50 protein-coding genes and 1 pseudogene are annotated in these 51,403 nt (G+C 63.7%); 28 read left to right on the forward strand and 23 right to left on the reverse strand.

The genetic code is table 11. The annotated features are described in order from the left end of the window. A pseudogene (locus V6K60_RS00005) lies at positions 1-280 on the reverse strand (phenylacetate--CoA ligase family protein); the annotation flags it as partial. 406 nt (positions 281-686) lie between these two features. On the opposite strand from V6K60_RS00005, the gene V6K60_RS00010 reads away from it, so the two are divergent. Next, positions 687-1,913 carry an archaeosine biosynthesis radical SAM protein RaSEA gene (locus V6K60_RS00010; RefSeq protein ID WP_332448454.1) on the forward strand — a complete coding sequence of 409 codons (1,227 nt, stop codon included), beginning with the start codon at positions 687-689 and terminating at the stop codon, positions 1,911-1,913. A 605-nt stretch (positions 1,914-2,518) separates the two neighbouring features. On the opposite strand, the gene V6K60_RS00015 is transcribed toward V6K60_RS00010, so the two are convergent. From V6K60_RS00015 to V6K60_RS00050, 8 genes are all read right to left on the reverse strand, one after another. Continuing rightward, positions 2,519-4,666: a bi-domain-containing oxidoreductase gene (locus V6K60_RS00015; protein WP_332448455.1), complete on the reverse strand. Its 2,148-nt coding sequence runs from the start codon at positions 4,664-4,666 to the stop codon at positions 2,519-2,521. Then, complete coding sequence (locus V6K60_RS00020) at positions 4,663-5,850, reverse strand: prenyltransferase/squalene oxidase repeat-containing protein (RefSeq protein WP_332448456.1); 1,188 nt, start codon at positions 5,848-5,850, stop codon at positions 4,663-4,665. Before V6K60_RS00020 ends, V6K60_RS00015 begins: the two co-directional genes overlap by 4 nt. Further along, positions 5,835-7,043 (reverse strand): glycosyltransferase family 4 protein, encoded by a 1,209-nt coding sequence (locus V6K60_RS00025; protein ID WP_332448457.1) that lies wholly within the window; start codon positions 7,041-7,043, stop codon positions 5,835-5,837. Before V6K60_RS00025 ends, V6K60_RS00020 begins: the two co-directional genes overlap by 16 nt. 61 nt (positions 7,044-7,104) lie before the next feature. Further along, entirely contained in the window at positions 7,105-8,481 is a 1,377-nt protein-coding gene (locus tag V6K60_RS00030; protein WP_332448458.1) for a nucleotide sugar dehydrogenase, read from the reverse strand. A 15-nt stretch (positions 8,482-8,496) separates the two neighbouring features. Further along, positions 8,497-9,576 (reverse strand): non-hydrolyzing UDP-N-acetylglucosamine 2-epimerase, encoded by a 1,080-nt coding sequence (gene wecB, locus V6K60_RS00035; RefSeq protein WP_332448459.1) that lies wholly within the window; start codon positions 9,574-9,576, stop codon positions 8,497-8,499. A 37-nt stretch (positions 9,577-9,613) separates the two neighbouring features. Continuing rightward, positions 9,614-10,771 carry a glycosyltransferase family 2 protein gene (locus V6K60_RS00040; protein WP_332448460.1) on the reverse strand — a complete coding sequence of 386 codons (1,158 nt, stop codon included), beginning with the start codon at positions 10,769-10,771 and terminating at the stop codon, positions 9,614-9,616. A gap of 410 nt (positions 10,772-11,181) precedes the next feature. After that, on the reverse strand, positions 11,182-12,006 hold the full coding sequence (gene truA, locus V6K60_RS00045; protein ID WP_332448461.1) for a tRNA pseudouridine(38-40) synthase TruA: 825 nt from the start codon (positions 12,004-12,006) through the stop codon (positions 11,182-11,184). Then, entirely contained in the window at positions 12,003-12,668 is a 666-nt protein-coding gene (locus tag V6K60_RS00050) for a PHP domain-containing protein (RefSeq protein ID WP_332448462.1), read from the reverse strand. Before V6K60_RS00050 ends, truA begins: the two co-directional genes overlap by 4 nt. A gap of 42 nt (positions 12,669-12,710) precedes the next feature. Here V6K60_RS00050 and V6K60_RS00055 point away from each other — a divergent pair, with 42 nt between their 5' ends. The 6 genes from V6K60_RS00055 (at position 12,711) to V6K60_RS00080 (ending at position 18,830) form a co-directional block, all read left to right on the forward strand. Then, the gene (locus tag V6K60_RS00055; RefSeq protein ID WP_332448463.1) at positions 12,711-14,135 is read left to right on the forward strand and encodes a dihydropteroate synthase-like protein; all 1,425 of its coding nucleotides are present in this window, start codon (positions 12,711-12,713) and stop codon (positions 14,133-14,135) included. 235 nt (positions 14,136-14,370) lie between these two features. Further along, on the forward strand, positions 14,371-15,357 hold the full coding sequence (locus V6K60_RS00060; RefSeq protein ID WP_332448464.1) for a fasciclin domain-containing protein: 987 nt from the start codon (positions 14,371-14,373) through the stop codon (positions 15,355-15,357). Between the two features lie 107 nt (positions 15,358-15,464). Beyond that, entirely contained in the window at positions 15,465-15,836 is a 372-nt protein-coding gene (locus V6K60_RS00065; RefSeq protein ID WP_332448465.1) for a Mov34/MPN/PAD-1 family protein, read from the forward strand. Further along, a complete protein-coding gene (locus V6K60_RS00070; RefSeq protein WP_332448466.1) occupies positions 15,833-16,276 on the forward strand; it encodes an adenylyltransferase/cytidyltransferase family protein in 444 nt (147 codons plus the stop codon). The genes V6K60_RS00065 and V6K60_RS00070 overlap by 4 nt, the downstream gene beginning before the upstream one ends. 48 nt (positions 16,277-16,324) lie before the next feature. Further along, positions 16,325-16,999, forward strand: a complete 675-nt coding sequence (locus V6K60_RS00075) for a small multi-drug export protein (RefSeq protein WP_332448467.1) — start codon at positions 16,325-16,327, stop codon at positions 16,997-16,999. Between the two features lie 208 nt (positions 17,000-17,207). Then, on the forward strand, positions 17,208-18,830 hold the full coding sequence (locus tag V6K60_RS00080) for a PAS domain-containing protein (protein WP_332448468.1): 1,623 nt from the start codon (positions 17,208-17,210) through the stop codon (positions 18,828-18,830). A 10-nt stretch (positions 18,831-18,840) separates the two neighbouring features. On the opposite strand, the gene V6K60_RS00085 is transcribed toward V6K60_RS00080, so the two are convergent. Next, entirely contained in the window at positions 18,841-19,524 is a 684-nt protein-coding gene (locus tag V6K60_RS00085) for a M48 family metallopeptidase (RefSeq protein ID WP_332448469.1), read from the reverse strand. A 73-nt stretch (positions 19,525-19,597) separates the two neighbouring features. On the opposite strand from V6K60_RS00085, the gene V6K60_RS00090 reads away from it, so the two are divergent. Together V6K60_RS00090 and V6K60_RS00095 are read left to right on the forward strand one after the other, a co-directional pair. Further along, positions 19,598-20,194 (forward strand): hypothetical protein, encoded by a 597-nt coding sequence (locus tag V6K60_RS00090; protein ID WP_332448470.1) that lies wholly within the window; start codon positions 19,598-19,600, stop codon positions 20,192-20,194. Between the two features lie 165 nt (positions 20,195-20,359). Continuing rightward, a complete protein-coding gene (locus tag V6K60_RS00095) occupies positions 20,360-20,623 on the forward strand; it encodes a hypothetical protein (RefSeq protein ID WP_332448471.1) in 264 nt (87 codons plus the stop codon). 10 nt (positions 20,624-20,633) lie between these two features. Here the strand turns inward: V6K60_RS00095 and V6K60_RS00100 are convergent, their stop codons facing one another. Beyond that, positions 20,634-21,065, reverse strand: a complete 432-nt coding sequence (locus V6K60_RS00100) for a DUF61 family protein (protein ID WP_332448472.1) — start codon at positions 21,063-21,065, stop codon at positions 20,634-20,636. Positions 21,066-21,215: 150 nt separating this feature from the next. Here V6K60_RS00100 and V6K60_RS00105 point away from each other — a divergent pair, with 150 nt between their 5' ends. The 3 genes from V6K60_RS00105 (at position 21,216) to V6K60_RS00115 (ending at position 24,547) form a co-directional block, all read left to right on the forward strand. Then, positions 21,216-22,313 carry a M28 family metallopeptidase gene (locus V6K60_RS00105; protein ID WP_332448473.1) on the forward strand — a complete coding sequence of 366 codons (1,098 nt, stop codon included), beginning with the start codon at positions 21,216-21,218 and terminating at the stop codon, positions 22,311-22,313. 162 nt (positions 22,314-22,475) lie between these two features. Then, the gene (locus V6K60_RS00110) at positions 22,476-23,981 is read left to right on the forward strand and encodes a glutamine synthetase family protein (protein WP_332448474.1); all 1,506 of its coding nucleotides are present in this window, start codon (positions 22,476-22,478) and stop codon (positions 23,979-23,981) included. A gap of 254 nt (positions 23,982-24,235) precedes the next feature. Further along, positions 24,236-24,547: a hypothetical protein gene (locus tag V6K60_RS00115; RefSeq protein ID WP_332448475.1), complete on the forward strand. Its 312-nt coding sequence runs from the start codon at positions 24,236-24,238 to the stop codon at positions 24,545-24,547. Positions 24,548-24,647: 100 nt separating this feature from the next. Here V6K60_RS00115 and V6K60_RS00120 read toward each other — a convergent pair whose 3' ends face one another. Both V6K60_RS00120 and V6K60_RS00125 read right to left on the reverse strand, forming a co-directional pair. Next, positions 24,648-25,580, reverse strand: coding sequence for a cache domain-containing protein (locus V6K60_RS00120; protein ID WP_332448476.1), 933 nt, complete (start codon positions 25,578-25,580; stop codon positions 24,648-24,650). A gap of 150 nt (positions 25,581-25,730) precedes the next feature. Next, complete coding sequence (locus tag V6K60_RS00125; protein WP_332448477.1) at positions 25,731-26,366, reverse strand: VTT domain-containing protein; 636 nt, start codon at positions 26,364-26,366, stop codon at positions 25,731-25,733. A 135-nt stretch (positions 26,367-26,501) separates the two neighbouring features. Between V6K60_RS00125 and V6K60_RS00130 the strand changes: the two genes are divergently transcribed. The 3 genes from V6K60_RS00130 (at position 26,502) to V6K60_RS00140 (ending at position 28,982) form a co-directional block, all read left to right on the forward strand. Further along, a complete protein-coding gene (locus V6K60_RS00130) occupies positions 26,502-27,083 on the forward strand; it encodes a methylated-DNA--[protein]-cysteine S-methyltransferase (protein WP_332448478.1) in 582 nt (193 codons plus the stop codon). Between the two features lie 122 nt (positions 27,084-27,205). Further along, positions 27,206-27,898 carry a lactate utilization protein gene (locus V6K60_RS00135; protein WP_332448479.1) on the forward strand — a complete coding sequence of 231 codons (693 nt, stop codon included), beginning with the start codon at positions 27,206-27,208 and terminating at the stop codon, positions 27,896-27,898. Positions 27,899-28,202: 304 nt separating this feature from the next. Further along, on the forward strand, positions 28,203-28,982 hold the full coding sequence (locus V6K60_RS00140; RefSeq protein WP_332448480.1) for a mechanosensitive ion channel family protein: 780 nt from the start codon (positions 28,203-28,205) through the stop codon (positions 28,980-28,982). Here the strand turns inward: V6K60_RS00140 and V6K60_RS12810 are convergent. After that, positions 28,939-29,271 carry a zinc ribbon domain-containing protein gene (locus tag V6K60_RS12810; protein WP_442919538.1) on the reverse strand — a complete coding sequence of 111 codons (333 nt, stop codon included), beginning with the start codon at positions 29,269-29,271 and terminating at the stop codon, positions 28,939-28,941. The two genes, V6K60_RS00140 and V6K60_RS12810, sit on opposite strands and share 44 nt — an antisense overlap. A 233-nt stretch (positions 29,272-29,504) precedes the next feature. Between V6K60_RS12810 and V6K60_RS00145 the strand changes: the two genes are divergently transcribed. From V6K60_RS00145 to V6K60_RS00175, 7 genes are read left to right on the forward strand one after another with little or no spacing between them, the layout of a single operon-like run. Then, on the forward strand, positions 29,505-29,771 hold the full coding sequence (locus V6K60_RS00145; protein ID WP_332448481.1) for a hypothetical protein: 267 nt from the start codon (positions 29,505-29,507) through the stop codon (positions 29,769-29,771). Next, positions 29,768-31,348, forward strand: a complete 1,581-nt coding sequence (locus V6K60_RS00150; RefSeq protein WP_332448482.1) for a carboxypeptidase-like regulatory domain-containing protein — start codon at positions 29,768-29,770, stop codon at positions 31,346-31,348. Before V6K60_RS00145 ends, V6K60_RS00150 begins: the two co-directional genes overlap by 4 nt. After that, positions 31,341-32,126: a DUF4350 domain-containing protein gene (locus V6K60_RS00155; RefSeq protein WP_332448483.1), complete on the forward strand. Its 786-nt coding sequence runs from the start codon at positions 31,341-31,343 to the stop codon at positions 32,124-32,126. The genes V6K60_RS00150 and V6K60_RS00155 overlap by 8 nt, the downstream gene beginning before the upstream one ends. Beyond that, on the forward strand, positions 32,119-33,090 hold the full coding sequence (locus tag V6K60_RS00160) for an AAA family ATPase (protein WP_332448484.1): 972 nt from the start codon (positions 32,119-32,121) through the stop codon (positions 33,088-33,090). The genes V6K60_RS00155 and V6K60_RS00160 overlap by 8 nt, the downstream gene beginning before the upstream one ends. Before the next feature lie 2 nt (positions 33,091-33,092). After that, complete coding sequence (locus V6K60_RS00165; protein ID WP_332448485.1) at positions 33,093-34,337, forward strand: DUF58 domain-containing protein; 1,245 nt, start codon at positions 33,093-33,095, stop codon at positions 34,335-34,337. Then, positions 34,337-34,624: a hypothetical protein gene (locus V6K60_RS00170; RefSeq protein ID WP_332448486.1), complete on the forward strand. Its 288-nt coding sequence runs from the start codon at positions 34,337-34,339 to the stop codon at positions 34,622-34,624. The genes V6K60_RS00165 and V6K60_RS00170 overlap by 1 nt, the downstream gene beginning before the upstream one ends. Next, entirely contained in the window at positions 34,621-35,412 is a 792-nt protein-coding gene (locus tag V6K60_RS00175) for a hypothetical protein (RefSeq protein ID WP_332448488.1), read from the forward strand. The genes V6K60_RS00170 and V6K60_RS00175 overlap by 4 nt, the downstream gene beginning before the upstream one ends. Here V6K60_RS00175 and V6K60_RS00180 read toward each other — a convergent pair. The 6 genes from V6K60_RS00180 to V6K60_RS00205 form a co-directional block, all read right to left on the reverse strand. Continuing rightward, a complete protein-coding gene (locus V6K60_RS00180; RefSeq protein WP_332448503.1) occupies positions 35,360-36,328 on the reverse strand; it encodes a DUF1616 domain-containing protein in 969 nt (322 codons plus the stop codon). The genes V6K60_RS00175 and V6K60_RS00180 overlap by 53 nt on opposite strands. Before the next feature lie 10 nt (positions 36,329-36,338). Continuing rightward, on the reverse strand, positions 36,339-37,508 hold the full coding sequence (locus V6K60_RS00185; RefSeq protein WP_332448489.1) for a hypothetical protein: 1,170 nt from the start codon (positions 37,506-37,508) through the stop codon (positions 36,339-36,341). An 86-nt stretch (positions 37,509-37,594) separates the two neighbouring features. Then, positions 37,595-38,530: a prenyltransferase gene (locus V6K60_RS00190; protein WP_332448490.1), complete on the reverse strand. Its 936-nt coding sequence runs from the start codon at positions 38,528-38,530 to the stop codon at positions 37,595-37,597. Between the two features lie 43 nt (positions 38,531-38,573). Further along, positions 38,574-39,191 (reverse strand): hypothetical protein, encoded by a 618-nt coding sequence (locus tag V6K60_RS00195; RefSeq protein ID WP_332448491.1) that lies wholly within the window; start codon positions 39,189-39,191, stop codon positions 38,574-38,576. 45 nt (positions 39,192-39,236) lie between these two features. Beyond that, positions 39,237-39,512, reverse strand: a complete 276-nt coding sequence (locus V6K60_RS00200) for a DUF1294 domain-containing protein (RefSeq protein WP_332448492.1) — start codon at positions 39,510-39,512, stop codon at positions 39,237-39,239. A gap of 156 nt (positions 39,513-39,668) precedes the next feature. Further along, on the reverse strand, positions 39,669-40,130 hold the full coding sequence (locus tag V6K60_RS00205) for a DUF7282 domain-containing protein (protein WP_332448493.1): 462 nt from the start codon (positions 40,128-40,130) through the stop codon (positions 39,669-39,671). Between the two features lie 109 nt (positions 40,131-40,239). Here V6K60_RS00205 and V6K60_RS00210 point away from each other — a divergent pair, with 109 nt between their 5' ends. After that, entirely contained in the window at positions 40,240-41,136 is an 897-nt protein-coding gene (locus V6K60_RS00210) for a UbiA family prenyltransferase (protein WP_332448494.1), read from the forward strand. Here V6K60_RS00210 and V6K60_RS00215 read toward each other — a convergent pair. Further along, positions 41,129-41,446 carry a cupredoxin domain-containing protein gene (locus V6K60_RS00215; protein WP_332448495.1) on the reverse strand — a complete coding sequence of 106 codons (318 nt, stop codon included), beginning with the start codon at positions 41,444-41,446 and terminating at the stop codon, positions 41,129-41,131. The two genes, V6K60_RS00210 and V6K60_RS00215, sit on opposite strands and share 8 nt — an antisense overlap. 67 nt (positions 41,447-41,513) lie before the next feature. Continuing rightward, complete coding sequence (locus tag V6K60_RS00220) at positions 41,514-43,529, reverse strand: DUF2298 domain-containing protein (RefSeq protein WP_332448496.1); 2,016 nt, start codon at positions 43,527-43,529, stop codon at positions 41,514-41,516. A gap of 105 nt (positions 43,530-43,634) precedes the next feature. On the opposite strand from V6K60_RS00220, the gene V6K60_RS00225 reads away from it, so the two are divergent. Further along, positions 43,635-44,489: a 4Fe-4S dicluster domain-containing protein gene (locus V6K60_RS00225; protein WP_332448497.1), complete on the forward strand. Its 855-nt coding sequence runs from the start codon at positions 43,635-43,637 to the stop codon at positions 44,487-44,489. Positions 44,490-44,517: 28 nt separating this feature from the next. On the opposite strand, the gene V6K60_RS00230 is transcribed toward V6K60_RS00225, so the two are convergent. Beyond that, positions 44,518-44,778 carry a hypothetical protein gene (locus V6K60_RS00230; RefSeq protein WP_332448498.1) on the reverse strand — a complete coding sequence of 87 codons (261 nt, stop codon included), beginning with the start codon at positions 44,776-44,778 and terminating at the stop codon, positions 44,518-44,520. Positions 44,779-44,969: 191 nt separating this feature from the next. Here V6K60_RS00230 and V6K60_RS00235 point away from each other — a divergent pair, with 191 nt between their 5' ends. The 4 genes from V6K60_RS00235 to V6K60_RS00250 all read left to right on the forward strand — a co-directional run. Next, positions 44,970-46,124 (forward strand): RNA-guided endonuclease InsQ/TnpB family protein, encoded by a 1,155-nt coding sequence (locus V6K60_RS00235; RefSeq protein ID WP_332448499.1) that lies wholly within the window; start codon positions 44,970-44,972, stop codon positions 46,122-46,124. A 173-nt stretch (positions 46,125-46,297) separates the two neighbouring features. Next, positions 46,298-48,883, forward strand: coding sequence for a cation-translocating P-type ATPase (locus V6K60_RS00240; protein ID WP_332448500.1), 2,586 nt, complete (start codon positions 46,298-46,300; stop codon positions 48,881-48,883). Between the two features lie 105 nt (positions 48,884-48,988). Beyond that, the gene (locus tag V6K60_RS00245) at positions 48,989-49,192 is read left to right on the forward strand and encodes a CxxC-x17-CxxC domain-containing protein (RefSeq protein ID WP_332448501.1); all 204 of its coding nucleotides are present in this window, start codon (positions 48,989-48,991) and stop codon (positions 49,190-49,192) included. Positions 49,193-49,445: 253 nt separating this feature from the next. Beyond that, positions 49,446-51,403: Lon protease family protein (locus V6K60_RS00250; RefSeq protein ID WP_332448502.1), on the forward strand; the 1,958-nt coding region annotated here is incomplete at its 3' end.

Genomic DNA, 51,403 nt, shown 5'->3' on the forward strand with positions numbered 1-51,403 from the left:
CGCTGAGGGTTGCGATATCCCCGGGTACAAGCCCGCGTTCGTCGAAGACCCGGCGGTAGTAGGGGACGTTCTCGTAGGCGTGGTCGAGGAGGCGCGAGAGCGCCTCCATCTGGTAAGCCGCGAGTTCCTCCCGGCTCCACCGCCGGGACCGCTGGAGGAGGGCGTAGGTCTTTTTATAGACGTTATAGGAGGGGAGGAGCCCGATGGCCTTTGCTGTGAACGATTCCCGGCCGCAGACCCTCTCTCCCTGGCGTATCGCGGTATTTTCTCCCCTTCTCATGAACTCTTCTATCATACGTACCCGCACAGCGTTCTCATTTTTCTCCTGCGTTTCAGTGGTTCCGGTCAATCTGCCATGGTCGGTGCCCCCGACCGTGAACGTCCCCGGTTCGTTGGGAGAGTATACCCTCAAACCACGTATATATAAATTGGCATGCTGGCACGAGTCCCATTTGAGATCAGGGTCGCTTAAACGCGCGGATAGTCCTCCCGAAAGATATCGTGAAGGTTCAGATCTCTCTTCTTTCGGCAGAAGAGTCTGTTTTCCGGTATTCCCTGTCCGACGATGCCGTTTGCCAAACACAAACCGTTGAAGAAAGGATTTGGAAAAACTATAAATATGCAAACGCCTATCAGGGGTATGTCTTGATAAGGTAAGGCGACAGTCGCCCGGGCCCTGCACCTTCGTGTATGGCGGTGCACGCCCGGGTAGGGGGGAGATTATTATTCTGGATAAAGCGGTACCTGATAGCGGTAGCAATGCGGAGATCTTCACGGGTCTTCCAGCGGAAGATGACGTCCTGGACGAGATACGTGCTCTGGCCGGTGGGCTGCGCAGGCAGAATGGCGGCGCCCCGGAAGACCTCGATTTCACCGTTCCCATCGGCTGGGAGGAGCGGGTAGGCTACCTTGACGATCAGCCCACAAGGCGGCTGATCGTCTTCCTCCGTTCCACGGGCTGCGAGTGGGTCGAGAAGACCGGGGGGTGCACCATGTGCGGATTCTATTGCGCGACCTCCCGGGGCCGGGAGATCTCGGCTGCGGAGTATGTTGCACAGTTTGAGCACGTCATGAACGCCGTCGATCTGGGGGATTATCCGATCGTCTCGATATATAACGACGGGAACATCTTTAACGAGCGTGAGATGCCGGTTGCCGCTATCGAGAAGATCTGCTCGTACATCGACGGTTACCCGAACATCAAGAAGGTGGTCGTCGAATCGAGGATCGATTACTCGCCGGACGAGCACGTGCAGAAGATGAAGAAGGCCCTGAACGGACGGCAGCTCGAGGTGGCGTTCGGGTTTGAGTCCGCAGACACTCAGGTGATGAACCTCTGCATCAACAAGGGGTTCTCGGCAAGCAATTTCGATCACTTCCATTCGAGGATGCGGGGCATGGGCGTGCTGACAAAGCCGCTCCTGCTTGTGAAACCACCGTTCCTCACCGAGGCGGAGGGGATCAACGATATCCTGCGGACCATAGAGTACTGCGTATCCCGTGGGATAGACTACGTCGACCTCGAGGTGATGACGGTCGAGAAGAGGACCGTCGTGCATGAACTCTGGAAGAACAACCTCTACCGCCCGCCGTGGCTCTGGAGCCTCGTCGACCTCCTGCAGCGGTGCCAGGAGCGGTTCGGGGATCGTGCCCACGTTTACGTCAGCCCCTGGAACTACTCGGTCGAGTCCCTCGACTGGGCCCGGAACTGCGGGAAGTGCGATGCCGAAGTCACCAGGGCGATCGAGCGCTACAACTGCCACTTCGACGTGGCGGAGTTCGAGGGACTGGACTGCTCGTGCCGCGGCGAGGGATGGAAGGAGGCTGTTCTGGCAGAGGACTCCCGCACGATTCCGGAGAGGATCCGCGAACAGCTTGCCTACCTCCGGCAGACAAGGGTATCCACGATTTAGGCGCCCCCTGCCGATCAAACCTCCATTGTGAACCCGGTGGGAGCCGGCGGGGTGCGATCCCCGGCCGGTTCCCGTATAGTTTTATTCGCCGTTCTCTTCTCAGGCTTGCCGGAAGCCATTGCATCCAGGTCAGGTTCATCTCCAGCGCGGCACACCTTTCCGGTGGCACGGTCACGGATGAAGCCCCGTCAGGTGCTCCTCGGGAAGAACGTGAAGATGGGTATCTGCAACCACTTACTTTGCGAGCCCTTTCGCAGTTCCTCCTGCAATTCCCACACCGTTTACAAAACGTGTACCATCTGCGTTGTTAGCGGCCTCTTGCCGGAAGCACGGAGAAGACTCTAGAGAAGAACCGTGCACGGCTTCCCACTGGTTATCATCACGCACTGCCCCCGCCCCTCGGGGCGGGGAACGACTTCCCCGCAGGGGAGGGAGTTCGAGCACCGGAGGGGCGAATTGCGATGCTCCGAAGGAGCGGATCTTGAGAAGACCGGAAGGTCTTCGAGTGGGGGCTGCGCGAGCAACCACCGGCCTTCGCGGCTTCCGTAAGTGTACAGATAATTGCCGGCCCCCGGCCAACCAGAGATCGAAAATAAGGAAGAGTGTTAAAGCCCGACCCGACCGAGGTCGATCTCCCGTGGTACCCCGGTATCGATCGACTCCCAGGCCGCAAACGTCGCAAGCGTCGTTGCGACGTTGCCGACGAGATCCGGTTCTTCGCCCTTCACGAACGCCTGGAGTTCCTCAGCAAACCCCTTCTCCTGGGCGAGCCACCGCCTCTCCCGGGAAACCTTCCCGTCCCGCCGGAGCTCAAGGTCGCGGAAGTCGGTGATCCGCCCGACCGCGTTGCCGCAGAAGACCTCGACCATCTCCTTTGAGTAGGAGCGGTCGCCGAGCGTCGTGTAGGTGACGGTGCCGAGCGACCCGTCGTCGAAGGTCAGGGTGGCCTGGAAGTTGTCATACTTCTGAAGGTTCCCGGTCGGCTCGATGGCCCGGGCGTAGACCTGGACCGGTCGCGCCCCGGTGATGTACTGCATGAAGTCGATGAAGTGGCAGCACTCCGAGATCAGCATGCCACCGCCCTGTTCGTCGTCATGCACCCAGTGCTCGGGAGGGATCTGCCCGGCGTTGACTCGGTAGTGCAGGACCGCAGGCGTACTTCGGTTCCCGAAGAACGCCTTCATCCGCAGCGCAAGCGGGGAGTGGCGCCGGTTGAACCCGACCCGCACCCGGTGCCCGGTCTCGTTCTGGGCCGCGACGACCCTCCGGAGCCCGTCGATATCGGTGGCGAGCGGTTTCTCCACGAAGACGTCCTTTCCAGCGTGCAGCGCCTCGATCGCCATGGGCGCGTGGAGATCGTTTCTCGTCGTGATCATCACCGCGTCGATCTCGGGGTCCTCGAGGATCTTGCGGTAGTCGGTGGTGCAGTAGGAGAACCCGTACTTCTTCGCGACCGTCTGCGCCGAGAGCCCAGTCGCGGTCGCGAGCCCCGCGAGGTTCACCGGGAGGCCCGGGAGGTTCGGGTAGAGGGCGGAGAGGGCGTGAACCCCGGCACCGATGCACCCGAGCGTCCGGGCCCCGGCCGGGACCGCTCGCCGCCGTGCCGCCGGTTCCGGGAGGTGGGTGACGGTCCCGGCAGCGCCCGCACCGTTCGGGCTGTACTCCAGGAGAACCCCGATGAACCGCTCTTTTCCCGTGTTGATGAGGTTGTAGGCTTCCGGCGCGGCTTCGAGCGGGAAGGTGTGCGTGATCAGAGGGTTGAGGTCGATCCGCTTCTGCCGCACCAGTTCCAAGAACGCCTCCATGTTCCGCCGTTCCGTCCACCGGACGTATATCGGGTAATCGACCCCCTTCTCCTCGTAGTTCCGGTCGTAGCGCCCCGGGCCGTAAGACCGCGAGACGACGACCTCCGCCTCCTTCTCGTAGAAGACGTCCCGGGGCACGTCCATCCCCACGTTCCCGACGACCACGACCCTCCCCTGGCTCCTGACCAGGCGGCCGGCGGCCTCGATGGGGGCGCTCGACCGGGTGGCCGCGGTGATGATGACCGCATCCGCCCCGAACGGCGAGAAGGCTTTCACCCGCTCGGCGAGGCCGTCGTAGTTCGAGACGATGTCGGCGCCAAGGCTTTCTGCGAGCGCAAGTTTCTCCCGGTCGATATCGATCCCGATGACCCGGCACCCCGCGGCCTTGAGGACCTGCACCGAGAGGAGGCCGATCAGCCCGAGCCCGATCACCGCGACGCTCTCGCCCACCGTGACCCTAGCGTTGCGGACCCCGTGCATTGCGATCGACCCGACGGTCGTGAAGGCCGCCTCCTGGAAACTGACGCCGTCGGGGATCTTGACGCAGAGGTTCCTCGGGACCGAGACGTACTCGGCATGCACCGCGTGCCCGGCCCCGCCGCAGGCGACACGGTCGCCGACCTCGAAGTCGTCGGCCCCGGTCGAGACCACGGTCCCGGCGCAGCTGTAGCCGAGCGGCTCCGGTTTGGAGAGGCGGCCCATCGCCTGCTGGTAGGCCGGTAGAGGACCGTCCGTGCCGATCTTCTGGAGGACTTTCTTCACGTCGTCGGGGCGTGCTTTTGCCTTGCCGACGAGCGACTGCTGTGCGAGGTTGATCAACGACGACTCCGTGCCGGCGCTGATGAGGGAGTAGGCGTTCTGGACGACGGCCCCCCTTGTTGTGGTGGGAACGGGGACGTTCTCCACCTGGATGGACCCTGATTGAAGGTCGAGTAGTACCTGTTTCACGTGTGGTTCCCCCATATCCCTGATTGGCTGAGGCAATCGAGTATCTCTGACGTCATGAAGAGATCAGGAAAGTTCTTCGACGGCTCCACGGTCGACGACCGGACCCCCAGCAGCCGACAGAGGAGTTCAAACGATTGTGTCTCCGCGGTCTCTGCATACTGTCTGCGGGCGATCTGCCGGTACATGCCGTAGCCGAACCGGAACGCCCGGTGCTTGAGCGGGTAGTTCCCGAGTGTTGCCGTCTTCGCCGTCGTGACGACGGCCGGGACGAGACCGATCCAGGGGCCCGGTTCCCACCGGGGGGCGAGCCCCTGGACGCCCTGCTCCAGCCGGTCGAGGCAGAGGTCGGCGTGCTCCCGGTAGCGGTCGTCCGTCCGGGATGCGTAGACGAACGACGCGAGGGCAAACGCGTAGGCGCCGGAGAGGTAGTAGGCGAAGGAGAGCCCGCTTCCCGACCAGTCGAACCGCCCGTCGGGACACTGGGCTGCCGCGAGCCATCGGGCCCCCTCCGCGAGGCTTTTCTCGACCCTCTCATCACCGAGCACCTCGTTTATCTTTGCGAGGTAGTAGGTCGTCACCCCCTGGTAGTGCACGCAGGGAAGGTCGAAGACGTACGGGTAGGTCCCTTTATCGACGGCGTAGGGGTAGACGCCGTCCCTCTGGTGGCGGACGACGTTCTCAGCCGCCCTCATGGCGGCTGCACGCGCCTCCCCATCGTCGTACCGCTCCGCATACCGGGCAAGGAACGCCCCGCAGGAGGCGTCGACGTTCAGGTGATCGGCGGTATACCCCGAGGACTTCAAGAAGTATCCCGGGCGCATCTCGGCGGCGATGACGAAGTCCCGGGCCTTTCGGAGGGCCTCCTCGTGCGGATACCGGTCCGTGGCCTCCAGGAGAGCGTCGCCGACAAAGGCAGTGATCAGGGCCGAGGGCTCGTTGTAGTTGACGTGGACCTCGTTGTAGGACCCGTCCGGGTTCTGGCAGGCCGCGACATAGTTCAGGATCGGGCCCACGAGCGGGTCGCCGCCCTGCCGGAGCATCGCCTTCACAACCTCAGCGTGGACGCGGTTCCGGACAACCGGGAAGACCGGGTCGCGGAGATACGCGGTCTCACCCTCGACGACGGCAAGTTCCCTGACCTCCCCGGTCACCCGGGCAAGGAGCGACCTCAGGCGCCCGTCCATGCCATCCTCTCGATATACTGCTTCAACTTCAGGGCGACCGACCGCCGGTCATAGTGCTCCGCAACGTACTCCCGGCCCCGGCGACCCATCTCTTCCATCCTCCCCGGGTCGTCCAGGAGTGAAGCGAGTGCTGCGGCGATCGCCTCCGGTGTGTTCTCGGCGATGACCCCGGCGCCCGACCGGTCTGCAAGATGGGCGATCTCGCCGCTTCCACAGCCGATGAAAGGTATCCCGCATGCCATGTACTCGTAGGCCTTGGTGGGGGCGGCGTACTTGAGGTTCTCGAGCTGCTTTAAGGGCGCCACTCCTATCAACGATTCGGAGATGAGCCGTGGGATCTCTTCACGCGGCAGGATGCCCGTAAAGATGACCGAGCCGGTCAGGCTCTCTGATTGCACAAGCTGCTCAAGGTACTCTCTTGTGTCGCCATCGCCGACGATGAGGAACTTCAGGTTGTAGGTACCGTTCATCGACTTGACGGCAAGGGCCACCTTGTCGAGGTCCTGGGCGTGCCCGACGTTGCCGGCATAGATGATCCGCCGTTCCTTTCCGCCGTCTGCAGGGCGGAAAACGTCGGTGTTGACGCCGTTGGGCATCAACGTCATGGGAGCCGTGACCGTATAGCGCGACGAGATCCGCCGCCCGAGCTCTTCGGTCGTGACGCCGACGAGGTCGGCCCGCGAAAGACACATCTGCTCGAACCTCCGGCTCATCCTCTCGTAGAGGCTCCCCTCCCGGAGGAACCCGAGGCTGATCGATGCGTCGATCCAGAGGTCGCGGATATCGAGGATCCAGGTCACCTGCGTTGTCCGCTTCAGAACGTACCCTGGGATCCCGGTGAAGAGAGGCGGTGACGATGTGATGATCGCATCGAACCGGTTTCGGGCGAAGAAGAGCCAGAACGCCGCGTGGATGGGGAAGGTGAGGTAGTAGGCCATCCTGCTTACAAACCCGGGGTTCCCGGATCTCGGCTGCCAGGTCCAGAGGTGCACAACCCGGACACCGTCGACCTCCTGCACGTCTGCCCGCTTCCAGGTGCGGGGAAACGAGCCGTTGGGAAAGGTGGGGTGCGGTGCAAGGACGGTGACATCTATGCCCAGTTTTGCGAGGTGTACGGCGGTGTCATAGATGCGTGATGCATTACCTGATTTCTCAGGTGGAAAGTGTTGTGATACGATGCATACCTGTTTCATGGAACTCCTCGGTGTGTCTGAACGTGGCTGCCGGAGATCGGCTGTGGTCTCCTCGCCGGGGTTAGAGGTAGCCCCCCCGTCCGTTTGGAGAGAGCAGGGAGAACGAAGGCGATGATGAAGGTGCAACCGGTCGCGTGGCATCTGCAGGATACAGGCCTGCCGGGGCCATGAGCCCGGCCAGTGGCACCGGCTGGATCGGTGACCCGTCACCAAGCACCCTGACGGCAAAGCCCTGATCGGTCCATTTCTCGTGGTCGAGGATGTTACGAGCGTCTATGACAAGTTTCGTTCTCATCCGGAGACCTGCCGGATCGATCGTGCGGAAGCAGTCATGATCAGTAAGGATGATGAGGCAGTCGCTCCCGGCCACCGCATCCGTCGCGTCCATGAGCGAGTGCGGAAACTCTTTCACGTGCGGGTCGTGGCACCTGACGGTATACCCTTCGTTCTCGGCGAGCTGGATGAACTTGAACGCCGGGCTCTCCCGGGTATCGCCGATGTTGCCCTTGTAGGCAACGCCGAAGATGCAGATCGTCGGGTTTCTGATGCCGGCAAGCATGCTGCGGGCGATGTGCAGCACGTAGTTCGGCATGGAATCGTTGACCTCCCGAGCTGTTGCGACCATCCTGCACCGGGTCGAGTTCTCGGTCAGGAACCAGGGGTCGATGGCGATACAGTGCCCTCCGACACCCGGGCCGGGGTTGAGGACAGTGACCCGGGGATGCTTGTTTGCGAGGGTGATGGCCTCCCAGACGTTGATCCCGCACTCCTCCGCAAGCTGGGCAAACTCGTTCGCGAGCGCGATGTTCACGTCGCGGCAGGTGTTCTCCATCAACTTGACGAACTCCGCCGTACGCGTGTCGGTCTGGTAGATCTGCCCCCGGACGAAGGTCTGATAGACTGCGGTCGCCCGGTCAGTGGAGTCCCGGTCGTACCCGCCGATGATGCGGCAGTTGCCCGCCATCTCCTGCAGGGTCCGCCCGGGGATTGCCCGCTCAGGACAGTGGGCGTACAGGAACTCTCCGGCCGCAACGCCGCTCTTCTCAAGCCTTGGAATGACGACCCGCTCGCTTGTTCCGGGCGGGACGGTCGATTCGAGGATGATCAGGTTTCCCTCGCGGAGATGGGGAGCGATCATCTCGGCTGCGTTCTTGACATATGAGAGGTCGGAGACCTTCGTCGCCGGATCCAGGGGCGTCGGCACGGCTATCAGGAAGACATCCGCAGCCTCCGGCTCGGTTCTGGCGAAAAATCGGTCTTTCGCCTCGCCGTACAGGCTTTCAATCCCGGGTTCACTGAACGGGAGATTCCCGTGGTTCAGGCAATCTACCACGCTCTGCTTCACGTCGACGCCCACAACGTTCACCCCATGAGCCGCGAAGAGTAGCGCGGTCGGTAATCCTATATATCCTAATCCCAGTACACAGATCTTCATCATATAGACCCCGTTTGGTTATTGTGGCCGTGCAGCTGCACAGACCATGACAATCATCTTTCCGGCGATACCGTCTCCATAAGGGTTCTCCCAGCCCCGCGGAGACGTGGTTGCGGAGCGGACCCCCTCAAGGATCTTTCCCGAGTCGGTACCGACCAGGATGTTCGATCCAACATCCAGTGTCTCGGGCCGCTCCGTGTCGTAGCGCATCGTAGCACAGGGTACACCGAGAACACAGGTCTCCTCCTGGACGCCGCCAGAATCGGTCAGCACGAGTTTGGCCTGAGCCTCGAGTTGCAGGAATTCTAAGAACCCGAACGGTTTGGTGAGGTTCAGCCCGTCGACCCCGATGCCCAGCTCCTTGATCCGTTTCTCGGTTCGCGGGTGGACCGGGAAGACGACCGGCAGGGAGAACTCCTTCTGCACCCCGGCAAGCCCTTTCAGGATCTCCTTGAGCCTTGCGCGGTTGTCCACGTTCTCCTGACGGTGGGCGGTGACGAGGAAGTACTCCTGAGGCTCGAGATCGAGGTCTTTTAAGACGTTCACCTTTCTTCTCGATATGTCGAGATTCTGGTAGACAGCATCAACGACGGTGTTACCGGTCACACAGATCCTCCGATCGGAAATGCCCTCCGTGAGGAGGTTCTCCCGGCTCCTCTCTGTTGGGGCAAAGAGGTAATCGGATATATGGTCGGTCAGCACCCGGTTGATCTCCTCGGGCATCTGGCGGTTGAAACTCCGGAGGCCCGCCTCGATGTGCCCTACCCGCACGTGGAGTTTCGATGCCGCGAGGGCCCCGGCCATGACGGTGTTCGTGTCCCCCTGCACCAGGACAATCTCAGGGGGCTCTTTTGCCAGAATATCCTCGACACCGGTCATGATCTTCGCCGTCTGACCGGCATGGGTCCCGGAACCTACATCGAGGCTGTAGTCCGGGTCCGGCAGGTCCAGTTCCTCGAAGAAGACCCGGTCCATCTCGTACGAGTAGTGCTGTCCCGTATGGATGATATAGTAGTCAAGACCCCTCCGTTCACACTCCCGGATAACGGGAGACATCTTGATGATCTCTGGCCGCGTGCCGAGTACTATTCCGATCATTCTCCACCTCTCCTCTCTGTTCTATCTCTCATCCCGGTCACTCCCGCACCCTTGCCATGAGGGCGAGTGCCAGGCCAAGCACGAGTGCGACGGCCCCCGGAATCAGGAGGAGCGATGCGAGCATACCATGCTCGATCTGGACCAGACCGGTTTCGTTGAATCCCTGAATGGACTGGAGCAGGAGATAGATGCCGGCGAGCATCGCGGCAAGCCCCGGGAGGCCGATGTGCAGGAGAGGTCTTCTCTCCACCACGAGCCAGAATATCGACCCGAGGACCTCTATTCCGTGAGATACGGGGTTTTTCGTGGATGTGTCAAGGTCGCCGTATCTGCAGTTGATCGGCGTCTCCCCGACACGCAGGTATTTCTCCTGAGCGATCCGGAGCATCTCGGACTCGGTCGAGAAGTCATCCTTACGCAACGTATCAAGCATCGACTCCATTGACTTCCTGTTCAGGGCGCGGAATCCGCACTGCGAGTCGGTGATCGAACTGCCGTTGCTGGAGGCGAGATCGAGCACCGCCCGTCCGAACCTCCGGTAGAAGGGCATCTGGTCGAAGGTCCGAAAGCCAATGACGAGATCGGCGGTATCCATGAGGATCGGCTCGGTCAGGAGCGGTATCTCCCCGGCGTTGTGCTGGCCGTCTCCGTCCATGAAGACCAGGCAGTCGTAGTTGTGATCGACTGCGTAGCGGAGGGCGTTCTTGATCCCCCGCCCTTTCCCCATCCGGGCACCGTGCGAGATGACGGTCGCTCCGGCATCCCTGGCGACCTTCACGGTGTTGTCCGTGCACCCGTCATCTACGACCAGAACCTCGTCGGCATACTGCCGGGCCATCAGGACGACCGAACCGATGGCGACCTCCTCGTTGAAACAGGGGATCGCCGCAAGCGTCCTCATCCTGCCCGGCCGGCGGGGCGAGACGACGGCAGCATCGGCGGTCTCACCCGCCGCTATTCGCCGGTATCCCGGGCCGGCAGGCGTCCTCAACGGGTTGATCTGTTCCTGAACCTCGCAACGGAAGGCGGGGATATCTATCGAGTTCTCCTCGCCGATACTCCGGGGTACATGTTGTTTTATCCACCTCTCTCTCTCGATATCGATGTACTGTGGCAATGGCACAGTCGTTTCTTCGGCGAACCACCCCTCCTGGTGAGCGGGTGGCCTCGCCCGAATCGGATCCTTGTCATACATCCACTTTCCCCTCTTGACGTACTGAAGCGGGACTGTGCGGGCACATATTAATAGGTTATTGTTAATCAAAATAGTTTGACAAATGGAATAAGTAAAATATATTTTATTGACTGAGGTTCCCCTGGAACTTGATACTTCTAGTTAAGCATTTCGGCCCGAAGAAGAGCATTGCACATCGCATTGTAGTACGGGATGGATTGTATCCACGCCGCGATTCCACCGGGATCCGTTACCATCGGTCACCGCTATCCGCAACGTTTAAAAATAGCCGTCCCGAATGATGGCCGGAAACCTCAATTTTGCCTGCCGCACCTCTATTGAAAGATCCATCGCCTGCGACTGGATCCTTTCTGGGTAGCGATATCGGGAAGGGTCCGTTTCCCGAAGATCCATGCACCTGATCTGTCGTATCAGGAACTTTTATATCCCCGATGATCCGGTCCCGGGCCTTCCGGGATAAGGCGTGCGGAGACCTCTGCCATAAGGGTGTGGTGGCGGTGGCGGTCGGCAAGGTACCGGCGACTCTTCTCGCCGATTGGGAGCGGTATAAACGAGATCGCATAGCCGATATCCCAGAGGATCAGACCCTCGGGTGGAGCCGCAGGGACCCTCCGCCCCGTGGAATCCGTAAGGAGCCGGGCGATCTCCCCGGCCTCGGCCTTGCCTTTCCCCACCCGTTCGAGTGCACTCGCCATGCACCGGACCATGTTCCAGAGGAAACTCTCCCCTGTCACTTCGAAGACGACGAACGGACCGTCATCAAAGACCTGTGCCTCAATGATCCTCCGCTCCGGGTCCCGGTCGGTGGCACGGGCGAACGCCGAGAAGTCGTGTCGCCCGACGAACTCCTGTGCTGCAGCGTGCATGGCGGCGGTGTCGCCGGGGTCGGGGAAGAAGTAGTAACGATACGTCCTCGATACCGCGCTGTAGCGTGGGTGAAACCCGTCCGGCGCCCCCGCCCACGCCGTACACCATATCTCGGCCGGAAGCACCTGGTTCAATGCCGCGACCGCCCGCTCCGGTTTATCGGTCAGGAACGAGCAGACCTGGTTACGGGCATGCACCCCGCGATCGGTGCGGCCGGCGGTGGCAAACTTCGCCTCCCGCCAGTCGTCGAAGAGTTCGAGGCGCCTGCAGGCCGCGATGAACTCCCCCTCCACGGTGCGAAGCCCCGGTTGCACCTGTGAGCCGAAGAAGCGGTCCCCGAAGTAGGAGAAACGGAACGCCAGGTTCATCGCTCTACCGTTCGCCGTATCTTGCGGAGAGCCCCCTTGATGGACTGGCGGGTGTAGGTGTGCAGCGGCGTCATCTTCCCCCCTGCCATCGTCCGTCCCTCCCGGATCGCGGAGAGGATGGAGGCCACGTCAGGTTCGGCCGCGACGTAGGTGACCCCGAACCCGACGTACCGGGCGTTATGGGCGTCACTCCCGGCAACGCCGGGCTTCCCCAGCCTCCGTGCCATGACCGCGGCCTTCCGGTTTGCCGACCCGGTTATGTAGCGGCTGTTGAAGACTTCCACCGCATCCACTGCCCCGACACCGGCCGCGAGTCTCCTCCCGACACCGTGGCGCCAGCGATGGTAGGGGTGGGGAAGGATCAGGAGAGCGCCACGGGCCCGGGCCAGGGCGATGGTCTCGTGGAAGTCGAGCCCTGCCGGCAGGGGCTCCGTGACCCCGAGGGCGAGCAGGTGGCCCTGTCTCGTCGATATCTCGGTTCCGGGGATCACGGTCACGGATGTTTCGCACTGCAGGGCGTAGCGGGCGCCTTCCACCGTGTCGTGATCGGTGATCGCGACGGCATCAAGACCCACCGCCTCCGCTCGCCGGAGGATATCCTCCACACTGCTCTCCCCGTCCCGGGAATACCTGGTATGGACATGCAGATCGCACCGCAGCATGAGATCAAATTATTTGGCATCGCTGAATAATAAGTGAAGTGTATGCGCATTCTTCTCCCGACCGGATCGGCAACGGTTGCAATCGTGAAGGCGGCAGCCCGGCGATTCCGTGACCGCTACGAGATAGACGTGGCGGTCACCGGGGATGTCGCGTCGTTCCTTGCCCCCGACGCCCTCCGGAGGCTGCTTGCCACCGGAAAATACGATATGGCGCTCGTCTCCGGGATGTGCACTGCGTCCTTTTCGGACGTCGAACGCGAGACCGGCGTCCCGGTCTACCGCGGCCCGCGGCATGCGGCCGATCTCCCGCTGGTTCTTTCCGTGCTCGATCGCGTACCGCTCTCAAGGACCGTCCCAGCCGACGAGTTCCTCGCGGAGACACGCCGCGAAGAGGCCTGCCGGCGGGTCTCGCTCCGGGAGACGGAGGCAGACGCCGACTTCACCATCCGGTCCACGAAGATCGGCGGGGGTTCCAGGATGAAGGTGCTTGCAGAGATCATGGACGCGCACAAGCGCGAGGATCTCCTCGCCGACGTCCGGCGGTTCTTTGCCGGTGGGGCCGACATCGTGGACCTGGGGTTCGGGTTCGACGCGACCCCCGATGACGTCGTGCGGTGCTTCTCGGCTCTTTCCGGGGTCGAAGGGGCCCTGGCGGTCGATACGCAGGACCCCTCCCTCATCGCGGCGGCGCTCTCCCGCGCCGACCTGGTCCTCTCCCTGCACGAGGGGAACATCCCGGCCGTCGGGGAGGCGGTCGCGGCGGCCGGGGCGGCCGCGGTCGTGGTGCCGCGCGAGCGGACGATCCAGGAGAACCTTGCGGCGGCCAGGAGCGCCGGGATCTGCCGCCTGATCGCCGACCCCCTCCTCCAGCCGGTGGGCTCCGGGCTGACCGGGTCGCTTGCCGGGTTCCATGAAGCCCCGCGTCCGCTCTTCTTCGGAGCGGGCAACGTCGTGGAGTTGCTCGACGCCGATTCCCCCGGGGCCAACGCGCTGCTCGCAGGGATGGCGCACGAGGTCGGGGCCGCCGTCATCTTCACGAGCGAGCACAGCGACAAGACCCGGGGTTCAGTCGCGGAGATGCGGCGGGCATGCGAGATGATGGCCCTGATGACCGACCGCCCCTACCCCAAGGACCTGGGGATCGACCTCCTGGTTCTGAAGGAGAAGCGGCGACGGCGCGAACCACCGCTCGCGTATGATGTAATCGTGGACGCACCCCCCGCACCGGACGAGATCGTCTACGACCCGCTCGGTTGCGTCCGCATCGGCGTCGAGGGGGAGTACATCGTCGCGGTCCACCGGGGCCGCGCTGTGCGGGGGAGGAACTGGGAAGACGTCTTTTATACCCTGCTCTCAAACGGGAGCCTCTCCCGGCTCGACCATGCCGCCTACCTGGGGAAAGAGCTCTTCAAGGCCGAGATTGCCATCCGGTTGAAGAGGAGTTTCGAGCAGGACGGACCATTCTGAGCGGGCGAACCCCGTCGATCTCTATGTTAGAGGGGACAGGACCGGGCCGGGTGTCCAGGATCTCCCAAATATAATAATATTTATATAATTTCATTGTTATTTACCGCCCCATGACAGCGGCGAGCAGTGTCGAGCTGTCCGGGCGAGCGCCTCCGGTACCCTGAGCCACCGGAGGTCAGGTGCCCGGGGTGCCGGCCTCTCTCCCTGCCATGGTCTATAAACGTGGTGAAACTGCATGAGAAGGAATCCAACCATACTCGGGCTCGCGACGGTCCTGGCTATCTGCCTCGTTGCTCTGCCGGCTTTCGCGGCGACCGCCGATGTCGAGATTCGCGACGGGTCGTATGTCCCCGCCTCACTCACGATCGAGGGCAATACAACGGTAACCTGGACGAACTACGACCCGGTGAGCCATACCGTCACCAGTACGGGCGGGGGCTTCGACTCCGGGCCGATAGAGGAGAATGAGACGTTCGACTATACGTTCACCGATGCAGGGACCTACCCCTACGGCTGTACGCTCAACGCCTCGACGCAGCGGACGCCCATGCAGGGCGTCGTCATCGTCGTCCCGGAGGGAATGATGGTCGAGCCGGGCGCGAACGTAACCCCGACGCCGACCGGGAACATGACGCCGGGTGAGGAACCGTTGAATATGACGCTGGTCGACCTGATCGCTGGCGAAGCGAACCTGACCACCTTTGCGGACGCCCTGGAGAGAGCGGGGATCGCGAAGATGGTGCTCACCAGCGGCGGCGGCCCGTATACGGTCTTTGCCCCGGGAGACGCCGCGTTTGAGGCTCTTGGCAACGAGACCCTTACGGCGATCTTCAACGACACGGAGATGCTTGACGCCCTGCTCATGCATCACATCGTGGAGGGGAATTATACCGTCGAAGACCTGGTGGCGGCAGCAAATACCACCGGGAATATGACAACGCTTGATACGCTTACCGGGGACACGATCAACGTCACTGCGGTCGACGGCAATCTCACGATAGAGAACGCCCCAATCGTCACTGCCGACGCTGTCGCCGAGAACGGCATCGTCCACATCATTGATACGGTTCTCGTTCCGGAGGGTCTCATCCCGGCAGAGAACGTGACGCCGACACCGACGGAGAACATCACCCCGGTTGAGAACGTGACTCCGGTGGAAAATGTGACCCCTGTTGAGAACATAACCCCGGAGGCCCCGCCGGAAGGAAGGGTCATCCCCTGAGCACCCCCACTTTTTCCCTTCCTGACCCCCGGTGGGCCGGTGCGTGCGGCCGGCATGCATGCCGAACGCGAGGGCTTATGTCCCCTCATCTCCTACTATTCAGGAGAATGGCCATACGCGGGATCAGCAGGGATCTGCTTGCGATGCTCCTCGAACTCGGCAAGGAGCACTATCCGGACGAGTTCGTTGCCGTGCTGCGGGAACAGGACGGCATCATCCGGGACCTCGACCTGGTACCCGGGACGATCGTCGGGGAGGAGAGCGCCTCGTTCTTCATCGATATGCTCCCGCTGGATACCCATCAGGCCGGCAGCGCCCATAGTCACCCGAACGGCGTCCTCTCGCCGTCCTCGGCGGATCTTCGGTTCTTCCCCACGGTAGGCCGGTACCACATCATCGTTGGGTATCCCTACACGGCGAGGGACTGGCGGTGCTACCGGGCGGACGGTCGCATGACCCATCTCGAGGTGGTCGAGTGACCCGCGTGGTCGCAACGGGGACGTTTGATATCCTCCACCCCGGGCACCTCTACTACCTTGAAGAGTCACGGAGACTCGGCGACGAACTCTCCGTGATCGTGGCGCGGGACGCAAACGTGAAGCATAAGCCGCGGCCGATCCTCCCGGAGGATCAGCGGCTCCGGATGGTCCGGGCATTACGGCCGGTCGACCATGCCGTCCTCGGTGACCTCCACGATATGTTCCGGCCGATCGAGGAACTCCAACCCGATATCATCACGCTCGGGTTTAACCAGCACTTCAATGAGGAGAACCTCCGGCAGAGACTCCGGGACCGTGGACTCGACGCGGATGTCGTCCGGATACCCGGCTATTCCGGCCCGCTTGCCAGTTCATCGAGGATCATCGAGTGCATCTTGAAAACCCGGGCTTTCCCCCGCCCCACCGGCGATGGGGAGTGACGGACCGGGAGGGGAGCGCGGGCACCCGCCCGCAGGTGACGGCGGTTCATGTGGCAGACCGATGCATGGGGCGACGCTGACGACCGGACGAGCTGGCTGAAGGTCTCGGCCCCTTTCCTGCTCTGCGGGGCCTTCCTTGTCGCCGTCTGGTTCCTCCTTCCGGCGGAGCAGTGGCTCCTGCTCGTCGGGATGATGGTCGCCTACGTCGTCCCGCCGCTCGGCCGGGAGACGATCATCCCGGTCGGCATCCTTCTCGGGCTCCCCTGGTGGCTGGTCGCGCTCTCCCTGGCGTTCCTGGACTTTGCCGGCGGGCTCTTCATGGCCTGGAACTTCCCGCTGGTCCTGCGCATCCCCTACGCCGGGCCCTGGATCCGCCGGTTCATGGAGGCGGGCAGGACGTTCCTGGACCGGCGGCCGTGGCTTGAGCGGCTTTACTTCCTCGGTCTCATCGCCTTCGTGAGCCTCCCGTTCGACGGGTCGGGGAGTCTCGTCGGCTCCATCGTTGGGAGGATGCTCGGGATGACGAAGACCGAGGTCCTCACCTGCATCACCATCGGCGGCATCATCGGCAGTTTTGCCATCGCTCTTGGTATCGATTACGTCGTGGACCTCATCCCGCCAGGGGCCGGGATCTGGGTCTCACTTGTTGTCTTCCTCCTGATAGGATCCGCGCTCCTGGTGACCTACCGGAGTTACCGGCAGAGACATGAGATGAACGCCTGAGCCCGGGGATGCTTCCTGCGATCTCGTATCGCAGTTGGCATCCCGGATGGTTGGTCTCCCGAGCGCCGGATCCGGCGTATGTAAAAATGAAAAATATAATATACGATAAGGTGAAGTAATCATCGGGCCAGAACCCGGAGAGCGGCAGCATGCGGCCCTCCGGAACGGCAGGGAACACTCCGTTCTGCTGGTCCGGGATGATAGGCGCATGGTTCGACATGTGGCGAACAGTTCACTCGGTGACGAATGTCCGGGGCAGCACGGTGGCGATCGAGGCTATCGAGAGTGGGCGAACGCTGCCCTCGGAGTGACCCGGGCTGCCGGCCCGGAGATTCCTGCCGCGGTGCTGCGGCAGGCGGTTGAGGCTTCGTTATCCGGGACCTGCATCGCCGATCGAGAGGGACGTATCGTCTTCGCCAATGCTTCACTGCTTGCCATGTGGGGGTACAACCTGCAGGAGATGATCGGAGAACCTGTAGACCTCCTCTGGCTCTCCGGAGACGAGGGACCGGACCCCGTCGGCTGCGCTCTCTCCACCGGGCGGTGGGACGGGACGCTCTCTGCCCGGCGAAGCGACTCGTCACGCTTTGACACCCGGGTCTCGGTCAGCACCGTCTCCGGCCCCGATGCCACCGATCTCTTGCTTCTTGTCTCCTGCATCGACGTCACCGCACAGCGGGGGAGCGAGGATGCGCTCGGCCGCCACCGTAGTCTCGCTCGGGCCGTAGCAGCGATGCCGGCACGCTTTGTGGACCCCGCAGTGATCGATCCGGCCATCGAGACCTCGCTTGAGGACCTCGGCCGCGCGTGCGGGGCATCCAGGGCCTCTCTCTCCCTCTTCAACGAAGCCCGGACCCTCCTTGGCGCAACACACGAGTGGTGCCGGCCGGAGCGGGGGTCCCGGCGGGGGGAGTTCCAGACCCTCTTTGCGCAGGACCTCCCCTGGTGGGTCGCCCGGATCCTTGAGGGCGAGACCATTCTCGTGGACGTTGCGTCCGGGGGAGGACGATTGCGCAGGGAGGAACGCGAGTTCCTGAAGCAGCGGCACGGCGTTGGTGCGACGGTGATGATCCCGCTCCGCCTGCATGGGGCGATCGTCGGGTTCGTCGAGTTTGACCGGGACACCGGCGGGCCCGGGTTTGCGGAGGAGGATGTCGTACTCCTCTCTGCTGCCGTTCACGTCATCGCGAGCGCACTCGACCGGAAGCAGTCCGAGTACGCCTTTCGGGAGTCGGAGGACCTCTACCAGGTTGTCCTCGATGCCATCACCGATACCGTCACCGTCGTCGATACCGATCTCACCCTCCTCCTCGCAAACGACGCCTTCGTCGCCTGGTGCGAAGAGCTCGGCCTCCCGACGGATGTCGTAGGAAAGAACCTCTTTGCCGCCCTGCCGTTTCTCCCACCCACCGCGAGGCAGCAGTATGAGCGGGTCATACGAACCGGGCGGCCACTGACATCGGAGCGGTCCCTCAGGCACGCTGACGGTATCGTCGTCCTGCGGGAGATGCTGATCCCGATCTTTGAGCACGGCGAGGTCGGGCGGATCATCACCGTCGCCCGGGACATCACCGCCCAGAGGGAGGTTGAAGACCTGAAGTCAAAGGCCTACAACCAGGTCGAGCGGAACATGGAGCAGTTCGCCCTCCTCGCCGACCATATCCGGAACCCGCTCCAGGCGATCATGGGGCGCGCCGAACTGATCGACGATCCCGCGACGACGGAGAAGATCCGGCAACAGGTGCAGCGGATCAACGGTATCATCGATCAACTCGACGAACGGTGGGCCGAGTCGAGGAAACTCTCCATGTTCTGGCGGAAGTACTCCTGATACTTCCTCCTCAATCCGTAGCGCCGATCGAACCCCAGACCCGGTTTCGTTCGAGGATGACCCAGTAGCGCCGCAGCTCGGCCTCCGCGGCCCGGTATTCAGGGTATTGGCCGCTGACAAGGAGCCAGAACTTCTTTGAGTGGTTGTGCTCGCGGAGGTGGGCCGCCTCGTGGACGACGATGTACTCCCGCAGGGGGCCGGGGAGGGCTATGACGCGCAGGTTGATGTTGATGTTGCCGAGCGTCGAGCAACTGCCCCACCGGGTCCTCTGCAGTCTCACCGCGATCTTTACCGGTCCCTGCCCGGCAAGGTCCGGGCAGGCTTTCAGGCGGTCTGAGACCTCCTCCCTCAGCATCCTGGTGAGGCTGCTCCGGAGAGCAGTGCCGGGCGGGCAGGCGACAACGCCGCGTGTATCGTCGACCGTAAACCGGGTGCCCGGAACCAGGCGGTAAAACCGCCCGTGCAGGAGGAGCAGGTTTTCCCTTCCGCGCCCTTCGGCAGCCAGCCGGTCGAGTTCCACGCGCCGCTCCTCGATCCAGGCCGTGTTGCGCTGCAGGAACCCTGCGACGTCAAACGACGGCGGGGCAACCACCCGCAGGGTCCCATCGGGCCGCACCTGGAGGCGGGCCGACCTTACCGCCTTCCGGACGACGGTCGTGCCGGCCGGGACTCTTCTCACCCCTCCCCGGTCCATGTACCAGTACTCGGGCGGCGGCGGGAAAAACCACACGATCCGGCACGCTCCTATACCTGATGACGACAAACGTATGGTTAGGGGCAGCATCATGAGCGAGAAGGAACTCAAGATCGGCGATATCGCACACCTCACCGGGCTCTCCGAGCAGGACGTCCGGAGACTCATCCAGACCTACGACAGCCTCTTCACCTACCGGACCATCGGCCCGGTCCGCCTCTTCCCGCAGAAGACCGTCAAGATTGTCCAGGAACTCATGGACCTCTCCAGGAAGGGCCTCACCCCCGAAGAGGTCACCACGGAGGTCAAATCCGGCAGGAAGGCGGCTGCACCGGAGGAGCCCGCGCCTGAGGTCGAGAGGACCGGCGTCCCTCTCCCGCCCGAGGTGGTGCTCGACCTCCGCGTCATGCAGGAGACGCTGGCCCGACAGGAACGCAGGATTGCGCAGATGGCGGCAGAGCTCGAACGGGTGCAGGAAGAGCGGAGGAAAGAGGCCGACCGTCACCGGGAGACCGTCAACCGCCTGGAGGAGCGGCTCGATAAGCACCAGAGGGACCTCGTGGTCGTCGCGGAGTGGGTGGACTACTTTGATGGGCAGCTGGATGAGGTCTCCCGCCCGGTACTTGACCGGGTCCGGCGAGCCTTCGGGACGGAGCACGGTCCCGACTGAGGGCGGAATGCGGCCTTCCAGGGCACCTCCGGAGCCTCCGGCATGCGATCCGGGGTGCCGGGCGGGCGGCCGTCGCCGTTTCGCCTAAGATATATAACACAATATACTACTCAATAGGATATTATTCGCAAATATTATATGCGATCCCGGTTACCGGTCTGCGAGGTGATCGAGATCCATCAGCAGAAGATGGCCACAGCACTGATCGTTGCCATTCAGGTCATGATCATTGGCGGGCTACTGGCCTGCATCGTCGTCGGAACAGAGGAGCGGCCGTCTCCGGTCTCACCGGTGGGTGAGGCCCGGCACGTGGAGTATGGGTCATGGAGCACCTCGGCTGCCGTATACCCCATCGCCGGCCACCCGCCGGCGATCCGGCTGAGCACCCCGGTTGATGCCGGGGAGAAACCCCTCCTATTTTTGATGTGAGGCCCCCTCTTTACCCCATCACGATCTGCACGGCCGTCGGGTACCTGTTCCTGATGGCGTAGACGAGGGGTTTTGCCATCCAGAGCCTTCCGCCCTGCATCCTCCGGAGCCGGCTGATCTCCTTGAGAGCCTGGAGGGCCTGCACCGCAGCCTCGTCCGCGATGAAGAAGCTGTCCGGGACCGTGGAGTCGAAGTAGAAGAGGATCGGAAGCCGGAGTCGCCTCTGCAGCCCAACGGGGAGGGCCTGCTCCAGCCGGAGGAGGACGCCCCGGTCAAAGTCGTACCGGGCTCCACCCTTCGTGACGGCTGAGGGGTGCTCTTCGGAGAGGAGCAGGGAGAGGCGCTTTCGCTCCGCAACAACCCCGTCGTTGATCTTGCCGATCTCAAGCCGCATCCACCGCAAGAGGGTCGACTCGTCGCCTGCTGATGGTCGGTCGGGCATGGTGCACTCCGGTGGTGATCCCCGGTAGGGTCCTGAGATCAGTCTCCGGCATGCGATATATACCTGGCCCTGTGGTCCGGATCCCCCTCACCACCCCTGGAAAAGTATATCTCACTCTACTCCAAATTCGGCGTCTTCCCAGTGATCTTGATGAAACGTGATTCAGCGTGCCGCAGGCAGACCCGACAACATGCCTGCCGGCTCCGGAGGACGCTCTTCTGCGCCCTGCTGCTTGCTGGCATAACCGTCCTCCTCGTGGCCGCTCCGGCAGGCGCTGCCAGGGAGCACAACCCCGCCATCGCCGCAATGCTCACGGAGGTCAACGAACCCGACCTCCACGAGACGACATACGACCTGCAGAACCTCTCGACCCGGGTCTTCGGCTCCGATGGGAACCAGGAGGCGGGCGATTACCTCGCTATGAGGCTTGAGGAGATCCCCGGCCTCGAGGTGGAGTTCCAGGGTGAGGACCTCAGGAACGTCATCGCCACGCTCCCGGGGAAGAACAGCACCTCAGATGAGGTTGTCATGGTGGGGGCGCACTACGACAGCAGGTCGTCGGACCACGTTCATGCGCCCGGGGCTACCGATAACGGGTGCGGTGTCGCGATCGTCCTGGAACTCGCGGAAGTGATGAGCAGGCACTCGTTTGACCGAACGGTCCGGTTCGCGTTCTGGAACGCTGAAGAGGACGGGGGGTACGGCAGTGCCGACTATGCCGGGAACATGACGGATGCCCCGGTCGTGCTCTACCTCAACTTTGACTCAGCCTGCTACGACCCTCAGAACCGTTCCGTCCTCGACATCATCTCTGATGAGAACTCAGCAGATTTCGCGGCACTCATGGTGGATCATAACGTCCTCTACGCCACGAACTTCACCCTGACCATGAACAACCATACCTGTGAGTCGGATCACGTCTCCTTCCGGGACCAGGGCTACCCGGCCGTGATGACCCATTGCGAGGAGCACGGTCCGGCCCACACCCCGAACGACACCGTCGACCAGGTCTCGTTTCCGTATGCCGCAAGGAACGCCCGGCTCGGCCTCTCGGTGCTCGCGGAGGTGGCCGGTCTCCGGGACGATGGAGAAGGCCCCACCATCCCGAAGGCCCCGATCGCCGATGACCCCCTGTTGCCGATACTCTGGAACCGTTCGGGAGTTCTGTCCGGGTTGGCCGATGATCCCGGTGCCCCGGTCGGGTCACCAAACGGCGTCGTTATCTATCGCGCAGGGAAGGACGGATAGACCATCTCGCCCTGCTCGCTATCCCGCAGAGTAACCGGGTCCGATCCCCATGCCTGAGACCGGAGAAAGCCCCTCCTGCAGTCCCGGGCCGGATCCCTCTCTCTCGCCGGATGCGGAGCGGAGAGCACGCTTTTATACGGTCGAAGCCAACGTTAAAAAAATATGAGAGATTCTGAGATCCTGATGAACCCAAGCGATCTGGTCCGTTTTCTCAAGAAGGATCCGGCTGAATTTACCAAAGAAGACATCATCCGGTTCTGCGAGGAGAACAGGATTGAGATGGTCAATTTCCGCTACGCCGCCGAGGACGGCAAGCTCAAGACTCTTAACTTTGTCATATCCTCACGGGAGCACCTCGACACCATCCTCTCGGACGGCGAACGCGTCGACGGCAGCAACCTCTTCTCGTTCATCGAGGCCGGGAGCAGCGACCTCTATGTGATACCCCGCTACCGGACGGCGTATATGAACCCCTTTACCGAGGTGCCGACGCTCGAACTCCTCTGTTCGTTCTACGATAACGATGGGAAGCCGCTCGAGAGCTCGCCGGAGTACGTGCTCCGCAAAGCGGACGCGGAGTTCACCCGCCGGACCGGGTGCATCTTCAAGACTCTCGGGGAGCTCGAGTACTACGTCATCAGCCCGCCAGACGACCTCTTCCCCGGCCGCGACCAGAAGGGCTACCACTCGGCAGAACCGTTCGTCAAGTTCGCGGACCTGCGGGACGAGGCGATGCGCCTCATCGCCCGTGCCGGCGGCCGGATCAAGTACGGCCACTCGGAGGTCGGGTGCTTCTTTTCCGACGACACCTACTACGAGCAGCACGAGATCGAGTTCCTGCCGATGCCGGTCGAGCAGGCGGTCGAGCAGGTGATCCTCGCCAAGTGGGTCCTGCGGATGCTCGGCAACCAGTACGGCGTCGAGATCAGTTTCGCCCCGAAGATCACCGTCGGCAAGGCCGGGAGCGGGATGCACTTCCACATGCTCGTCGAGAAGGACGACAGGAACCTGCTGGTCGAGGACGGCAAACTGAGCCCGATGGCCCGGAAGATGATCGCCGGCATCCTCGACGCCTCCGACGCCCTGACGGCGTTCGGGAACACCATCCCGACCTCCTATCTCCGGCTTGTCCCCCACCAGGAGGCGCCGACGACGGTCTGCTGGGGCGACCGCAACCGATCGGTCGTTGTCCGCGTCCCCCTCGGCTGGATCGGTGCCGGGAACATGACCCGTGACGCCAACCCCTGCGAGGGCTCCTGCGCGGGAGAACGCCCCTCCAAGCAGACCTTCGAGTACCGGGTCGCCGATGGGTCGGCCAATCCCTACCTGACCGTTGCCGGTCTTGTCGTGGCGTCGCTCCGCGGGATCGAGATGCCCGGCGCGCTCGAGATGGCCGAGCAGCTCTACGTCAGCGGGAACATCTTCCGGCCCGAGTTCAGGGAACGGCTTGCCACGTTCAGGCAGCTCCCTGCCTCGTGTGTCGAGTCCGCTGAAGCGCTCGAGGTCAAGCGAGCGATCTTTGAAGCGGACGGGATCTTCCCGGCGGGGATGATTGAGAGCAGGATCTCTACCCTGAAAACCTTCAACGACCGGGGATTGAGCGAGAAACTCTACGGCAACAACGACGCGATCCGGGAACTGGTCGAAGAGTTCATCCACGTAGCGTGAGGGGCGGCTTCTCCGCCCGGTGATACTTTTTTCAACGGCCGGCAGCGCACGGCGCTGAATCTCGGTCCGGGTGTGCCTCATCCCCACCGCCTCCTCCGCGGGAGGGGCAAGGTATTATTACCCGGGGGTCCAGAGGAGGTGGCTCTCCGGCGTGGCGCCGGGCTCCCGAAGGAGAAGGGAGAATGCCTCTGAAGGCAAGAGGCGGCCCTGAAGACCTCGTGGAGCCACGCACGTCCGGTGATGGAGGTAAGTGCATGAAAGGTGGAGCAGAAGAGAGCATGGCAGGAGAGTCAGGGCCGGTCACGTTTACGTGCTACCGTATCACCCCCGGCGAGGAGGAGGGCGTCCCTGAGGAGGGCATGAACACCTACAGCGTTGTGGTGCTGCTGCCCGACGGGGATGTCAAGCACCAGGTCGTCTGGGCGGGGGCTCCCGAGGACATCGGTGACGCGATCCGGGTTCCCCCCGGCTCACGGGTGATCATGACCGAGATGAAGAGCCCCATGGTCTGGGACAGCGAAGCGATGGAGGAAGAGGCGGCCGTGGAGGCCGCACCGGCCCCCTGACTTTTTCTGGACCGGGCCGTGACGTGAGTGCCTATTGTTAACGGCCGCACCTATATCTTCGGTGAAGGAAAAGGAGTTTTCAGGGTTTTTCCCCGGTGATCTAGCTCAGGTAAACCCCCGACCCGACCCACCAGGTCTCATCGACCGGGAGGACGTAGCCGATCTTCATTTCTTCCCGGTTTTCGTGGTCGGGGTTCGGCCAGACGAAGACGATGAACCCTCCTCCGTCACGTGCGGTGTCCCTGAGCGCCCGGATGTTCTCCATCCCGAAGGGGTCGCGCCTGTCGATCAGGTTGCTCCCTATCGCAGCCTGCAGGTAGGGGTGGGCGAGGAGCGTCCCATTGTAGTCGTAGGCGTAGAGGTAGTGCCCCGCCGGGTCGACGAGCGTCCCGGTCTGGTTCGAGATCTCGGCAAACGCCGTCGCCTCCTCATGATCGCGGCCGTAGGCGGCGCCGCGTTCGACGAGGTCGACCATCGCCGATACGGCCTCCGGGTAGGCTTCCCGGCCGGTCCCGTCGGTATCGGAGAGGTACACGCCTGACCCGATCCACCAGCCCTCATCGACCGGGGCGACGTAACCGAGCTTCGGGAGATACGACTCCCCTGCCGACTCATCGATGGAACCGTTCTCCGGCGCAGGGTAGAGGTAGGCGATGAACCCCCCGCCGTTCGCCGCCGTCGCGGCACCTATGCGGATCACCGGCAGCCCCCGGACGTCGGTCCAGTTGCCCCGGTCGGTCCCGACCAGCTCTTGCTTATAGGGGTGGGCGAGGAGCGTCCCGTTGTAGTCGTAAGCATACACGTAGAGGTCCCCCTGCGAGAACCGGCCGGAGAGGTTCCCGAACTCGGCGAGGGCCGTGTCCTTCCCGGCGGTCTTCGCGTAGGCGGCCGCTTCCCGGACGAAGGCGGCGAGGTCCTCGGTGGTCGCGTTCTCCTCGGCGGCCTCCTGCACGCCGGGGCTGCTGCACCCGGCCGCGAGGACCGCAAGAGTTGCGAGAAGGCAGGCCACGCTGATGAGATGGTACCGCTTCATACTTTTTTGGTATGGCATGGATCCTGAAAAAGACGCCGAATAGTATTGAGATGGTGGAACGTAGCGATCTCTGAATCCGGAGGCGCCTTCACGGGCTCCCGTGCACTCCGGAGATCTGCCAGGGGCCCGGGATAGAGAAAGATCCCGGTCTCAGATCCGTCTGGCATCGAGGAGCATGGAGGCCACGCCGACCAGGGAGACCGCTATGATCGCGAAGATGACAATATTGAAGTGCTCGGCAACGAGGGGGATGTTCCCGAAGAGGTAGCCCGCGAAGATGAAGCTCGTGACCCACAGCACCCCTCCGGTCGCGTTGAACAGGATAAACCTGGAGTAGTCCATCTTCCCGGTCCCCGCGAGGAACGGCGCCAGGGTCCGGACGAAGGGGGCAAACCGGGCTATCACGATGGTTTTCCCGCCGTATTTCTCGAAGTAGGCTTCGGTCTTCTTGATATGGTGCGGCCTGATGAACGGGATTCCCCGTGAGAGGAATCGGGAGCCGAATCCTTTCCCGATCCAGTAGTTCAGCGTGTCCCCCGCAATCGCCGCCACTATCAGGAGCACGAGGACGGGGAGGAGGCTGAGGCCGCCCTGTGCGGCGATTGCGCCTGCAAGGAACAGGAGCGAATCTCCAGGGAGGTAAGGGGTGACGACCAGCCCCGTCTCGAGGAAGATGATGAGGAAGAGGAAGATGTAGACGTATGCCCCGTACTCCTCGATAACGAGCGGCAGGAAGTCATCGAAGTGTATGATGATATCGATGAGATTCCCTAGCTGTTCAAACATCTACCCCTGTTTTGCACCGGTGCCTGATAATACCTGTTGCGCCGGTATGACCCGACCCTGACCGCGGCTATCTCCAGGTCGCTGACGGCCCTTCCCTCCCAAAAATTAGATACCGGGGGATCGTCCACTCAGATCATGGATCGATCGCTCGACAACCTGCCTGATGCGATCCCGGTGGTCACCGGGATCGCGACGGCGTCCGGTCAGGTCCGCCTCATCTGGGTCTGCTCTCGCTCGGGACCGAGGGTGCGGAGGATACTCCTCCCCGGCGACCCACGAGTTGATGCGGCGATGATCGAGGCCATGCCTCCCGTCGAGGAACCCCGCGACGGAGAGATCCTGGCGCTGGTCGCCGGGATACGGTCGCTCCTCCAGGGGAAGGATGTCCGGTTCGATATCGGTCTCCTCGACCTTGACCGGTGCCCGCCCTTCCAGCGGCGCGTGCTCCTCGCCGAGTACGGTATACCCCGGGGATATGTCAGCACCTACGGGCGCATCGCCCGGCACCTCGGAAAGCCGTCTGCCTTCCGGGCGGTCGGGAACGCTCTCGCGAGGAACCCATTTCCCCTCGTCATCCCCTGCCACCGGGCCCTGCGGTCGGACGGACGCCTGAGTGGATTCCAGGGTGGGCTCGCTCTGAAACGGAGGCTGCTCGAGATGGAGGGTGTCAGGTTCCGGGAGGACGGACGGGTGCTCATGGACCGTGTCTGGTACTGAAGGCCGTTACGGGGATTGCGGCCCCCTCAGCGGTTTTCTATATCCAACTGTCGCTCTCCTGCAGGGTCGATCGAGGGAGAGGTATATGTGGGATCGCGTTCACCCCCCAACGGGGTGATCAGATGGCAAATATTACCCAGCAGATGGCGAATGTTACCGAGTACAGTGCGGTCAACCTGGCGAAGGACGCCGGGGTTGATGTAGAACGATGGGATCGGATCCCGGACGACGCGACGATCAACAGGACCGTTGAGGCGATCAGGGCAAGGAACATCAACGTGATCCTGACGAGTACGCCGGAGGAGGGGCTCCGGGCTGTCGTCGACCTGCTGCCCGAAGGGGCCGAGGTCATGTTCGGCTCCTCGACGACCCTCGCCGAGATGGGGTTTGACCGGGCGATGAAGGAGAACCGGAAGGGATGGCACGACTACCACGCGGTCATCACGGCCGAGAACGATGAGAAGAAGCGGCACGCGCTTCGCCGCAAGAGTGTGGCCGCCGATTACTACCTCTCCGGGGTGCAGGCGATCGCCGAGTCGGGCGAGGTCATCGGGTGCGACAAGACCGGGAGCCGGATGGGAGCCTGGCCTCACGCGGCGGCCCACCTCATCCTCGTCTCGGGGGCGAACAAGATCGTGCCGACCGTCGACGATGCGCTCCGGCGGTGCCGGGAGTACTGCCTGCCGCTCGAGAACCAGCGGTCACAGCACGTCTACGGCATCGGGAGCTATATCGGCAAACACGTGATCCTCGATAAGGAAGACGCCGACGGGCGGGTATCTCTCGTTCTGATCAAGGAACGGCTCGGGTATTGAATCTGGCCGCCTGTCTCAGTGCGGCCCGGCGGCATGAGCAGGAAGACCCCCTGCGCAAGCGGGGGGTAGTTCACCTCTCTTGCAGGTCAACCGTATACCTTCTCCTCTACTCTGCCGTTCCTCTGTCAAGCCATGCAGGAGCGGTGTGATCACGGCTGTAGCGGCGCTTCCTCTCCTTCTTTCATTTCCCTGGAGGGTTCGGTATATCTGAACTCCCGTGGTATCTTAATGCACGGAGATCGCAGAAATCCTCAACATCAACGTTCCGCTCTCCGATATCGCGCTCGAAAGCATTCTTCTCTCTGTGATTGTCGCGATCATCGGGTGGATCGTGGTGAAGGTGCTCACGGCTGCCTTCACACGGATGCTCTCCCGGGCCTCGAAACTGCCCGGCCTGGTCGTCGAGTTCCTTGTCCGGTTCTTCTCGATCCTGCTCTATGTGATCCTCGCCCTCATCGCCACCGCGACGATCGTGTTCGACATCTCCTCCGTGGTGCTCGGGCTCTCGGCGGTGATCGGGCTCATCCTCGGTTTCGGCCTGCAGGACACCGTCACCAACCTCGCTGCCGGGGTCTGGCTGGCGGCGTTCCGCCCTATCGATAAGGATGAGTTTGTCGAAGTCAACGGCATATCCGGGACGGTCGTCTCGGTCGGCATCATGGCGACGGAACTCGTGCGAGCCGACAACACCTACATCACCATCCCGAACTCCCTTGTCTGGGGGAGCCCGGTGATCAACTCCACCAGGATGGAGACCCGCCGGGTCGAGGCCAGGGTCCCCTATGACAGCGACCCCGCCATACGGGTCGCGACCGACCTGATGACGGCCCACGAAGGGGTGCTTCCATCGCCGAAACCAGCGGTCGTCGTCACCGAACTCGCCGACTCTTCGGTGAACCTCGCCCTCCGGGCGTGGACGAAGACGTCCCGATATGTGGGGCGTGCAGTGGGACCTGAACCGCGACGTCGTCAGGGTGTTCAGGGAGGCCGGCATCGAGGTTCCCTTCCCGAAGGTGGACGTCCACCTGGACAGGATGCAGTCAACTACCCCCTCCTCGCGTCGGGGGCATGCTACCGTAGGTAGTACCATGCTCTTTACAGGCTTGCGATTCCACCTCTCCTCCGTGTGTGGGGGAGCAGACCGCACCAGGCCGGTTGACGGCGGCCCTGACAGCAATGTTTCTAGATGCATTCAGATCAGCGTTCTCCGTATGCCCGCAGGTGGGGTAGCGAAACGCTTCCTGGGTCTGGCGGTTGCCGGGGTGGACGAACCCACAGGCACTGCTGGCTCGTGTATGCCCCGTCGACGTTGCCGATCTCGTATCCTTGCACTGGTATATCAGGGATATCCGGGTGCGGCCCTCCCGGATCACGACGGTGAAGCCCGGTTAACCTGCACGCCACAGCCCCCGCTAAATAAGCCAGGCTTAACGTAGACGGGGGAAGCCCTCTCTAACGTAGACAAAACGTAACGTGGATAAACCGGGTGAAACCTTCAGATCAAAATTAGCACCCTATCAGAACCCCCGATTCCCCCCACCCGCCCGGAACAGGAATACCACAATTTCAATAGCATTATCTCTCGTAGAGCCAAAAAATAATCAGGATGGCGGGTGCGAAGAAGTACTATGCGGCAGCCGTGCTCGCGGTCTGGCTCATCATCGTTGCCTTCTTCATGATCCTGAACCGGACGCTCGACCTTGAGGTCTTCTTCGTCCTCGCCCTGATCGGGCTCCTCGTCGTTGCCGTCCTGATCGATGGGGCCTTCTCGCGGCCGCGCTACATGCGGTATATCGGCTACCTCATCGCTGCCGGAGTCGCCCTCTTTGCCTACATCGTCGTCGAAAAGATCCTGGAGATCCTTGCCGCATGAAAGCCTCGCAGATCGTCCTCGCGGCGGCAGCCGTCCTCGTCCTCCTCCTCCTCGGAGCCCAGGCAGCGGAGCCGGTCCTCTATGCGGCAACGAACGTATCGACCGCCGCCCACGCCGACCCCGCGACGGTCAAAGAGCGTTCGCCGGGGAACGCCGCGGCGCTCGTCCCCCTGATGGACGACCTCCTGGGGGAGACCGGGACCCTCGCCCTCACGATCAAGCTCAAAGACTACGAGAGTGCCGAGCGCGACCTCGCCCGCTACACCGACCTCTCCCGGCAGTTTGATAGGCTCGTCGTCACCCTCGATGTCTCCGGGACCGACATCGGCGAGTTCCAGCGGAACAATCGGCAGAACCAGGACGCCCTCGCCACGCTCTTGAACGACACCCGGCGGTTCGAGGACTTAAAGCGGCTCGAGATCGAGGTCGAGGGCGACGAGGGCGAGCGCATGGCTATCGCCTACGAGGGCGAGGCCCTCCGACAGAAGATGCAGGAGGGCTTCTCCTCCTATGCGAAGCGAGAGACCGCGACGACCCGGATCGCGGAGCGCTACGGCGCAAACACCACCCCCTACCGCGAGAGCGTCGAGGACTTCGCAGAGGTCGCCGATGCCGCAGACGGCTGGCGGACCGGCGGCACCACCGCCCCGCGATCCCCGCTCACCATAACGATCGCCCCGGATACGGGGCGTTACGGCGAGCTCCTCACGATCGCCGGCCGCTACGCGGGCGGGGTCCCGGGCGCCCCCATCGAGGTCTACGTCGACAGCAGGGCGGCAGCAACCGTCGCCCTCGACGCGAACGGCACCTACACCCACCCCTACCGGGTCGGCCGGGTCCTCGCCGGGCCGCACCTTGCCTACGCCGTCGCCGGTTCGGTCTACTCGGAGGTCGCGACCTTCGAGGTCCTCCCCGGGAACACCAGCATCACCCTCGCCCTCGCGGAGGTGAACCGGACCGCCGTCGCCTGCACCGGAAACCTCACGACGGCCGAAGGCCTCCCGGTCACGGGCGCACCGGTCCTGATCCGGGTCGATGACGGGACTCTCGTCGCGGGAGAGACCGATGAGAACGGCACCTACGAAAGAGTGATCGTCCTCCCGGCCGGAGAGCACACCCTCCAGGCGGAGTTCCACGCTGCGGGCTATCCCCTGAACGCCTCCGAGAGCGAGACGGCGACAGCGACCGTCCGGGGCGAGGACCTCTCCCCCCTCCCGTTCATCGCGGCGATCGCGGCGGCGGCCGGGACCGGGTGGTACCTCCGGCGGCGCACCCCGGAGGAGAGCCTTCCCGCGGCCGGAGAACCCCCCGGGGAGCCGGAGGTCATCGAGACCGAGCCACAGGTGACTGTCGTGGGCCTCCCCCCGCGGGAGGCGGCGACCGTCCTCTTCCGCGCCCTCCGTGCCCGGCTCGGTCTCCCCGAGACGAAGACCCCGCGGGACTGCGCCCTCCTCGCCCCCGAATATGCCGGGTTCTTCGAGCGCTATGAGCGGATCCGGTATGCCGGCGAGACCCCGACGGAGGAGGAACTCACGAGCATGGAGAGGGTTGCCCTCGGAGGCGAGCCGGATGCGTGAGGCCTGGGGGGTCCTCCTCCTCCTCCTCATCGCGGGCGGCGCAGCCTACGCCCACACCACCACCACCACCGAGGAGTTCAGCCGCTACAACGTCGGCTGGAACGGCACCTCGGCGCTCGCCGAGAGCGAGGACCCCGGGGCGACCCTCCTCATCCTCGCGCCGGACCGGCCCTTCACCCCGGGGGAAGTCGGCGCCCTGCGGGCATTCCTTGACGACGGCGGCCGGGTCCTCGTCGCCGACGAGGAAGGAGGCGCGAACCCCCTCCTCGCCGACCTCGGGAGCACGATACGGGTCCGGCCCGGGAACCTCTCGAGCCTCGACCGCGGCCACACCGACCCCGGGCTCTTCAGGTGTTACGCCGTCGGGAACGAGACCCTCTTTGCCGGGATCGAGACCGTCCTCGCGAACCGCCCCGCGGCGATCGAGGGGGGCGAGGGCCTCCTCGAGACCTCGGTCCTCACCTGGGACGACGCCGACGGCGACGGCCGGGTCAGCGGCGACGAGACCTTCTCGCGGCATGTCGTCTGCGCCCGGGAGGGGAACCTCATCGTCCTCGGCGACCCGAGCCTCTTCGTCAACGCAATGCTCGCCGAGAACCCGGTCTTCATCGAGAACCTCGGGTCGGTCCGGATCGACCCCCACAGCGGGACCGGCACCGCTAACCCGATCATCAACACACGCGTATGGATACAGGAGACGCCGCTCGCTACGGCCGCCCTGGCCGCCCTGGCCATCCTGCCGGTGGCCTGGCACTTCGGGAGGAAGAGAGATGATTGACGACCAGTCCAGAGATATCAAGGAGATCACAGACGCTTACGAAGAGATCCGGATGACCGCCCAGCAGGTGGTCGTCGGGAACCTCCACCTCATCGAGGGGATCTTCATCACCATGATCAGCGGCGGCCACCTCCTCATCGAGGGAGTTCCGGGGACCGCAAAGACCACCGCCTGCAAGATCGTCGCCCGCCTCATCGGCTACGACTTCAAGCGGGTCCAGGGGGCCGTGGACCTCCAGCCCGCCGACATCATCGGGGTCCGGATCTACGACCGGAACAGGAGCGAGTTCATCCTCCAGAGGGGACCGATCTTCACGAACTTCCTGATGATCGATGAGATGAACCGCTTGACGCCGAAGACCCAGAGCGCACTCTTAGAGGCGATGAGCGAGCGGCAGACGACGATCGACGGGACGACCCACCCCCTCCCCGACCCCTACTTCGTCATCGCCACCCAGAACCCCCAGGAGGCCGAAGGGACCTTCCCGCTCCTTGAGGCCCAGTGCGACCGGTTCATGTTCAGCACCACCCTCGACCATCTCGACGCGGAGAACGAGCTCGAGGTCCTCCGGCGGGAGCGTGCCGGGGAACTGGACGCCTGGATCTACCGCGACCGGCTCATCCCCATTCTCAGTCCCGAGCGGGTTGGGGCCATGGCCGCGGCCGCCCGGAGGGTCCGGGTCGACGAGACGGTCATGACCTACATCCGCGACCTGGTCCTTGCCACCCGGAAACACGGTGACATCCGGCTCGGCGCGAGTTCCCGTGCCTCGATCGCCTTCCTCCGCGGATCAAGAGCGCGGGCGGCCCTGAACGGCCGGGCCTACGTCATCCCTGACGACGTCCGGGCACTGGCCGTCCCGGTGCTGCGGCACCGCATCCTCCTCACCCGGGAGGCGGCGATCACCGGGGTCACCCCGGAGGCGGTCATCGACGAGATCGTCGAGAGCGTCGGGGTGTCCTAGGGATGATCCGGCCGACCCGGACGAGCGGCGGTGTTGCCGCGCTCGCCCTCGCCCTCGCCGCCGTCGCCTTCCTGGTTGCAAACCCTGCCGCGGCCCTCGCCGCCGGGACCCTTGCCCTCTTCCTCCTCTGGCGGGGGTGGCGGTTCGAGCGCGACCTCGTGGTTGCCGCCGCCTCCCTCGTGGTGACCCGCGAGGTCGACCGGACGATCCTCCGGCAGGGGACGGCCGCGACCGTCCGGGTCCGGGCCGACCTCGTCGTCCCGCCCGGTCTCAAAGTCCAGGTCCGCGACCTCCCGCCGGCGGTTGCGGTCGGCGACGCCCCGCTCTCCCCACCCGGGAAGACCGCGACCTACACCGTCCGGCTGATGGCCCCGGGGGAGACGGCGTTCGGCGGCGCCGTCCTCTCGGCAAGCGACGCCTTCTTCTCTCGTGAACTCGCCTGCCGCCGCTCTGATCTCCCGCACCTCCGGGTCTTCCCCGCGGGGACGACCGAGGACGGGAGGGGAACGGGGTCCGGCGCTGGCGACGCCGAGGTGGACCGGCGGACCGCGCTCGGCGGACAGGGGATCCGCGGGTTCCGGCCCTACCAGACGGGCGACGACCCCGGCCGGATCGACTGGAAGGTCTCAGCCCGGCGCGACGCCTACTACGTCCGGCAGCCGGCCGGGCTTGAGGGCGGGTCGCCCCTCATCGTCGTCGACCTCCCGGCCCGGACCGGGGACCCGGCAGCCTTTGCCCGGTTCTCGATGGCCATCTCGGGCGCCGTCGAGGGGGCGATCAACTCCCGTGACGGCTGTTCCCTCCTGGTCGTCGCCGGCGGTGACGTCGTCCGGTTCCTCCCCCGGACAGAGGATATCCGGGAGGCTCTCGCGGCCCTCGGGGGCCTCTCGCCGCTCGAACCCCGGACCCCCCTCTACCGGGCGCCGGGACCCGCCGTCCTCGCGGGACGGGGACGGACGAACGGACGGGGGGCCGGCCCGGAGGAGAAGACCTACCTTGCGAGGTTTGCCTCCGTCATCTCCGTCTTTGCAAAACAGAGCCCCGTCCAATTCGCGGCGGCGGTCCGGGCGGCGCTCGGCCAGGCGGATGCAGGGGAGGTCCGGATCTACTCCCTCCTCCCGGCGGGAGACAGGAGCCACCTCGTCCAGATCGTCCACCAGGCGAAGGTCCGGGGGATGCGGGTCGTCCTGAAGGCCCCCGCCGGTTCCGGGACCCTGCCCGGGGTCGATGCCGTGGAGGTGCTCTGATGGAGTTCGACCGAAAGTTCCTCCTCCTCTCTCTGGGCGAGGTTCTCGTCGTCGCTGCGGCGAACCTCGCGGTGGCGCTCATCCTCCAGGTGATCGTCCTCGCCGCTTACCTCGGGGACCGGCGGGGCTACCCGGTCTTTGGGGCGGGAGCGATCCTCTTCGCCGCAGTCCTCTCCATCTCCGGCACCGTCGCCCTCCTCGTCCTCGCGGCCGCCCTCGTCTGCGGCTATGCTGCCCTCACCGCCTACGACTACCGGCTCGCCCGCCGGGCGGCAGGTGAGTCATGACCGCGAACAGCCCCTACCGGGGAGCCTTCCTCCTCATCCTCGCCGCGGCAGGCCTCCTCGTCCTCGCGGCCGTGACCGGCCGGGGGGACATCACCACCGCAACCCTTGTCCTCGCGGGGACGGGCTGCTTCATCGCCGGGGTCTTCCTCCTCGCCCTCCACAAGGGCGAGCCCCTCGACCCGGAGGTCGCCGCCCTCCTCCCCGCCCAGGGGACGATCGGTATCGCCACCCTCTGCGCGGACCTCGGGGTCCAGGGCGACGCCTGGTTCGTGCCGGCCGACGGAACCGTCACCCAGATCATCCCGGTCGGGGAGACCCTTCCGGCGATCACCGGCGACGACTACTCCTACATCACCACCGAAGGCGCAGCCGCCGTCAGGATCGCGCCCACCTGCGCCCCGCTTCTCACGCATCTCCGCGAGAAGCACGCCCTCGAGGTTCCCGAAGAGGACGAGGCCCTCCTCGCCTGCATCGTGGAGGTCTGCGACGATCTCATCGAGGTCGCCGGGAAGACGGAGGCCAGGAGAGACGGCGAGAACATCGTCGTCACCCTTACCGGCTACCGGCTCATCCCCGGCTGCCGGGCGGTCCGGGCGGCCTCCCCGAAGTGCTGCACCATGGTCGGCTGCCCGGTCTGCAGCCTCCTCGCCGCAATCGCGGCGCTCGGGACCAGGACCCCGACGAGGATCGAGCACGTTGACGTCGATGAAAAAAGAGAGACCCTGAAGGTTATCCTCAGGCCGGCCGGACCTGCACCCAGAGATGCAGGTCCCGGTAACTCGCGTTGATCCGATCCGCGCCCGTGGCCTCCGGCACCGTCTCGTTGAAGAGCAGGAACTCGATCCGGTTGTAGTCGGGCGACGGGACCGTGAAGTTCCAGGCCATCTCTTCTGTCCCGTTGTGAGGGACCGTCACCACGAAACGGTCGAGTTGTTCGACCGCGTGGATGGTCGACGTATTCGTCGTGGTATCAAAGGTCTGGTTGAGGGCGAGGACCTCGACCGTGTAGGGGATCTCCCGGTACTCATGGTTCCCGACCCCGACGATCAGCGACTGCGCCGTCCCGGCCGGAAAGTCGGTCGGGTAGTCCGCGGCCTTCCCCCCGGGACCGAGGATGTAGAACTCCGTGAAGTGCTCCCCGTCTTTTGGCACCGCGATGACGTAGGCGGTCGTCAGGAGCGCTGCGACGATCGCGATGACGAGGACCCCGGAGAGGCCGCGGTCGAGCCGGGAGGCGTCGGGGTCGAAGAGCTCCAGCCGGGCGGCATGGAGCATCTCCCGGGCCGGGACCGCAAAGCGGTCGTCGGCCGGGAGGAGGAGGCGCCGGTACCAGGCGATGGCGGTCATCGCAAGGGTGAAGAGGGTGAGCGAGGCCAGGATCGGGTCGAGCCGGATCCCCCAGGGGGTGTAGTTCAGCGCAAGCCCGATGAGGGGGACGACGGCGATCGAGAGCCCGAAGGAGAGAGCGACCCGTTCGATCCCGTCGAGGTCCCCCTTCGATGGGAAGAGCGCGGCGATCAGGGCGTAGCCCGGGATGAAGAGGACCATCGCCACCCCAAAGAGGATCCGGAGGAAACTCTCGTTCAATACCGGGACGTAGACGCAGAGCAAAGTCGCGGCCGTGACGGCGGCGACCGCGACGAGGTCGCCGGGGACGTCCCCGGCGGCCCCGACGATCAGGGGTTGGTGGTCCTCAGTCTTCATGAGCTGGTCGTCAGACTCTTCCTCTCCAACCAAGCATTAAGATTGCGAGAGCGGCGATGGTGAGGAGGGGGGCCATCGGCGCGGCTGTCGGGGTCGTCGCCGCAGGGGTGGTCGCGGTGGTTGCAACGGTTGTGGTGGTCACCGTCGCCGCCAGGGTAGGCGCTTCTGCGGGGACCAGGAGGGCGTAGGTGCCCACCCGGGAGACCGGGGTCGAGATCCGGTCGCCCTCGACCTTCGAGGGGACCGGGGTCCAGGCGCCGTTCTCATAGCGTGCGATGGTCGCCGTCGTCTCGGCCGACGGGAGGCGGAGCGCGAGGGTCGCGGCGGGGTTGAACGCCCGGTTCGCGGGGGTCACGGCGTAGGCGTTCCCGGAGAGGGACCAGCCTGCGGAGGCGTTCCCCTGCGGGAGGAGGGCCTGGAGCCCGGCGCCCGCGATATCGGCTCCGGTTAGAGAGGCTTTCCCGTCGGCCGAGGTCACCGTCGCGGGACCGGCGGTCGGGGTCGGGGTGGTGCTGCCGCCGGAGGAGCCACCGTTACCCCCATTGCCGCCGCTGCTGCCCTGGGTGGCGGTGACGGTCGGGGTCGGGGTCGGGATTCCTCCCCCGATTGTGATCTGCCGGGAGAGGGCCTCTGCCCCATCGACATAGACGGTCACCGTCGCAGTTCCCTGCGCGACACCCTCGATCGCAAAGGAGATCGTCCCGTCCTCCGGCCCCTGCTTCGTGCCCATCACCGTCATGTCGGCGATGATCCTCTCGGCCGCGGCCGTCCCGCTGAGGGTGACGAGGCTGATGGTCCCGCTCCCGATGTTCTGGGATTGAGCGATCCGGACCTCGTTGTTCGCATCGGCGTATTTGCGCATGATGACGGAGCCCCCGTCCGGGAGCTCGGCCGCAAGTTCGGTCAGGTTCGTTCCCCTCGTGTAGGCGTTCACCTCACCGTTGTTGAGGGCGAACGGGAGCGTGAGGTCCCGGGCCGAGAAGGCGAAGGTCTCGCCCGGGGTCGCGGCGAACTCGCCGCGGATGCCGAGCGAGAAGGTAGCGTTGTCGGGAAGGTCGTTCACGGTCACGGTGACCGTATCACCGGACTCGATCGCATCGGGGCTGATCGTGATCGTCGCCGCGGTCGCGGCCGGGATCAACAGAACCAGCAGGAGCAGGAATCCACCCAGTCTCTTCACGAATAAAATCTCCTTATCTCTTGAATAGGTTGTACATGATTCTCCAGAAATAAAAACGTTGATGAGGGATGCCGGAATCGGCCGTATTACGGGCCATAAAGGAATCCAGCGGCCGCTGCTAGGAAGTAGAGGACGAGGAGCCCCTGGAAGGCGAAGTAGCCCTGGACGTTCGCGACGGCGTGAGGGAGGGCGGATGCCCGGTCCGGGGACCGGTGCAGGAACCCCCGGAGAGCGAGCAGAAGTGGGACAAGCGAGATCAGCGCCACCGGAAAGAAGTCCACCGGAGAGAAGATCCCGGTGAGGGCAAAGAAGGCGAGCGCCGCGGTCGCAAGCGCCGCCGCGAGGGCGATGAGGCGAAACGCGAAGATCCTCCCCCGCCGCACAACGAGGGTCCGTTTCCCCCCGGCGATGTCGCCCTCCATATCCGGGATCTCGACGCTCACGATGAAGACGAGGCCGTAGAGGAAGAGCGGGAGAGCGAACGCGAAGAACGAGAGGTCAAGCGTCCCCGCCGCGACGAAGTAGCCCGCGCCCGGCATCAGGAGGCCGAAGGTGATCATGTTCGTGACCTCGCCGAGGTTGCGGTAGGCGAGTGCGACCGGCGGTGCGGTGTAGAACCAGCCGAGCAGGTTCCCCGCTATGCCGAAGGCGAGGAAGACAGCCGGGTAGTCGTAGACGGTGACGAAGACGGTGCCGATCAGGATCGAGACCGCCATCAGGACGACGGCCGCAGCGAGCGCGGCAGGTTTGAGGGACGGGTGGGCGGCGAGAACACCGCTCCCCCCGGAGATCGCCGTCGTCTCGACGAACCGGTCCGCATCGGCATCGAAGTAGTCGTTGCTGTAGTGGACCGAGAGGTGCGCCGCCGCCATCGCCGCGTAGCCGAGGAGGAACTCGCCCGGGGTGAACCATGCCCCGAGGAGGAACGCGAGGAGCGCCCCGGCGGCGAACGGGATGAACCCCGAGAGGAGGAAGGGAAACCGCCCGAGCCTGATGAACTCGGCGACGGCATGGGTATCCATGGTGAGGGCTTCGAGGCCGGTCCGGTATGTATACCTTTGGACGCTACCGGCCGGAGGCGGGCACCGCGCCCCGGAGGGCATCGGTCCCTCCCCCGACGTAGATGAGCCCGAGGACCGCAAGGGCGAGGGTCTCTTTCTCCCGGGCGGTAAGATCGCCGCGGCAGGAGAGCGCGATCCGGGAGAGGTCCCACCGGTCGGAGAGGGAGGCGAGGTCCGCTCCGGCGGGGAGGCCTTTCACCTCCAGGGTGACCTCACCGATCAGGGCGAGGACCCGGGCATCGTCGGAGGCGCTCCCGAGGAGGGCGAGGTCCCGTGCCGGGACCGGGAGCGCCTCCTCCGAAAACCCGGCAAGGATCCCGGTAAAGAGCCGGGCCGTGGAGCGGTCCATGAGGACCCGGATGAGGCCGTCCGGGGCGCCGAAGGTGTAGCCGGTATCCCGCTCGATCCGGGGAAGGGTCTCGTGCACCATCCGGTCGGCCTGTGCGAGGAGGCGGCCGACCTTCCGGTGCCATCCCCGTATCCGCCGGAGCCGCCGCGCCCTCCGGGGCGACCGCCGGTGGGTGGGGAGGTGCTCGGCCCGGTAGGCGTGCATCAGCCCCTCCCGGAGCGCCGTGAGGGCCACCTCGAGCGGGCGGGAGGGCGTCCCGTACTCGTATGCCATAGGAAGAGGGTGAGGTAAGGAGAGGTATTTACCTTTCCATAGGGGTCAAGGTATCAGCTCCAGGACGAACGCGGCGGCGATGGCGAGGTGCAGGCAGACGAAGAGGGGGACGAGCCGGAACTTCGGCTTCTGCGTCTTGTGCCGGAAGGCCTGCATCGCAGCAAACGCCCCGAACGGCCCGATGAGCGCAAGAGCGAGGAGCCGGCTCTCCGGCGTCCTCCAGGCCGCCTTCTCCGCCAGCCGCTTGTCGCGGTAGTACGCGAGGAATGCGACGGCGTTGACGAGTATGTAGGCCGCGATCGCGGCCGGCAGGAGGGACATACCCTATCCCTCCCTCCCGGGGACACACATGTCCCGGGGTCCGGGCGCACCTGTTCTATCGAGGTTCTTCACGCTATACCCGTTCTCTCCCGGATCAGAAGAGGCTGCCGTTTGGGAACGCGATACCCAGAAAAAGGCGGCAGGGGACCGGTCCCCTCACCGCGGGCAGAGCTCGGTCAGGTTCATCAGGGTGGCGTTCTCCACCGTGACGTTGAAGGGCACGATCACGATCTTGTCGCCCACCTTCTGCTCGACGTCGGGGACCGGGTACTCAAAGACGCCCTCCCTCCCGTAATCGTGATGCAGAACCGCAAACAGGGTATCGAGGGCGACGAACGTGTGGATCGTGACCGTGACATTCGCGTTCTCCCCATCCTTTACCGGCGCATACCCGATGACACCGCCGGGATGCCCGAAGAGGTTGTTATGGATGGCGACCCATCCGGGGCCGTCGCTCACGACCTTCTCGACCGTTATGTTCCCGACGACCCCGTCGCCCACGACCTCCTGGTCCGCCACCGTGATCGAGGCATTCGCCTCGGTAGCGGTCTGGGCGGAGGCGGGACCGACACAGCAGGCCGCGAAGATCGCCGCAATGATCAGCCAGTAGTTCTTCATGCCATTGACCTCCCCCGTGGGGGAGGGGGGAGGTGCCCCGGGGATACATAAAGGGTTCGGGTGGAGACCGCACCTTTTTTAAGCAGAATACATAACCGTCACCATCACCATGAGAGAGACCCTCGCCGCGCTCGCGGACCTGACCCGCGCCCACTTCTTCTTCGTCTGGCCCCTCCTCTTCTGTTCCGGGCTCGCGCTCGCGTTTCAGAACTACGGCGGCTTTGCGTGGGAACTCGTCGGTCGGGCGGCGCTGATCGGGCTCTTCGGGTTCGAGGCGGGCCTGGTCCTGAACGACTACGTCGACCGGGACTATGACAGAAGAGATGTCAACGGCGCGCTCACCCGCTACTGGCGGCCGATCTCAGGGCGACCGATAGCAGAGGGCCGGATATCTGCCCGGGCAGCCTTCGCGGTCTTCCTCGCCTTCGCCGGGATCGCGGCCGCGCTCGCGGCAACCCTTCCTTCGCCGCACAACCTCTACGTCCTCGGGATCATGGGCTACTCCTACCTGGTCGAGTACTTCTACCAGACGAAGAAGCGGAGCCAGACCCTCCCCATCGCCCAGATGGTCGGGCGGACGGACTTCGCCCTCTTCCCGGTCGCCGGCTATCTGGTGTACGGGAACCCTGATGCGACCGCCCTCCTCTTCTTCCTCTTCTTCTATCCCTGGACGCTTGCGCACCTCGCGGTAAACGACATCGCCGACATCGAGAACGACCGCGCCCGGGGGATGGCGACGATTCCGGTTCTTTATGGGATGCAGGGCGCGATCGCCTGGACCCTCGGCTTCTCGGCCGTCCATGCCGTGATGGCGCTCGTCTTCGGCCTCACCCTCGGCCCGGTCGCCCTCGCCGGGTTTGCCGCAGGGCTCGTCCTCCTCGGGGCGGCAAACGCCCTCATCCTCAGGGAGAAGAGTCCGGCCGCGGCGATGCGGGCGCTCCCGCTCGTCCACGCGACCGTGATCGTCTACGCGGCGGCGATCATCGCGGCCGCCGTGCTCACGTGACGATGAAGGCCCCGTGCATCGAAGGGTGGACGTCGCACCGGAAGAAGTAGTTCCCCGGGGTCTCTGGCGCCGTGAAGGTGTAGGTGATCGTTGCAGGCCCCATGACGATCTCACCGATGAAGAGCGCTTCGCTCGCCGAAGCATCCGTGTAGACCGAGACGTTGTGCGGAGTGCCGTCATCCCGGTTCTCGAAGGTTATGGTCACTTCTGCGCCGGCCGGGACCGTGATCGTCTCCGTGCTGAAGGAGAAACCCTCAGCCGTTACCGCCACGGTCACCTTCTCCGCGGCGCGGGCCACCTCCGGGGTCACGCCCGCACCCCCATGACTGCGGTTGTTTGTGTCATGCGCCCAGCCTGTCGGGCAGGGACCATAAAGGTTACGCCGCGCGCTCGTAGATCCGGACACCATCTCTATCGTAGATCAGCATGAGGCCCCGGTCCGGCAGCCTGACATCATAACGCTCGCGCTCCGGGGCACCGACATAGAGGAAGGTCGCGTTGTACTTCTGCATCAGCGCAAGGGTCTTGTCCGGGTCCTTGTAGATCGCCCGGATATCAGCCGGACGCTCGGCATACCACGCCCCGTTCCCCCGCCAGGTCAATTCGTGGCTGATCTGCCCGAGGATCGTGGGGATGCCGGTGAAAGAGGAGATCCTTGAATAGTAGCCGTAGTCCCCGTTCTCCGCCTCCACAATCCGGTGGTCGCCGCCGAGCGCCCGGAGGTAGTCGATCGCCGCGGCCTCTCCGGGCCGCGTGGCCTCAAGGTAGGCGAGCCCGTCGAGGGTATGATACCCCGCGGGAGGGTAATCGATCCCGAGGAGGCCGCGGCCGATATCGATGTTGAGGGCGAACGGGGCAGCGATCAGCGCCGCGGCCGCGATGACGGCAGCACCCTTCCGCGCCGCGTCCGGGAGCACCGGGCGCCGTCCTGCAAGCCACTGCCCGGCAAGGAGCAGGGAGCCGGTGCCGAGAAGGATCCAGGCGTCGAAGTAGAACTTGAAGATGGTGTTGAACCGGCTGTGGTCCCCCCCGAGCATCTCCTTGAGGTAGAACAAGTCGCAGAAGGCGAGCACCAGAAGCCCGGCGATGCAGAGGAGGTCGGGAAATGAGCGACCCCTCCGGAGGAGGAGGTAGGCAAGCGGGACGGCGACGACCCCGAGGGCGATGTAACCGGTGGCGAAGAACGGGATGGCAACGGCGAGGTAAACCGGCGATCTCCGAATATCCCGGGCGATGGCCGCGTAAGTGATACCGAGGAACCCGCCCCAGATCGCGAGAAACGCGAGGGGGGCGGTGGGGGGAAACCCCATGCCGAGCCCGCTGATGCCCGCGGGCTCGAGCTGCAGGTAGTAGGGAAGGTAGATGAGGAAAGCAACCGCCGGGACCGCGATGACGGCCACGAGGGTGGAGCGGTCTCGCTCCCGGGCCAGAAGGGTGAGGAGGAGAATGACGACGGCCGGGCCGTAGACGAGAGCGTCCCAGGAGCTCAAGGGGGGCATCGAGCCGATGGAGAGGCCGATGAGGAGGACAAGCCCCCACCGTCCCCGGGCATCGAGCCCGTGCCACCGCAACCACGCAAACCCGAGGAGGAAGATGAGGAGAAACTGGTTGAACGCGGCCATCTCGAACGCATGGGCGTTCCCGAGGAAGAGGGAGAAGACCGGGAACTCGAACCTGGCCCCGGGGATGATCCAGTTGGTATCCTGGAAGGTCGAATAGAGATCCCCGCCCGTGGCGAGGAACCAGAGGATCGACGGCGGGACAAGGAGAAGGACCGCGAGCGCTATCCACTTCCACCGCCGGAGAAAGAGGTTGCCAAGGGCATAGAGCGTCACAAACGCCGCCCCATAGACCGTGGCCGGGATGAGGTTGAAAGCAACCTCGGAGGGTGTGCCGGTGACGATCGCAAGGCAGCCCATCAGCCAGTGACCGAGGTAGTAGTAGACGGTAAGGTGTCCGCCTGCAAACCAGGGATCGAGCGGCGGCACGACGGGCTCGCGGATGACGCTTGCAAGGAAGGCATGGTTCATGTACTGTTCGCTGAAGTAGCCGATGACCGGATTCGTGAACCTGACGGAGAGCGCGAAGAGGAACCCGACGAGGAAGACTGCGTCCCAGACCAGAAGAGCCCGGAGTTCCCGGGTCCGGTACTCGCCCCGCCGGACGCTGTAGGCTGCAAGGCCGACAAAGAGGAGGAGGGCGAGGGCGACGGGGATGCGGAGCAGGCCGCAGTACCATGTCGCAAGAGCAAAGAGGAGGAGGGAGGCCGGGTATGCCGTGGGGTAGGCGTAATCCCCGAGTGCCGGACGGAGGCGAGGCCAGAGCGCCAGCTGGAGCCCCTTCAGGAGCCCGGCCCAGAGCAGGACATGCGATGCCTGCAGGAGGCAGTCCACACCCAGTAGTGAAGGAGTGGGTATATGCGGTTTTTGCTCTTCCACCCGTGGCCGGGTGCAGATAGTTTAACACAGACTCCGACCGTACCCTAAGGCCGGAACCACATGACCGATGGGAAGAAGAGCAGGAAGCAAGGAGCCATTCCTCTCCGGGAGAGGGGGAAAGTCGCCGTGCGGGGGAAGATTCCGGCAGGCGTGATGACCACATCGCAGATGGCGGCGATAGTCCGGATTGCAGAGGAGTTCGGGAGCGGAGAGGTCGCCATGACAACCCGGCTCAATGTGGAGATCCCCGGCATCGACCGGCGGGACGCCGGTGCGGTCGCGGAGAGGCTCCAGGAAGCGGGGATAGAGACCGGCAGCACCGGAGCCACCCTCCGGTCCGTCGTCGCCTGCAAAGGTACGGTCTGCAGGCACGGGTGCTGCGACACACAGGGACTCGCACGGGCGATCGAGGAGCGGTACGGCGGGTGCGAACTGCCGAGGAAACTGAAGATCTCCATTGCGGGGTGCCCGAACAACTGCGCGAGGGTCCAGCTCAACGATATCGGGATCATGGGGGGGAGGTTCCCCGAGTTTTATGCCGACGAGTGCGAAGGCTGCGGGGCGTGCGAGAAGGTCTGCCGGGAGGGAGCGATCCGGGTCGTCGACGATGAGGTCCGCTTTTCAGGGGAGGCCTGCGTCGGCTGCGGCGACTGTATCGCAATCTGTCCAAAAGATGCGGTCGGTGTCGCTTCGGAGGGACTGCGCCTCTACCTCGGCGGGAGATCGGGCCGGGTCATACGGGTCGGCACCGAGGCAGAGGGGCTGGTCGCTGAAGAAGAGATCCTTGACACCGTCACGAAGTTGCTCGATTACTTCAAGGAGAACGCACTGCCGGGCGAGCGGCTCGGCGAGATGATGGAGCGGGTGGGGGCGGAGAAGGTCTTTGCAGCCGTGGGGATGAGGCCGCGAAGTTGAGGCAGTTCGATATCCGGGGGAATACCCGTCATTGCGGTTGTAACCCCACTTTCTTTCTTTCACGAAGGCCTCGTTCGTAGTCGTCCCAGTCCCCACACTCGGTGATAACTTCCCACTTTTGATGGATATCTCCCTCCAATCGCACGATCCGGGCAGTCCCGTCCAAACTCTCCTCGACCTCGAAGAATTCCCGTGCCTTCTGCTCGTTAAAAGGGCCGTAACGCTCGATGCTGCCGTCGTCGCCGGGGACCTCGACCCGGTATTTCAGTCTGAGGGTGTCCATCATCATTCACCAGTCCGGAGAATCGCCTTCAGGCCCATAAACCTTGGGGAGTCCTTACAGATCCGGGGTTCAAGGGGTGCAAGAAAGCCCCCGGCTTGAGCCGTGGGGATGAATTGCATCCCTTGGTCCGTTCACTTTCGCCCCGCGCGGCTATTCTTTATGTCCCGAGGGAGTCCAATACGCCTGTAGAGCCCGCCATGAGGCACGTCACCCGGTACCGGTTCTACCCCTCGCAGAAGGTAGAGGGGCGGCTGTTCACTGGCTTTGCGAGGTGCGCCTTTGTCCGGAACTGGTGTCTTGAGAACAAAGTGTATCAGGACTCCTGCCTCCCGAAGTTGAAAGCCGAGTATCCCGAGTTGAGGGAGGTCCACAGCAAGGTGCTGCAGAACGTCGTCCAGCAGATCGTCCACAACCTCCGTGCGCTCAGAAAGCTGAAGGAAAAAGGGAGGAAGGTCGGCAAGTTGCGGAAGAAGTGGGTTCATTCGATGATCTACGAGCAGACCGGGTTTCGGCTCACAGGCAACCGCCTCTGGCTGAGCAAGATCGGAGAGATGCGGATCGAGCTCAGCCGCCCGGTACCGGGCCGAATCAAGCAGATCGTGATCAAGCACACCCCTGCCCACAAGTGGTTCGTGGCCGTGGTCTCAGAGACTCCCAACACCCCAGAGCCGACGACCGGCACCCGGGCGGTCGGGATCGACCTGAACCTGGAGAACTTCTCCACCGACACCGAGGGCACGGTCTTCCCGCACCCACACAACGTCAGGAAGGCCGCAAAAAGGCTCCGCCGGGCCCAGAGAAAACTCTCCCGGGCCGTGGACGGGAGCTGGAACCGCCGGAAGCAGCGGGTCCGGGTTGCCCGGATCCATGAGCAGGTCGAGAACCGCCGCAATGACTTCCTGCACAAGTGGAGCCGGTACTATGTTGACCGCTATGATCTTATCGCTCTGGAACACCTGAACATCAAACCGATGGTCGAATCGCTGGATGCAAAACTCCGCGGCAGATCCAGGCCTATTCTCGATGCCGCGTGGTACAAAGCAAGAGAGTTCATACGCTACAAAGCTGCGAATGCTGGTAAGTATGTGCATCTGATCGATCCGGCCTATACGACGCAGGACTGTTTCCTCTGCGGGCACCGGGAGAAGAAAGACCTCTGGCAGCGAACCCATGCCTGTCCGATCTGCGGCTACACGGTCCCCCGGGATCTGAACGCCGCACGAAATATCCTGAAACGAGCATCCGTAGGGTGGGGCACACCCGAATCTACGCTTGTGGAGACCGGAACCGCTACACCGCCAAGCCTGGCGGTGCAAGTCCCGATCAACGAAGCAAGAATCTCCCGGCTTTAGCTGTGGAGAGTGTCAAGATACAGAGCGGCAGGGGGTGATGGCCCCCTCCAGGGCCGCTTCGATCTCGGCCCCAATATCTCACGCATAGAGCCCAAATCGGAAACAGCCCCAGATATTAGTGTTTTCGGCCGATAAAAAAGAATATTATATTAGGAGGTTACCCGCACACTGGAATGCCGTCACCCGCGGGGGCTACGTCGGACGTTGACCCCGGTTCATTGTCAGGCCTCTCGACCGAACAAGTAGTTTCAAAGCTCAGGGAAGAAGGCTACAATGAGCTCCCTCCCTCAGACAAACGGGGTCTCCCGGAGATACTACTGGGAGTCATACGCGAACCCATGTTCATCCTCCTCGTCGCGGGCGGCCTCATCTACGTTGCCCTGGGAGATATCCGGGAAGCCCTGATGCTCCTGAGTTTCGTCTTCGTGGTCATCGGCATCACTGTGTATCAGGAGCAGAAGACCGAACGGGCGCTCGAGGCACTCAGAGACCTTTCGAGTCCACGTGCCCTCGTAATCAGAGAGGGGGAGCAAAAACGCATCCCCGGTCGGGAGGTCGTGTCACGCGACATACTGGTAGTATCCGAGGGTGACCGTGTCCCGGCAGACGCCGTGCTCATCAGCGCGAACAACCTCCTGGTCGATGAATCCCTGCTCACCGGCGAATCGGTGCCTGCCCGCAAGGTACCATGGCACGATGGGATGACGCTAGGGCGGCCCGGCGGCGAAGACCAGCCGATGGTCTATTCGGGCACGCTCGTGGTGCAGGGCCAGGGGCTGGCCGAGGTCAGGTCGACCGGTCCCAGGACCGAGATGGGGAAGATCGGGACGGTTTTAACCTCGGTCGAGCGGAGTAAGACGAGATTAAAAGGTGAGATCGACCGCCTCGTCCGGGATATCGCCCTCCTCGGCCTCGGCCTCGTCGCGGTCATCGTCGTCGTCTACGGACTGACGCGGTTTAACTGGACCGGGGGATTCCTTGCCGGCATCACGCTCGCGATGGCGATCCTTCCCGAGGAACTGCCCGTCGTCCTGACCATCTTTCTTGCCCTGGGCGCCTGGAGGATCGCGGGCCGCAATGTGCTCACCCGGCAGGCCCCGGCCATTGAAACTCTGGGCTCGGCGACGGTACTCTGCGTCGACAAGACCGGGACCCTGACGCAGAACAGGATGACCGTCAGGAAACTCTTCGCGCATGGCCGGGAATGTGAGTATGACCGGACTGGAAAGACGGTCATGCCCGAATTTTGCCACGAATTGGTCGAGTTCGGCATCCTTGCCTGCAAACGGGACCCCTTTGACCCGATGGAAAAAGCGCTCAGGCAGCTCACCGAAGACCTCGCCCAGACCGAGCACGTCCACGAAGACTGGGACTTCCTGCAGGAGTACCCCCTCTCGCAGGAACTGCTGGCGATGTCGAACGTCTGGCGGTCGCGGGAGGGGGGCGGGTACGTCGTCGCTGCAAAAGGGGCGCCGGAAGCGATCGCCGACCTGTGCCACCTCAATGACCGGGAAAAGGAGGAACTACAGGGGAACGTCAATACGATGGCAGCGGGCGGGCTCCGCGTGCTCGGCGTTGCCCGTGCAACGCTGCCCCCGGCCACCCTTCCCGACATCCAGCATGCGTTTTCCTTCACATTTCTGGGTCTCGTGGGGTTTGCCGATCCGGTCAGGCAAAAGGTCCCGGAAGCGCTCCGGGAGTGTTATCTGGCCGGGGTCCGCGTGATCATGATCACCGGCGACTACCCGCTTACCGCGCAGAAGATTGCCGACCAGATCGGTCTGACCAGGGTGGAGGAGTATATCACCGGCCCCGAACTTGAGGCGATGAGCGACGAAGAACTCAGCCGGCGCATCGCCAGCGTCAATATCTTTGCACGCGTTGTGCCGGAACAGAAACTGAGAATCGTCAAGGCCCTCAAAGCCCGCGGCGAGACCGTCGCGATGACGGGGGACGGTGTGAACGATGCCCCCGCATTGAAGGCAGCAGATATCGGGATTGCGATGGGCGAACGGGGCACTGATGTGGCGCGAGAGGCATCATCCCTCGTCCTGCTCGACGACAACTTTACGTCCATTGTTGCGGCAATCCGCATGGGCCGGCGGATCTTCGACAACCTGAAAAAAGCCATTGCCTACATCTTCTCCATTCACATCCCCATCGCGGGTATGTCACTTCTCCCGGTGCTCTTCGGATGGCCGCTCGTTCTTCTGCCCGTTCATATCGTGTTTCTGGAACTTATCATCGACCCGGCATGCTCAGTGGTCTTCGAGTCTGAACCTGAAGAGGCCGATGTCATGAAAAGGGCGCCACGGAACGCGAAAGAAGGGTTGCTCACCCGGAAGATGGTGGCGGTGAGCGCTCTCCAGGGGGCCGTGGTGTTGGCTATCGTTGTTCTGGTTTACTTCGGCGCCCTCATGCGAAACATCGGTGAATCGGAGGCCCGGACCCTGGCGTTCTCCTCCATCGTGATCGCAAACCTCAGCCTGATCCTGACGAACCGTTCCTGGTCCGAAACCTTCCTCACCACAATAAGGAGACCAAATCGGGCTTTCTGGCTGGTTCTGGGTGGAGCGCTCCTCTTCTTAACCCTGGTGCTCACCGTACCGGCGCTGTTGGACCTCTTCCACTTCAGTCCGCTTGATCCTGCCGATATCGGGCTTTCGTTCGGGGCAGGAGTTTTCAGTGTCCTGTGGTTCGAAATTTATAAAGCGTGGACGAAACGGGCGCACTCTGCGGGCCGCCGGACTATCGGATAACTGCTGTGTTTTGTGGTTCAGCCCGCGGCACGGGACACCTTCCCGACGTGAGAATTACCTTATATAGTATACACCCCTATCTCTACGTGCAGTGTTCTTATCTGCATGAGCAATCCAATGGATTATAACAGAGACAGAGGCAACAGAAATTTCGGTGGTCCTTCGAGGAGCTTCGGCGGCCCCCGTGAAATGACGAAGACCGTTTGTTCAGACTGTGGGAAAGAGTGCGAAGTCCCCTTCAAGCCGACCGAAGGTAGACCCGTCTACTGCCGGGACTGCCTCCCGAAGCACAGAAAACCCCGGTTCTAAACCAATACATCCTTCTTTTTCGCGAAAATTCGTTAGTGGGTCTCTTGGCTGAAGAGTGTCACGAGACCATTGCCGGAGATCCGGCAACACCCATCCCGAGCAGAGCGGTTCAATACAGATGATGGGCCGCAGACAAATATACCGCACATACGCCCAAAAAGGGTCAAAACCGCCCGTCTCGCCACCCCGTTCCGCGCCGAGGAACCTTTTTTAAGGCGAAGAACTCTCCTGCGGTGTACCTGCGACCAGGAACATGGTGAGAGTGATGGTTCAGCCTTTGGATATCGGAGAGTACCGGAACGTCTACGAACCGGGAAATGTAGAGTGCGCCAGCACCGGGGAGATGCGGCCGTTAGAAGAGATCATCGGCCAGGAACGGGCGCTCAGGGCACTGCGGTTCGGCCTCGAGATCCGGGAGCCCGGGTTCAACGTCTACACCGCGGGTGCCCAGGGTACCGGGCGGATGACCGCCGTCCGGAGTTTCCTCGACGAACTCGCGAAGGCCAAGCCCCGGGCGAGCGACTGGGTCTACGTCCACAACTTCAAGGACCAGTACGAACCCAACGCCATCGCCCTCCCGGCAGGCAGGGGGACCCGGTTCAAAGAGGAGATGAAACGGTTCGTCGACGAGGCCCGCCGGGCGCTTCCCCGGGCGTTCGAGAGCGAAGAGTACGCCAAACGTCGGGACGAGACCCTTCAGTCGCTCCAGAAGACGAGGACCGACCTGATCGCCCGGATCAACCACCGCGCCCAGGAAGCCGGGTTCATCATCCAGATGAGCCCCATCGGCCTCCTGACCATCCCGGTCATCAACGGCCAGCCGGTCCCCGAAGAGCAGTTCATCACCCTCCCCGAAGAGGTGCGCACAGAGGTCCAGCGGCGCCGGGACGCCCTGAACGCCGAACTCCGGAGCATGCTCCGGCAGGTGCAGGATATCGAGCGGCAGGGGAACGAGGCGGTGACGACCTTAAACCACGATATCGCCTTCTACGCGATAGGCAACCTCGTTGCCGAACTCAAGGAGCAGTATGCCGACGTCCCGGAGGTCCCCGAATACATCGACGCCGTCCAGAACGACATCCTCGAGAACCTCCAGGCCTTCCTCGGGGTCCCCGAACAGCCGGGGGCCCCGCCCCAGTTCCAGGCCTTCATCCGGGAACTGCCGTTCCGGAAGTACGACGTGAACGTCGTCGTCGACAACGCCGGTGCCAAAGGCGCCCCGGTGATCGTCGAGCAGAACCCCTCCTTCCAGAACCTCCTCGGGAAGATCGAGAAGGAGGTCCAGTTCGGGATCTTCACGACCGACTTCACGATGATCCGGCCGGGCTCGCTCCATAAGGCGAACGGCGGCTACCTCGTCCTCAGCGTCGAAGACCTCCTCCGGATCCCCTTCTCCTGGGACGGGCTCAAGACGGCCTTGAAGACGGGAGAAGCCGTCATCGAGGAACCGGGAGAACGGATGGGGTTCATCGCGGCAAAGACGATCAAGCCCGAGCCCATCCCCCTCGACATCAAGGTGACCCTCATCGGGACCCCGATGCTCTACCACCTCCTCTACCAGATGGATCCCGACTTCAAGGAGCTCTTCAAGGTCAAGGCCGACTTCGACACCGTGATGGATAGAAACGACGAGAATGCCGGGAAGTACGCCGACTTCATGTGCAACCTTGTCCGGGAGGAGAAACTCCGGCACCTGGAGCGGGGGGCGATCGCCCGGGTGATCGAACACGGTTCGCGTCTCGCCGCGGACAAGCAGAAACTCTCGACCCAGTTCGCCATCGTCGCGGACCTGATCCGGGAGGCGAACTTCTACGCCGCGGGAGACGGCGCGGAGCAGATCGAGCGGCGGCATATCATGAAGGCGATCGACGAGAAGGTCTACCGCTCGAACCTGATCCAGCAGAAGGTCGAGGAGTACATCCGGCGCGGGATCTTCCTCATCGATACCGAGGGGGAGAAGGTCGGGCAGGTGAACGGCCTCTCGGTCATCGGGCTCGGCGACTTCGCCTTCGGCCGGCCGTCGAAGGTGACCGCGAGCATCGGGGTCGGCCGGGAGGGGATCATGGATATCGAGCGGGAGGCGGCACTCGGCGGGCCGATCCACACGAAGGGCGTCCTGATCGTGAGCGGCTACCTCAACAACAACTACGCGCGCGACAAGCCCCTCTCCCTCTCGGCCCGGCTCGTCTTCGAGCAGAGTTACGAGGGGAT

This window comes from Methanoculleus sp. (assembly GCF_036677455.1).
In the GTDB taxonomy this organism is placed as follows: Archaea; Halobacteriota; Methanomicrobia; order Methanomicrobiales; family Methanoculleaceae; genus Methanoculleus.

What these genes read in the sequence shown, in the direction of transcription:
- V6K60_RS00020 (WP_332448456.1), bottom strand. Translation starts at nt 5,850, where the DNA reads ATGGACGGGCGCCTGAGGTCGCTCCTTGCCCGGGTGACCGGGGAGGTC.
- V6K60_RS00025 (WP_332448457.1), bottom strand. Translation starts at nt 7,043, where the DNA reads ATGAAACAGGTATGCATCGTATCACAACACTTTCCACCTGAGAAATCA.
- V6K60_RS00030 (WP_332448458.1), bottom strand. Translation starts at nt 8,481, where the DNA reads ATGATGAAGATCTGTGTACTGGGATTAGGATATATAGGATTACCGACC.
- wecB (WP_332448459.1), bottom strand. Translation starts at nt 9,576, where the DNA reads ATGATCGGAATAGTACTCGGCACGCGGCCAGAGATCATCAAGATGTCT.
- V6K60_RS00040 (WP_332448460.1), bottom strand. Translation starts at nt 10,771, where the DNA reads ATGTATGACAAGGATCCGATTCGGGCGAGGCCACCCGCTCACCAGGAG.
- truA (WP_332448461.1), bottom strand. Translation starts at nt 12,006, where the DNA reads ATGAACCTGGCGTTCCGTTTCTCCTACTTCGGGGACCGCTTCTTCGGC.
- V6K60_RS00050 (WP_332448462.1), bottom strand. Translation starts at nt 12,668, where the DNA reads ATGCTGCGGTGCGATCTGCATGTCCATACCAGGTATTCCCGGGACGGG.
- V6K60_RS00055 (WP_332448463.1), top strand. Translation starts at nt 12,711, where the DNA reads ATGCGCATTCTTCTCCCGACCGGATCGGCAACGGTTGCAATCGTGAAG.
- V6K60_RS00060 (WP_332448464.1), top strand. Translation starts at nt 14,371, where the DNA reads ATGAGAAGGAATCCAACCATACTCGGGCTCGCGACGGTCCTGGCTATC.
- V6K60_RS00065 (WP_332448465.1), top strand. Translation starts at nt 15,465, where the DNA reads ATGGCCATACGCGGGATCAGCAGGGATCTGCTTGCGATGCTCCTCGAA.
- V6K60_RS00075 (WP_332448467.1), top strand. Translation starts at nt 16,325, where the DNA reads ATGTGGCAGACCGATGCATGGGGCGACGCTGACGACCGGACGAGCTGG.
- V6K60_RS00080 (WP_332448468.1), top strand. Translation starts at nt 17,208, where the DNA reads ATGGTTCGACATGTGGCGAACAGTTCACTCGGTGACGAATGTCCGGGG.
- V6K60_RS00085 (WP_332448469.1), bottom strand. Translation starts at nt 19,524, where the DNA reads ATGGACCGGGGAGGGGTGAGAAGAGTCCCGGCCGGCACGACCGTCGTC.
- V6K60_RS00090 (WP_332448470.1), top strand. Translation starts at nt 19,598, where the DNA reads ATGGTTAGGGGCAGCATCATGAGCGAGAAGGAACTCAAGATCGGCGAT.
- V6K60_RS00100 (WP_332448472.1), bottom strand. Translation starts at nt 21,065, where the DNA reads ATGCCCGACCGACCATCAGCAGGCGACGAGTCGACCCTCTTGCGGTGG.
- V6K60_RS00105 (WP_332448473.1), top strand. Translation starts at nt 21,216, where the DNA reads ATGAAACGTGATTCAGCGTGCCGCAGGCAGACCCGACAACATGCCTGC.
- V6K60_RS00110 (WP_332448474.1), top strand. Translation starts at nt 22,476, where the DNA reads ATGAGAGATTCTGAGATCCTGATGAACCCAAGCGATCTGGTCCGTTTT.
- V6K60_RS00115 (WP_332448475.1), top strand. Translation starts at nt 24,236, where the DNA reads ATGAAAGGTGGAGCAGAAGAGAGCATGGCAGGAGAGTCAGGGCCGGTC.
- V6K60_RS00120 (WP_332448476.1), bottom strand. Translation starts at nt 25,580, where the DNA reads ATGAAGCGGTACCATCTCATCAGCGTGGCCTGCCTTCTCGCAACTCTT.
- V6K60_RS00125 (WP_332448477.1), bottom strand. Translation starts at nt 26,366, where the DNA reads ATGTTTGAACAGCTAGGGAATCTCATCGATATCATCATACACTTCGAT.
- V6K60_RS00130 (WP_332448478.1), top strand. Translation starts at nt 26,502, where the DNA reads ATGGATCGATCGCTCGACAACCTGCCTGATGCGATCCCGGTGGTCACC.
- V6K60_RS00135 (WP_332448479.1), top strand. Translation starts at nt 27,206, where the DNA reads ATGGCAAATATTACCCAGCAGATGGCGAATGTTACCGAGTACAGTGCG.
- V6K60_RS00145 (WP_332448481.1), top strand. Translation starts at nt 29,505, where the DNA reads ATGGCGGGTGCGAAGAAGTACTATGCGGCAGCCGTGCTCGCGGTCTGG.
- V6K60_RS00150 (WP_332448482.1), top strand. Translation starts at nt 29,768, where the DNA reads ATGAAAGCCTCGCAGATCGTCCTCGCGGCGGCAGCCGTCCTCGTCCTC.
- V6K60_RS00155 (WP_332448483.1), top strand. Translation starts at nt 31,341, where the DNA reads ATGCGTGAGGCCTGGGGGGTCCTCCTCCTCCTCCTCATCGCGGGCGGC.
- V6K60_RS00160 (WP_332448484.1), top strand. Translation starts at nt 32,119, where the DNA reads ATGATTGACGACCAGTCCAGAGATATCAAGGAGATCACAGACGCTTAC.
- V6K60_RS00165 (WP_332448485.1), top strand. Translation starts at nt 33,093, where the DNA reads ATGATCCGGCCGACCCGGACGAGCGGCGGTGTTGCCGCGCTCGCCCTC.
- V6K60_RS00170 (WP_332448486.1), top strand. Translation starts at nt 34,337, where the DNA reads ATGGAGTTCGACCGAAAGTTCCTCCTCCTCTCTCTGGGCGAGGTTCTC.
- V6K60_RS00175 (WP_332448488.1), top strand. Translation starts at nt 34,621, where the DNA reads ATGACCGCGAACAGCCCCTACCGGGGAGCCTTCCTCCTCATCCTCGCC.
- V6K60_RS00180 (WP_332448503.1), bottom strand. Translation starts at nt 36,328, where the DNA reads ATGAAGACTGAGGACCACCAACCCCTGATCGTCGGGGCCGCCGGGGAC.
- V6K60_RS00190 (WP_332448490.1), bottom strand. Translation starts at nt 38,530, where the DNA reads ATGGATACCCATGCCGTCGCCGAGTTCATCAGGCTCGGGCGGTTTCCC.
- V6K60_RS00195 (WP_332448491.1), bottom strand. Translation starts at nt 39,191, where the DNA reads ATGGCATACGAGTACGGGACGCCCTCCCGCCCGCTCGAGGTGGCCCTC.
- V6K60_RS00200 (WP_332448492.1), bottom strand. Translation starts at nt 39,512, where the DNA reads ATGTCCCTCCTGCCGGCCGCGATCGCGGCCTACATACTCGTCAACGCC.
- V6K60_RS00205 (WP_332448493.1), bottom strand. Translation starts at nt 40,130, where the DNA reads ATGAAGAACTACTGGCTGATCATTGCGGCGATCTTCGCGGCCTGCTGT.
- V6K60_RS00210 (WP_332448494.1), top strand. Translation starts at nt 40,240, where the DNA reads ATGAGAGAGACCCTCGCCGCGCTCGCGGACCTGACCCGCGCCCACTTC.
- V6K60_RS00225 (WP_332448497.1), top strand. Translation starts at nt 43,635, where the DNA reads ATGACCGATGGGAAGAAGAGCAGGAAGCAAGGAGCCATTCCTCTCCGG.
- V6K60_RS00230 (WP_332448498.1), bottom strand. Translation starts at nt 44,778, where the DNA reads ATGATGATGGACACCCTCAGACTGAAATACCGGGTCGAGGTCCCCGGC.
- V6K60_RS00235 (WP_332448499.1), top strand. Translation starts at nt 44,970, where the DNA reads ATGAGGCACGTCACCCGGTACCGGTTCTACCCCTCGCAGAAGGTAGAG.
- V6K60_RS00240 (WP_332448500.1), top strand. Translation starts at nt 46,298, where the DNA reads ATGCCGTCACCCGCGGGGGCTACGTCGGACGTTGACCCCGGTTCATTG.
- V6K60_RS00245 (WP_332448501.1), top strand. Translation starts at nt 48,989, where the DNA reads ATGAGCAATCCAATGGATTATAACAGAGACAGAGGCAACAGAAATTTC.